Annotated in this window: 56 protein-coding genes, 2 tRNA genes and 1 rRNA gene (1 of these 59 cut by a window edge); 13 read left to right on the top strand and 46 right to left on the bottom strand. The window is 71.4% G+C overall.

Going from position 1 to position 56236, the window contains the following annotated elements; all coding sequences use genetic code 11:
- The 7 genes from mmsA to AB0J71_RS21825 all read right to left on the bottom strand — a co-directional run.
- Positions 1-479, bottom strand: the 5' portion of a protein-coding gene (gene mmsA, locus AB0J71_RS21855; RefSeq protein ID WP_352326443.1) for a multiple monosaccharide ABC transporter ATP-binding protein. The gene continues 1051 nt to the left of window position 1, outside the view; only the first 479 of its 1530 coding nucleotides appear in the window; the start codon lies at positions 477-479; its stop codon lies off the left edge, out of view.
- Positions 480-540: 61 nt separating this feature from the next.
- Positions 541-1659, bottom strand: coding sequence for a multiple monosaccharide ABC transporter substrate-binding protein (chvE, locus tag AB0J71_RS21850; RefSeq protein WP_352326442.1), 1119 nt, complete (start codon positions 1657-1659; stop codon positions 541-543).
- A 209-nt stretch (positions 1660-1868) separates the two neighbouring features.
- Positions 1869-2843, bottom strand: a complete 975-nt coding sequence (gene yjfF, locus AB0J71_RS21845) for a galactofuranose ABC transporter, permease protein YjfF (RefSeq protein ID WP_352326447.1) — start codon at positions 2841-2843, stop codon at positions 1869-1871.
- A 5-nt stretch (positions 2844-2848) separates the two neighbouring features.
- Positions 2849-3862, bottom strand: coding sequence for an ABC transporter permease (locus AB0J71_RS21840; RefSeq protein ID WP_352326440.1), 1014 nt, complete (start codon positions 3860-3862; stop codon positions 2849-2851).
- Positions 3862-5370 carry a sugar ABC transporter ATP-binding protein gene (locus AB0J71_RS21835; protein ID WP_364415706.1) on the bottom strand — a complete coding sequence of 503 codons (1509 nt, stop codon included), beginning with the start codon at positions 5368-5370 and terminating at the stop codon, positions 3862-3864. Before AB0J71_RS21835 ends, AB0J71_RS21840 begins: the two co-directional genes overlap by 1 nt.
- Before the next feature lie 52 nt (positions 5371-5422).
- Entirely contained in the window at positions 5423-6406 is a 984-nt protein-coding gene (locus AB0J71_RS21830) for an ABC transporter substrate-binding protein (RefSeq protein ID WP_364415704.1), read from the bottom strand.
- A 453-nt stretch (positions 6407-6859) separates the two neighbouring features.
- A complete protein-coding gene (locus AB0J71_RS21825) occupies positions 6860-7609 on the bottom strand; it encodes a metallophosphoesterase (protein WP_364415702.1) in 750 nt (249 codons plus the stop codon).
- 71 nt (positions 7610-7680) lie between these two features.
- On the opposite strand from AB0J71_RS21825, the gene AB0J71_RS21820 reads away from it, so the two are divergent.
- The 3 genes from AB0J71_RS21820 to AB0J71_RS21810 all read left to right on the top strand — a co-directional run bounded on the left by AB0J71_RS21820 (position 7681) and on the right by AB0J71_RS21810 (position 10919).
- Entirely contained in the window at positions 7681-9129 is a 1449-nt protein-coding gene (locus AB0J71_RS21820; RefSeq protein ID WP_364415700.1) for a PLP-dependent aminotransferase family protein, read from the top strand.
- Positions 9130-9161: 32 nt separating this feature from the next.
- Positions 9162-9347, top strand: a complete 186-nt coding sequence (locus AB0J71_RS21815) for a DUF4236 domain-containing protein (protein ID WP_352326433.1) — start codon at positions 9162-9164, stop codon at positions 9345-9347.
- 87 nt (positions 9348-9434) lie between these two features.
- On the top strand, positions 9435-10919 hold the full coding sequence (locus AB0J71_RS21810; RefSeq protein ID WP_364415697.1) for a pyridoxal-dependent decarboxylase: 1485 nt from the start codon (positions 9435-9437) through the stop codon (positions 10917-10919).
- On the opposite strand, the gene AB0J71_RS21805 is transcribed toward AB0J71_RS21810, so the two are convergent.
- The 11 genes from AB0J71_RS21805 to AB0J71_RS21755 form a co-directional block, all read right to left on the bottom strand.
- Positions 10916-11362, bottom strand: coding sequence for a MarR family transcriptional regulator (locus tag AB0J71_RS21805; RefSeq protein ID WP_364415695.1), 447 nt, complete (start codon positions 11360-11362; stop codon positions 10916-10918). The genes AB0J71_RS21810 and AB0J71_RS21805 overlap by 4 nt on opposite strands.
- 79 nt (positions 11363-11441) lie before the next feature.
- The gene (locus AB0J71_RS21800; protein WP_352326429.1) at positions 11442-12083 is read right to left on the bottom strand and encodes a response regulator transcription factor; all 642 of its coding nucleotides are present in this window, start codon (positions 12081-12083) and stop codon (positions 11442-11444) included.
- Complete coding sequence (locus AB0J71_RS21795) at positions 12080-13198, bottom strand: histidine kinase (RefSeq protein WP_364415693.1); 1119 nt, start codon at positions 13196-13198, stop codon at positions 12080-12082. Before AB0J71_RS21795 ends, AB0J71_RS21800 begins: the two co-directional genes overlap by 4 nt.
- A complete protein-coding gene (locus tag AB0J71_RS21790; protein ID WP_364415691.1) occupies positions 13195-13992 on the bottom strand; it encodes a hypothetical protein in 798 nt (265 codons plus the stop codon). The genes AB0J71_RS21795 and AB0J71_RS21790 overlap by 4 nt, the downstream gene beginning before the upstream one ends.
- 139 nt (positions 13993-14131) lie before the next feature.
- Positions 14132-14204: transfer RNA gene (locus tag AB0J71_RS21785), tRNA-Ala, on the bottom strand.
- Positions 14205-14309: 105 nt separating this feature from the next.
- The gene (locus AB0J71_RS21780; RefSeq protein WP_364415689.1) at positions 14310-14492 is read right to left on the bottom strand and encodes a Clp protease N-terminal domain-containing protein; all 183 of its coding nucleotides are present in this window, start codon (positions 14490-14492) and stop codon (positions 14310-14312) included.
- Positions 14493-14529: 37 nt separating this feature from the next.
- Positions 14530-15351 (bottom strand): metal-dependent hydrolase, encoded by an 822-nt coding sequence (locus tag AB0J71_RS21775; RefSeq protein ID WP_364415687.1) that lies wholly within the window; start codon positions 15349-15351, stop codon positions 14530-14532.
- The gene (locus AB0J71_RS21770) at positions 15348-16529 is read right to left on the bottom strand and encodes an MFS transporter (RefSeq protein ID WP_352328545.1); all 1182 of its coding nucleotides are present in this window, start codon (positions 16527-16529) and stop codon (positions 15348-15350) included. Before AB0J71_RS21770 ends, AB0J71_RS21775 begins: the two co-directional genes overlap by 4 nt.
- 180 nt (positions 16530-16709) lie before the next feature.
- A complete protein-coding gene (locus tag AB0J71_RS21765) occupies positions 16710-17327 on the bottom strand; it encodes an SRPBCC family protein (protein ID WP_352328543.1) in 618 nt (205 codons plus the stop codon).
- A 31-nt stretch (positions 17328-17358) separates the two neighbouring features.
- Positions 17359-17736 (bottom strand): hypothetical protein, encoded by a 378-nt coding sequence (locus AB0J71_RS21760; protein ID WP_352328541.1) that lies wholly within the window; start codon positions 17734-17736, stop codon positions 17359-17361.
- Positions 17733-18095, bottom strand: coding sequence for a hypothetical protein (locus tag AB0J71_RS21755; protein WP_352328539.1), 363 nt, complete (start codon positions 18093-18095; stop codon positions 17733-17735). Before AB0J71_RS21755 ends, AB0J71_RS21760 begins: the two co-directional genes overlap by 4 nt.
- A 79-nt stretch (positions 18096-18174) precedes the next feature.
- Between AB0J71_RS21755 and AB0J71_RS21750 the strand changes: the two genes are divergently transcribed.
- The gene (locus AB0J71_RS21750; protein ID WP_352328537.1) at positions 18175-18669 is read left to right on the top strand and encodes a DUF523 domain-containing protein; all 495 of its coding nucleotides are present in this window, start codon (positions 18175-18177) and stop codon (positions 18667-18669) included.
- Here the strand turns inward: AB0J71_RS21750 and AB0J71_RS21745 are convergent.
- Complete coding sequence (locus AB0J71_RS21745) at positions 18645-19025, bottom strand: hypothetical protein (RefSeq protein WP_352328535.1); 381 nt, start codon at positions 19023-19025, stop codon at positions 18645-18647. The two genes, AB0J71_RS21750 and AB0J71_RS21745, sit on opposite strands and share 25 nt — an antisense overlap.
- Before the next feature lie 41 nt (positions 19026-19066).
- Positions 19067-19666 (bottom strand): TetR/AcrR family transcriptional regulator, encoded by a 600-nt coding sequence (locus tag AB0J71_RS21740; protein WP_364415685.1) that lies wholly within the window; start codon positions 19664-19666, stop codon positions 19067-19069.
- 139 nt (positions 19667-19805) lie between these two features.
- Between AB0J71_RS21740 and AB0J71_RS21735 the strand changes: the two genes are divergently transcribed.
- The 4 genes from AB0J71_RS21735 (at position 19806) to AB0J71_RS21720 (ending at position 23966) form a co-directional block, all read left to right on the top strand.
- On the top strand, positions 19806-21176 hold the full coding sequence (locus AB0J71_RS21735) for a Dyp-type peroxidase (RefSeq protein WP_364415683.1): 1371 nt from the start codon (positions 19806-19808) through the stop codon (positions 21174-21176).
- An 88-nt stretch (positions 21177-21264) separates the two neighbouring features.
- Positions 21265-23061, top strand: a complete 1797-nt coding sequence (nhaA, locus tag AB0J71_RS21730; protein ID WP_364415681.1) for a Na+/H+ antiporter NhaA — start codon at positions 21265-21267, stop codon at positions 23059-23061.
- Positions 23062-23099: 38 nt separating this feature from the next.
- On the top strand, positions 23100-23612 hold the full coding sequence (locus AB0J71_RS21725; RefSeq protein ID WP_364415679.1) for a hypothetical protein: 513 nt from the start codon (positions 23100-23102) through the stop codon (positions 23610-23612).
- Positions 23613-23822: 210 nt separating this feature from the next.
- Positions 23823-23966, top strand: coding sequence for a hypothetical protein (locus AB0J71_RS21720; RefSeq protein WP_352325632.1), 144 nt, complete (start codon positions 23823-23825; stop codon positions 23964-23966).
- 14 nt (positions 23967-23980) lie between these two features.
- Here AB0J71_RS21720 and AB0J71_RS21715 read toward each other — a convergent pair whose 3' ends face one another.
- Positions 23981-24436 carry a hypothetical protein gene (locus AB0J71_RS21715; protein WP_352325633.1) on the bottom strand — a complete coding sequence of 152 codons (456 nt, stop codon included), beginning with the start codon at positions 24434-24436 and terminating at the stop codon, positions 23981-23983.
- A gap of 45 nt (positions 24437-24481) precedes the next feature.
- Here AB0J71_RS21715 and AB0J71_RS21710 point away from each other — a divergent pair, with 45 nt between their 5' ends.
- Complete coding sequence (locus AB0J71_RS21710; RefSeq protein ID WP_352325634.1) at positions 24482-25453, top strand: YafY family protein; 972 nt, start codon at positions 24482-24484, stop codon at positions 25451-25453.
- 179 nt (positions 25454-25632) lie between these two features.
- On the top strand, positions 25633-26115 hold the full coding sequence (locus tag AB0J71_RS21705) for a hemerythrin domain-containing protein (RefSeq protein WP_352325636.1): 483 nt from the start codon (positions 25633-25635) through the stop codon (positions 26113-26115).
- 43 nt (positions 26116-26158) lie between these two features.
- Here AB0J71_RS21705 and AB0J71_RS21700 read toward each other — a convergent pair.
- Together AB0J71_RS21700 and AB0J71_RS21695 are read right to left on the bottom strand one after the other, a co-directional pair.
- Positions 26159-26231: transfer RNA gene (locus AB0J71_RS21700), tRNA-Ala, on the bottom strand.
- A gap of 66 nt (positions 26232-26297) precedes the next feature.
- Positions 26298-27209, bottom strand: a complete 912-nt coding sequence (locus AB0J71_RS21695; RefSeq protein ID WP_364415676.1) for a TetR/AcrR family transcriptional regulator C-terminal domain-containing protein — start codon at positions 27207-27209, stop codon at positions 26298-26300.
- Between the two features lie 155 nt (positions 27210-27364).
- Between AB0J71_RS21695 and AB0J71_RS21690 the strand changes: the two genes are divergently transcribed.
- Positions 27365-28552 carry an FAD-dependent monooxygenase gene (locus AB0J71_RS21690; RefSeq protein ID WP_364415674.1) on the top strand — a complete coding sequence of 396 codons (1188 nt, stop codon included), beginning with the start codon at positions 27365-27367 and terminating at the stop codon, positions 28550-28552.
- A gap of 47 nt (positions 28553-28599) precedes the next feature.
- Here AB0J71_RS21690 and AB0J71_RS21685 read toward each other — a convergent pair whose 3' ends face one another.
- The 3 genes from AB0J71_RS21685 to nadD all read right to left on the bottom strand — a co-directional run bounded on the left by AB0J71_RS21685 (position 28600) and on the right by nadD (position 30330).
- Positions 28600-29229 carry a histidine phosphatase family protein gene (locus AB0J71_RS21685; protein WP_352325640.1) on the bottom strand — a complete coding sequence of 210 codons (630 nt, stop codon included), beginning with the start codon at positions 29227-29229 and terminating at the stop codon, positions 28600-28602.
- The gene (rsfS, locus tag AB0J71_RS21680; RefSeq protein ID WP_125639389.1) at positions 29226-29621 is read right to left on the bottom strand and encodes a ribosome silencing factor; all 396 of its coding nucleotides are present in this window, start codon (positions 29619-29621) and stop codon (positions 29226-29228) included. The genes AB0J71_RS21685 and rsfS overlap by 4 nt, the downstream gene beginning before the upstream one ends.
- 91 nt (positions 29622-29712) lie before the next feature.
- The gene (gene nadD / locus AB0J71_RS21675; RefSeq protein ID WP_352325641.1) at positions 29713-30330 is read right to left on the bottom strand and encodes a nicotinate-nucleotide adenylyltransferase; all 618 of its coding nucleotides are present in this window, start codon (positions 30328-30330) and stop codon (positions 29713-29715) included.
- 87 nt (positions 30331-30417) lie between these two features.
- On the opposite strand from nadD, the gene AB0J71_RS21670 reads away from it, so the two are divergent.
- Entirely contained in the window at positions 30418-31449 is a 1032-nt protein-coding gene (locus AB0J71_RS21670; protein WP_352325643.1) for a M48 family metallopeptidase, read from the top strand.
- Positions 31450-31470: 21 nt separating this feature from the next.
- On the opposite strand, the gene AB0J71_RS21665 is transcribed toward AB0J71_RS21670, so the two are convergent.
- From AB0J71_RS21665 to AB0J71_RS21575, 19 genes are all read right to left on the bottom strand, one after another.
- Positions 31471-33486, bottom strand: a complete 2016-nt coding sequence (locus AB0J71_RS21665; RefSeq protein WP_352325644.1) for a protein kinase — start codon at positions 33484-33486, stop codon at positions 31471-31473.
- Between the two features lie 91 nt (positions 33487-33577).
- The gene (locus tag AB0J71_RS21660) at positions 33578-33754 is read right to left on the bottom strand and encodes a hypothetical protein (RefSeq protein ID WP_352325645.1); all 177 of its coding nucleotides are present in this window, start codon (positions 33752-33754) and stop codon (positions 33578-33580) included.
- A 50-nt stretch (positions 33755-33804) separates the two neighbouring features.
- Positions 33805-35088 carry a glutamate-5-semialdehyde dehydrogenase gene (locus AB0J71_RS21655; protein WP_352325646.1) on the bottom strand — a complete coding sequence of 428 codons (1284 nt, stop codon included), beginning with the start codon at positions 35086-35088 and terminating at the stop codon, positions 33805-33807.
- 10 nt (positions 35089-35098) lie between these two features.
- A complete protein-coding gene (proB, locus tag AB0J71_RS21650; RefSeq protein WP_352325650.1) occupies positions 35099-36229 on the bottom strand; it encodes a glutamate 5-kinase in 1131 nt (376 codons plus the stop codon).
- 516 nt (positions 36230-36745) lie between these two features.
- On the bottom strand, positions 36746-38098 hold the full coding sequence (gene obgE / locus AB0J71_RS21645; RefSeq protein ID WP_352325647.1) for a GTPase ObgE: 1353 nt from the start codon (positions 38096-38098) through the stop codon (positions 36746-36748).
- A 137-nt stretch (positions 38099-38235) separates the two neighbouring features.
- Positions 38236-38493: a 50S ribosomal protein L27 gene (gene rpmA, locus AB0J71_RS21640; protein WP_012893687.1), complete on the bottom strand. Its 258-nt coding sequence runs from the start codon at positions 38491-38493 to the stop codon at positions 38236-38238.
- A 15-nt stretch (positions 38494-38508) separates the two neighbouring features.
- Positions 38509-38811 (bottom strand): 50S ribosomal protein L21, encoded by a 303-nt coding sequence (gene rplU / locus AB0J71_RS21635; protein WP_055506260.1) that lies wholly within the window; start codon positions 38809-38811, stop codon positions 38509-38511.
- Positions 38812-39019: 208 nt separating this feature from the next.
- Positions 39020-41683 (bottom strand): Rne/Rng family ribonuclease, encoded by a 2664-nt coding sequence (locus tag AB0J71_RS21630; RefSeq protein WP_364415672.1) that lies wholly within the window; start codon positions 41681-41683, stop codon positions 39020-39022.
- 699 nt (positions 41684-42382) lie between these two features.
- Entirely contained in the window at positions 42383-43135 is a 753-nt protein-coding gene (locus tag AB0J71_RS21625) for a TIGR03936 family radical SAM-associated protein (RefSeq protein WP_352329263.1), read from the bottom strand.
- Positions 43136-43287: 152 nt separating this feature from the next.
- Positions 43288-45198: a TIGR03960 family B12-binding radical SAM protein gene (locus tag AB0J71_RS21620; protein ID WP_352329261.1), complete on the bottom strand. Its 1911-nt coding sequence runs from the start codon at positions 45196-45198 to the stop codon at positions 43288-43290.
- A gap of 69 nt (positions 45199-45267) precedes the next feature.
- Positions 45268-46431: a rod shape-determining protein RodA gene (rodA, locus tag AB0J71_RS21615; protein ID WP_352329260.1), complete on the bottom strand. Its 1164-nt coding sequence runs from the start codon at positions 46429-46431 to the stop codon at positions 45268-45270.
- The gene (mrdA, locus tag AB0J71_RS21610) at positions 46428-48476 is read right to left on the bottom strand and encodes a penicillin-binding protein 2 (protein WP_364393154.1); all 2049 of its coding nucleotides are present in this window, start codon (positions 48474-48476) and stop codon (positions 46428-46430) included. Before mrdA ends, rodA begins: the two co-directional genes overlap by 4 nt.
- Complete coding sequence (mreD, locus tag AB0J71_RS21605) at positions 48473-48937, bottom strand: rod shape-determining protein MreD (protein ID WP_352328456.1); 465 nt, start codon at positions 48935-48937, stop codon at positions 48473-48475. The genes mrdA and mreD overlap by 4 nt, the downstream gene beginning before the upstream one ends.
- Positions 48938-49027: 90 nt before the next feature.
- Positions 49028-49906 carry a rod shape-determining protein MreC gene (gene mreC / locus AB0J71_RS21600; RefSeq protein ID WP_352328455.1) on the bottom strand — a complete coding sequence of 293 codons (879 nt, stop codon included), beginning with the start codon at positions 49904-49906 and terminating at the stop codon, positions 49028-49030.
- On the bottom strand, positions 49906-50937 hold the full coding sequence (locus tag AB0J71_RS21595) for a rod shape-determining protein (RefSeq protein ID WP_352328454.1): 1032 nt from the start codon (positions 50935-50937) through the stop codon (positions 49906-49908). The genes mreC and AB0J71_RS21595 overlap by 1 nt, the downstream gene beginning before the upstream one ends.
- Before the next feature lie 273 nt (positions 50938-51210).
- Positions 51211-51621 carry a nucleoside-diphosphate kinase gene (gene ndk / locus AB0J71_RS21590; protein ID WP_352328453.1) on the bottom strand — a complete coding sequence of 137 codons (411 nt, stop codon included), beginning with the start codon at positions 51619-51621 and terminating at the stop codon, positions 51211-51213.
- A gap of 165 nt (positions 51622-51786) precedes the next feature.
- Positions 51787-53361 (bottom strand): hypothetical protein, encoded by a 1575-nt coding sequence (locus tag AB0J71_RS21585; RefSeq protein WP_364415670.1) that lies wholly within the window; start codon positions 53359-53361, stop codon positions 51787-51789.
- Positions 53362-53372: 11 nt separating this feature from the next.
- Positions 53373-53714 carry a DUF4233 domain-containing protein gene (locus AB0J71_RS21580; protein ID WP_364415668.1) on the bottom strand — a complete coding sequence of 114 codons (342 nt, stop codon included), beginning with the start codon at positions 53712-53714 and terminating at the stop codon, positions 53373-53375.
- Entirely contained in the window at positions 53711-55036 is a 1326-nt protein-coding gene (locus tag AB0J71_RS21575) for a folylpolyglutamate synthase/dihydrofolate synthase family protein (protein ID WP_352328450.1), read from the bottom strand. The genes AB0J71_RS21580 and AB0J71_RS21575 overlap by 4 nt, the downstream gene beginning before the upstream one ends.
- Before the next feature lie 155 nt (positions 55037-55191).
- Between AB0J71_RS21575 and AB0J71_RS21570 the strand changes: the two genes are divergently transcribed.
- Positions 55192-56025: a carbohydrate-binding protein gene (locus tag AB0J71_RS21570; RefSeq protein WP_352328449.1), complete on the top strand. Its 834-nt coding sequence runs from the start codon at positions 55192-55194 to the stop codon at positions 56023-56025.
- Positions 56026-56148: 123 nt separating this feature from the next.
- On the opposite strand, the gene rrf is transcribed toward AB0J71_RS21570, so the two are convergent.
- A 5S ribosomal RNA gene (gene rrf, locus AB0J71_RS21565) occupies positions 56149-56236 on the bottom strand; the annotation flags it as partial.

Genomic DNA, 56236 nt, shown 5'->3' with positions numbered 1-56236 from the left:
TTCGACAGCGCCTTGGCGATCTCGACGAGCTGCTGCTTGCCGACGCCGAGGTCGGAGACCGTGGTGGTGGGGTTCTCCTGGAGGCCGACGCGGCGCATCAGCTCGGCGGCCTCGTAGTTGGTGCGGTTCCAGTCGATGAAGCCGCGCCTGGCGCGCTCGTTGCCGAGGAAGATGTTCTCCGCGATCGACAGTTGCGGGCTGAGCGCCAGCTCCTGGTGGATGATGACGATCCCGGCGTGCTCGCTGTCGCGGATGCCGGCGAACTCGCAGCGCGCGCCCTCGAAGGTGATCTCGCCCTCGTAGTCGCCGTGCGGGTAGACCCCGGACAGCACCTTCATCAGCGTCGACTTGCCGGCGCCGTTCTCGCCGCAGATGGCGTGGATCTCGCCGCGCCGGACGGCCAGGTTGACGTCCTGCAGCGCCTTGACACCGGGGAACGTCTTGGTGATCCCGCTCATCCGCAAGATGTGCTCGGTCATATGCCCCTCGCTCAGGTGTGGGAAGTGCCCCCGGGGGACCGCGGTCCCCCGGGGCGGGCCCTTACTTGAGCTGGTCCTCGGTGTAGTAGTTGCCGCCGACGATGATCTCCTTGTAGTTGCTCTTGTCCACGATCACCGGGTCGAGCAGGTAGGAGGGGACGACCTTGTTGCCGTTGTCGTAGTCCTTGGTGTTGTTCACCTCGGGCTTGCCGCCCTTGAGGACCGCGTCGGCCATCTTCACCGTCTGCTCGGCGAGCTTGCGGGTGTCCTTGAAGATGGTGGAGTACTGCTCGCCGGCGATGATCGACTTGACCGAGGCGAGCTCGGCGTCCTGACCGGTCACGACGGGGTAGGGCTGGCCGCTGGTGCCGTAGCCGGAGCTCTTGAGCGCCGACAGGATGCCGATGGACAGGCCGTCGTAGGGGGACAGCACGCCGTCCACCTTGGTGCCGCCGGTGTAGGTCTTGGTGAGGATGTCCTCCATGCGCTTCTGGGCCGTGGCCGGGTCCCAGCGCAGGATGGCGGCGGTCTTGAAGTCCTTCTGGCCGCTCTTGACCAGCAGGGTGCCGTCGTCGATCTTCGGCTGGAGCACCGACATGGCGCCGTTCCAGAAGAACGTGGCGTTGTTGTCGTCGGGCGAGCCGCCGAACAGCTCGACGTTGAACGGGCCCTTCTTGCCGTCGTCCACGCCGAGGCCCTTGAGCAGCGAGGTGGCCTGCTGCACGCCGACCTTGAAGTTGTCGAAGGTGGCGTAGTAGTCGACGTTGGGGCTGTTGCGGATCAGGCGGTCGTAGGAGATGACCGGGATCTTGGCGTCGGCGGCCTGCTGGAGCTGCGAGGTGATCGCGGTGCCGTCGATCGAGGCGATGATCAGGAGCTTGGCGCCCTTGGTGATCTGGTTCTCGATCTGGTTGGCCTGCGTCGGGATGTCGTTCTCCGCGTACTGCAGGTCGACCTTGTAGCCCAGCTGTTCGAGCTGCTGCTTGACGTTGTCGCCGTCGTGGATCCACCGCTCGGACGACTTGGTGGGCATCGTGACGCCGATCAGGGCGCCCGCGCCGCCGGCGGCGGCCGACGTGGAGGCGTCGGCGTCGACCGTCTTCTGGCTGGAGCCGCAGGCCGTCATGGTCGCGGCGAGCGCGATGGCGGACACCACGCCCCCGATACGTCCCAACCTCATGTGGCACTCCTTGCAATGGGGGTTGCGGCAGCGGGAATGTGAGCGTTAACTGCCGATCTTGCAGAGGACTCAGTCACAGAACGTGCCGAATCAGAACAAAGTTCTCGCTTCGTTCCCGCCGATTGTTATCGCTAACAAAGACGATGTCAACGGTTGAGGATAACCTGACGGAAACCTTTAGGTAACTTTCGCGGCAGACTCCTCGCAGGTCAGCGCCTTGGACGCGCGCTGAAGACCCGTTGCAGCACGATGAAGACGAAGAGCAGCAGGCCGATGAAGATCTTGGTCCACCAGGAGCTGAGCGTGCCCTCGAAGCTGATGATCGTCTGGATCAGGCCGAGCACCAGCACGCCGAGCACCGTGCCGAGCAGGAAGCCGCTGCCGCCCGTGAGCAGCGTGCCGCCGATCACCACGGCGGCGATGGCGTCCAGCTCCATGCCGACGGCGTGCAGGCCGTAGCCCGAGAGCATGTAGAACGACAGCAGCACGCCGCCGAGCGCCGAGCAGAAGCCGCTCACCGTGTAGACCGTGATCTTCGTCCGGCCCACCGGCAGGCCCATGAGCAGCGCCGACTGCTCGCTGCCGCCCGTCGCGTACACCGCCCGCCCGAGCCGGGTGTAGTGCAGCACGTACGCCGCCACCAGCACGACCCCCACCGCGATGAGCACGCTCGGCGAGATCCACAGATCGGCGAACAGGTCGATCCTGGTCTGCGCGAACGCCGTGAACGTCGGGTCCTCGATCGGGATCGAGTCCGTGCCGATCGTGTAGCACAGCCCCCGGGCCAGGAACATCCCGGCCAGCGTCACGATGAACGGCTGGATGTCGAAGGCGTGCACGATGTACCCCATCACCAGCCCGAGCCCGGACCCGACGGCCAGCACCAGCGGCACCACCACGTACGGCGGCCACCCCGGCCCCGACATCAGCGACGCCGAGATCATCGTGGACAGCGCCACCACCGACCCCACCGACAGGTCGATGCCCCCGGCCAGGATCACGAACGTCATCCCCACCGCCACCACCAGCAGGAACGCGTTGTCGATGAAGACGTTGAGCACCACCTGCCCGCTGGCGAACCCCTCGTACCGGAGGCCGCCCACGACGAACATCGCCACGAACAGGCACGCCGTCACCAGCACGGGCAGGTGGCGGGCCGGCAACGCGACCCGGCCCACGGTCATGGTCGTCACAGGGTCACCCGCACTTTCTCCTCGGGGGCCGGGCTGGGCGGCGCGCTGCCGCCGCGCCGGCGCAGCGCCTTCGCGCGGAACGACGGCGACTGCACGAGACAGACCGCCGTCACGACCAGCGCCTTGAACAGCAGGGTCGTCTCGGGCGGCACGCCGATGGAGTAGATCGTCGTGGTGAGCGTCTGGATGACGAGCGCGCCGGCCACGGTCCCGCCCAGCGAGAACCGGCCGCCCGACAACGAGGTGCCGCCGATCACCACGGCCAGGATCGCGTCCAGCTCGATCCACAGGCCGGCGTTGTTGCCGTCGGCGCTGGAGACGTTCGAGCTGATCAGGATCCCGGCGATGCCCGCGCACAGGGCGGCGAAGGCGTAGACCATGATGACGATCCCGCGCGACCTGATGCCCGCGAGCCGGCTGGCCTCGGCGTTCCCGCCGACCGACTCGATCAGCAGGCCCAGCGCCAGCCGCCGGGTCAGGAACGCGGTGACCGCCAGCACGACCGGCACCAGCAGCACCCCGAACGGCACCGCCAGCAGATACCCCCCGCCGATCAGCTTGTACGACGGGCTGTTGACCGTGATGATCTGCCCGTCGGTGATGAGCTGGGCCAGGCCGCGCCCGGCCACCATGAGGATCAGCGTGGCGATGATCGGCTGGATGCCCGCCTGCGCGACCAGGAACCCGTTCCAGGCGCCGAGCAGCAGGCACAGTCCGAGCGCGAGCGCCACGGCGGCCAGCACGCCGGCGTCCTCGCTGATCCGCAGGCAGGCCAGCGCGCCCGAGATCGCCACCACCGAGCCCACCGACAGGTCGATGCCGCCGGTCGCGATGACCAGCGTCATGCCCAGCGAGACCAGGATCAGCGGCGCGCCGAAGCGCAGGATGTCGATCAGGCTCCCGTACAGGTGGCCGTCCCTGACCTGGACGGACAGGAAGCTGGGGGTGAAGAACACGTTCAGGGCCAGCAGCAGCGCGAGCACCGCCACGGGCCACAACAGCCGCCGCATCAGGGCCGCCCTCCGCTCGCGATCGTCTCCATGAGCACGTCCATGGTGAGCGCTTCGTCGTTGGGCAGCTCGGCCACCAGCCGCCGGTCGCGCAGCACCTCGACCTTGTGGCTGAGCCGCAGCACCTCCTCCAGCTCGGCGGAGATGAACAACACCGCCATGCCGCCGTCGGACAGCTCGGCGACCAGGCGCTGGATCTCGGTCTTGGCGCCGACGTCGATGCCGCGGGTCGGCTCGTCGAGGATGAGCAGCCGGGGCTCCAGGATGAGCCAGCGCGCCAGCAGCACCTTCTGCTGGTTGCCGCCGCTCAGGTTCCGCACCAGGTGCTCGGGGTTGGGCGGGCTGATCCGCAGGGCCTTGACGTACCGGGTGACCAGCTCGTCCTGCTGCTCGCGCGGCACCGGCCTGGTCCAGCCCCGGGTGGCCTGGAGCGCCAGGATGATGTTCTCGCGCACGGTGAGGTCGGGGATCAGGCCGTCCTCCTTGCGGTTCTCCGAGCAGAAGGCGATCTTGTGGTTCATCGCCGCGCGCGGGGTGCGCAGCGCGGCGGGCGCGCCGCCGACGGACAACTCGCCGCCGCTCGCGTGGTCGGCGCCGAACAGCAGCCGCGCGACCTCGGTACGCCCCGACCCCAGCAGCCCGGCCAGCCCCACGACCTCGCCCTCGTGGATGGTGAGCGAGAACGGCTCGACGGCCCCGGCCCGGCCCAGCCCGCGCGCCTCGACCAGCGGGCGGTCGAAGACCCTGGCCTCGCCGTGCAGGCGGTCGAGCGCGGCCAGCTCCTGGCCGATCATCTTGGCGACCAGGTCGAGCTGGGGCAGCTCGCGGGTCAGGTACTCGCCGACGAGCCGTCCGTTGCGGAGGATCGTCATACGGTCCGAAATTTCGTAGATCTGGTCGAGAAAGTGGGAGACGAAGAGGATGGCGATGCCCTCCTCCTTGAGCCGCCGCATCACCCGGAAGAGCTGCCGCACCTCGTCGGCGTCCAGGCTGGAGGTGGGCTCGTCCAGGATCAGCACCCGGGCCTCGATGTCGACCGCCCGCGCGATGGCCACCATCTGCTGCACCGCCGGCGAGTACGCCGACAGCGGCGCCGAGACGTCGATGCTCAGGTCCAGCCCGCTCAGCAGCTCGCCGGCCCTGGCCCGCACGCGTTTCCAGTCGATGCGCCCGAACCTGCGCGGCTCGCGGCCGATGAAGATGTTCTCGGCCACCGACAGGTTCGCGCAGAGGTTGACCTCCTGGTAGACGGTGCTGATGCCGCCCCGCTGCGCCTCGGCCGGGCCAGCGAAGGCGACGGGCCGCCCGCCCAGCTCGATCGTGCCCGTGTCGGCGGCATGCACGCCGGTGAGCACCTTGATCAGGGTGGACTTGCCGGCGCCGTTCTCGCCCATGAGCGCGTGCACCTCGCCGGGCAGCAGCCGCAGGTCCACGCCGTCCAGGGCCTTGACCCCGGGAAACTGTTTGCCGATCCCGTTCATCGTCAGGACCGGCACGGGTGCGGCCATGCGCCTCCCCTTCCGCCTGAAGGGGCCGGGCCACCGGGCCCGGCCCGCGCGATCAGTACTGACGGCTGGACAGGACCTGCTTGGCCTGCTCCTGCGTGAACGTGGTCTCCTCGGTCACCACGCGGGCCGGCACCTGCTCGCCCTTGACGACCTTCTTGGCCAGGTCCATGAGCTGCGGGCCGAGCAGCGGCGAGCACTCGACGATGTAGTTGATCTTTCCGTCGGCCAGGGCCTGCATGCCGTCCTTGACGGCGTCGACCGTGATGATCTTGATGTCCTTGCCGGGCACCTTGCCCGCGCCCTCGATGGCCTCGATCGCGCCCAGGCCCATGTCGTCGTTGTGGGCGTACAGCACGTCGATGTCCGGGTTGGACTTCAGGAAGGCCTCCATGACCTCCTTGCCCTTGGCCCTGGTGAAGTCGCCGGTCTGCGAGGCGATCACCCTGAACTTCGGGTCGGCGCCGATGACCTGGGCGAACCCGGCCTTGCGGTCGTTGGCGGGGGCCGAGCCGGTGGTGCCCTGGAGCTCGACGATGTTCACCGGGTCCTTGGCGTCCTTGTACTCCTGCACCAGCCACTGGCCGGCCTTCTTGCCCTCCTCGACGAAATCGGAGCCGAGGAAGGTCTTGTACAGGGAGGTGTCCTTGGAGTCGACGGCGCGGTCGGTCAGGATGACCGGGATCTTCGCGTCCTTGGCCTCCTTGAGCACCGTGTCCCAGCCGGACTCCACCACCGGCGAGAAGGCGATGACGTCCACCTTCTGCTGGATGTAGGAGCGGATGGCCTTGATCTGGTTCTCCTGCTTCTGCTGGGCGTCGGAGAACTTGAGCGTCACACCCGCGTTCTTGGCCGAGTCCTGCACGGACTTGGTGTTCGCGGTGCGCCAGCCGCTCTCCGCGCCGACCTGGGCGAAGCCCATGGTGATCGAGCCGTCGCCGCCGCCGCTGCCGCCGCTGCCGCCACTGCCTCCGCCGCAGCTCGCCACCGACATCGCGGTGAGCCCGGCGAGCACCAACGCCGAGATCCTTCTGAACACGTGGGGGGTTCCCTTCTCATGTGAGCGCTAACAACCGAAACCGGCTGCCGGCGCCTTCCTGCCTCGGGGGCCTGCGCGGTCCCGTCGGGCCGTGCCCGTCTCGCGTACCGGCGACCGCGGGGTGCCAGGAGACGGGCCGCCACCTCGCCTCCTCGGCCGCGACCGAGGGGAGACGACCCCGGACCGATCCCGCGACCGCTCCTTTCCTGGCTTGGCCACGACTGTGAACGTTAACAAGCACATCCGTCAAGAGCCCGCCACATCACGGTCACGTCACGCCGGACACCCCTTGACTCCAGGGGTGTTCCCTCCCTAACGTGACGCCGATCACCTTTGTTAGCGGCCACTTCGACTGGTAGCGCTAACAGTCCCCTCGTCCGAGGAGCACCCCCGTGAAGCGAACCGTCCCCGCGCCGGGAGGCCCGCGGCCTCCCGGCCCGCCGCCGTCCGCCCTCAGACCGGTACGACGCGGTGGTGGGTGGTGATCCGGCCGTCGTCGTCCAGCACGTGGAAGACGAGCCCCGGCGGGAGCTCGTAGTCGGCGCAGCCGGCCAGCGTGGTCGCGCCCTCCCAGGGCAGCCGCAGCGTGGACACCACGCCGGGCGCGGCGAGCAGCGGGCGGCCGGCGAAGGTGGTGGCCGCCGCGGTGTGCGCGTGGCCGACCAGCACGGCCGTCACGTGCGGATGCCCGGCCAGCAGGGCGGCGAGGCGTTCCGGGGCCTGGAGCATGATCGTGTCGACCGGCGAGTGCAGCGTCGCGGGCGGGTGGTGGAAGGCCACGAACAGCGGCAGGCCGCGTTCCGCGCCGAGCACGCCGTCGAGCCAGGACAGCGTCTCGTCGTCCAGGTGACCGTCGGCCCGGCCCGGGACGGAGGAGTCGCACAACACGTAGACGGCTCCGCCGGTGCGGTGGACCCGGTTGACCGGCCCGGACGCGGCCGGCTCCCCGAGCAGCACCCGCCGGAACCCCTCCCGGACGTCGTGGTTGCCGGGGCACACGAGGACCGGGTGGCGCGAGGTCAGCAGCTTGCGCGCCTGCTCGTACTCCTCGGGCAGACCGTGGTCGGCGATGTCGCCGGTGACGAGCACCGCGTCGAGGTCGTACGGGAGGGCGTCCAGATAGCGCATGACGGCGTCGGCGCGCTCGACGGACCGGTCCGAGCCGCCGAGGTGGATGTCGCTGAGATGGGCGATCACGAGCATGGGCAGGACTTCCTTTCGAGGTACGCCCTCGACGGTAACCGCCCACCGGACCATCCGTAAGATCCGGTTTCGTGGTGAAAAATTGGACCAGTTCCGGAGTGGACCTGCATCTGGAGCTCGATCCCGCACTCGGGCGGCGGCGGGCCGTCGAGGACGCGCTGCGCGCCGCCGTACGCGACGGGCGGTTGCCGCCCGGCACCCGCCTGCCCTCGACCAGGGCGCTCGCGGCCGGGCTGGGCCTGGCCCGCGGCACGGTGGGCGCCGCCTACGACCAGCTCGCCGAGGAGGGCTACCTCACCACCCGCCCGGGTTCGGGCACCGAGGTCGCCGACGCCCTCCCACCCGCCCCCGCGCCGATCGGCTCCCCTTCCGCCGCCCGGCCGTCGCAGCCGGTGCACGACCTTCGTCCCGGGCAGCCGGACGTGTCGGCCTACCCCGCGCGCGCCTGGCTGCGGGCCACCCGCCACGTGCTCGCCGCGGCCCCCGCCGACGTCTTCGGCCCCTGCGACCCCCGCGGCCGGATCGAGCTGCGCACCGCGCTGGCCGGCTACCTCGGCAGGACCCGCGGCGTGCGCACCGCCCCCGACCGGATCGTCGTCACCACGGGCTTCGTCCAGTCGCTCAACCTGCTGGCGCAGGTGCTCGGCGCGGGCCCGATCGCCATGGAGGACCCGGGCCACGACTTCTACCGCGAGGTCCTGCGGCGCGCCGGCCGCACGATCGTCCCCCTCGCGGTGGACGGGCAGGGCGCCCGTACCGGCGACCTCACGTCCGGGGTGGCCGCCGCCGTGCTGACCCCGGCGCACCAGTACCCGACCGGCGTCCCCCTGGCCCCGGCGCGCCGCCGCCTGCTGCGCGAGTGGGGCGGCCCGGTCATCGAGGACGACTACGACGGCGAGTTCCGCTACGACCGCCGTCCCGTGGGCGCCCTCCAGGGCATGGCCCCCGACCAGGTCGTCTACTGCGGCACCACCTCCGAGTCGCTCTCCCCGGCGCTGCGCCTGGGCTGGATGGCGCTTCCGCCCGCCCTGGTGGGCCCGGTCGCCGAGGCCAAGCTGCACGCCGACGCCCACACCGGGGTGCTGGGCCAGCTCGTCCTGGCCCGGCTGATCGACGACCACGACTACGACCGGCACGTGCGCGCCGCGCGGCTACGCTACCGCCGCCGCCGCGAGCTGCTGCTGTCGCGGCTCGGCCCGGGACCGGCCGCCCCGCTGCCCGGCGCGCGCCTGCCCGGCGTGGCCGCCGGCCTGCGCGCGCTGCTGCTGCTCCCGCCGTCCGGGCCGGCCGAGTCCGTCGTGCTCGCGGCCTGCGAGCGGCGCGGCATCGCCCTGCGCGGCCTGAGCCCGCTGCGCCAGACGCCCGGCCCCGGCGGCCTGCTGATCGGGTACGCCGCCCCCTCCGAACGCGCCTTCCCCGCCGCCCTGGACGCCCTCGCCGACGCCCTGACCTGGGCATCCGCCGCAGGAAGCGCCGCCGGCAGCGAAACCCCGATATTTCCGGCCTTCTCGGGTAGTTGATCGGCTCTCACCGACCTCGACGGAGGAGTCCGATGAGCTGGAGCTACCGCAAGACGATCAAGCTCGGCCCGGTCCGGCTGAACCTGTCCCGCGGCGGCGTTGGACACAGCTGGGGCAACCGGCTGTTCAGGGTGACGCGTACCGCCGACGGCCGCCGTACGCTGTCGGTCAATCTGCCCGGCGGCTTCCACTGGCGCAAGACACTCAGCGGGCGCTGACCCCCGCCGGAACGACGGGCCGGAGGCGCGCGGCCTCCGGCCCGTTCCCGTCTTCCCGGGACGCCGCCCAAATGATGATCTGTAAGCATGAACGCCCATATGAGCCCGGAGGAGTTCCGCCGCCACGGCCGGCAGGTCGTCGACTGGATCGCGGACTACATGGCCGGCATCGAGTCCCGTCCGGTGATGTCACGGGCCGAGCCCGGGGACGTCCGCCGCGCGTTGCCCGCCGAGCCGCCCGAGCACGGCGAGCCGTTCGAGGCCGTCCTGGACGACCTGAACACCATCCTGCTGCCCGGCATCACCCACTGGCAGCACCCCGCCTTCTTCGCCTACTACCCCTCCAACGCCAGCGGCCCCGCCATCCTCGGCGACCTGCTCTCCAGCGGCCTCGGCGTGCAGGGCATGTTGTGGGTCACCAGCCCCGCCTGCACCGAGCTGGAGACCGTGGTGGTGGACTGGCTGGCGAGCCTGCTCGGCCTGCCCGCGCACTTCAGGACCGACGCGCGCGGCGGCGGCGTGATCCAGGACTCGGCGTCCAGCGCCTGCCTGGTCGCGCTGCTCGCCGCCCTGCACCGGGCGAGCGACGGCCGGGTCACGCGTACGGGCGTCGCCGAGCGGTACACGATCTACGTCTCCTCGCAGACGCACTCCTCGCTGGAGAAGGCCGCCCGCGTCGCCGGCCTCGGCTCCGACGGCGTACGGGTGGTGGACGTGCACCCCCGTACGCTGGCCATGGACCCGGGACGGCTGCGCGAGCTGATCGCGGCCGACAAGGCCGCCGGCGCGGTCCCCGCGATGGTCTGCGCCACCGTCGGCACCACCTCGTCGGCCGCCGTCGACCCGGTGCCGGAGATCGGCGAGGTGTGCCGCGAGCACGACGTGTGGCTGCACGTGGACGCCGCCTACGCCGGGGTCGCCGCCGTCTGCCCCGAGTTCCGCGGGCTCAACGACGGCGTGGCGGAGTACGCCGACACCTACTCCACCAACCCACACAAATGGCTGCTGACCAACTTCGACTGCACCGTCCTGTGGACGGCCGACCGCGCCCCCTTGCTCGGCGCGTTGTCGATCCTGCCGGAGTACCTGCGCAACGCGGCGACGACGGCCGGCTCGGTGGTCGACTACCGCGACTGGCAGATCCCGCTGGGCCGCCGGTTCAGGGCGCTGAAACTGTGGTCGGTGATCCGCTGGTACGGCGCCGAGGGTCTGCGCGCCCACATCCGTAAGGGCGTCTCCCTGGCCCAGCACCTGGCCGCCCTGATCGCCGCCGACCCGGCCTTCGAGCTGCACGAGCCGCACCCGCTCGGCCTGGTCTGCTTCCGTCCCCGCTGGCCCGGCCTGCCGCCCGCCGACGCCGACGCCGCCACGCTGCGCCTGATGGAGACCCTGAACGCCGGTGGCTCCCTCTACCTGACCCACACCGCGATAGGCGGCCGGATCGTGCTCCGCATGGCCGTCGGCGGCCCCGCCACCGAACTCCGCCACGTGGACCGGGCCTGGGCCGACATCCGCCAGGGACACGCCGCCCTGGCTCAGCAGACAGCCCGGGAGACCGCTCGCGACGACTAGACCGGCAGCCCCGCCTGGGCGGCCAGCGTGCCGAGGACCCTGGCGAGCACGGCACAGTCCCGCGGGCCGAGCCCGCCGGTCAGCTCGGCGTCGAGCTCCAGCGTCACCTCCAGGCACCGGCCCAGCAGCGCGCGCCCCTCGCCGGTGAGGTCGAGCAGCTGACGCCGCCGGTCGCCGGGGTCGCGCACCCGGGAGATCGCGCCGAGCCGTTCGAGGTGGTCGGCCAGCGTCACCACCAGGCTCGGCGCCACGCCCATGGTCTTGGCGACGTCGAGCTGCGAGGCCGCGCCGCGCGCCTCCAGCAGGGTCATCAGCCCGACGTGCTTGGGCTTGAGGTCGAGCGGGACGAGCGCGGCCGTGAACCGCTCGGTCAGGATCGCCCCGAGCGTCCCGATCCTGAAGGCCATCGTCCCCGCCACCGACACCGGCTTGACTTCGTCCACCCGCACAATGGTAGTGCCGATACATCATTCAGAGCATGAACGATTCAAGCCTGTCGCGCCGAGGACGGCGCGCGCCCGCTCAGGGGCGGCGGTTCAGGCCGTGCTCGTAGGCCCAGATGACCGCCTGGACCCGGTCGCGCAGCCCCAGCTTGGCCAGGACGCGGCCGACGTGGGTCTTGACGGTGCCCTCGGACAGGAACAGCGCGCCTGCGATCTCGGCGTTCGTCTCGCCCCAGGCGATGTGCCGCAACACCTCCCGCTCCCGTTCGGTCAGCGGGTCGGGCCCGGCGTCCGGCAGGTGCGGCGCGACGTGGTCGAGCAGGCGGCGGGTGGTCGAGGGGGCGATCACCGCGTCCCCCCGGTGGACGGTCCGCACCGCGGCCAGCAACTCCTCGGCGGGGGCGTCCTTGAGCAGGAAGCCCGACGCGCCGGCCCGCAGCGCGGCGAAGGCGTACTCGTCCAGGTCGAAGGTGGTCAGGACGATCACCTTGGGCGCGCCGGGGGTCGCCAGCAGGCGCCGGGTCGCCTCGACGCCGTCCATGCGCGGCATGCGGACGTCCATGAGCACCACGTCCGCCGTCACCGCGCGCAGCCCGGCCAGCGCCTCCACCCCGTCGCCGGCCTCCCCCACCACGCGCATGTCGTCCTGGGCGTCGATCACCATCACCGTGCCGGTACGCACCAGCCGCTGGTCGTCCACGACGTACACGCCGATGGTCATGCCGGGTACGGAAGGCGGGCCTCGACGACGAACCCGCCTTCCTCCTCCGTCCGGACGTCCAGGGTCCCGCCCAGCGCGGTCACCCGCTCGCGCATGCCCGCCAGCCCGTTCCCCGGCCCGTCACCGCACGTCGCGGCGGAGGCGGTGCCGCCCGCGTCGCCGGCGGTGATGCGCAGGGCGTCGTCCGTCCAGTCCAGCCGGAGGGTGCTGCGCGCGCCCGCGCCCGCGTGCTTGAGCGTGTTCGTCAGCGCCTCCTGCACCACGCGGTAGGCGACGAGATCGGCCCCCGGCCCGAGGGGACGCGGCCTGCCGCGCACGATCTCCTCGACGGGCAGCCCGGCGTCCCGGGTCCGCGCCACCAGGTCCGGCAGGCCGGTCAGTCCGGGCGGCGGCCCGTCACCGGGCGTGGCGCGCAGCACGCCGACGGCGGCCCGCATGTCGGTGAGGGCCGCGCGTCCCGTCTCCTCGATGGCGGCCAGGATCTCGGCCGCCCGCGCGGGCGCGAACCGGCCGCCCCTGGCCTGGGCGACGATGACGGCCAGCGCGTGGGCGACCACGTCGTGCATCTCCCTGGCGATCCTGGCCCGTTCCTCGGCGGTGGCCCGCGCCGCGGCCTCGCGGGCCCGCTCCCGCAGCAGGTCGAGGTGGGCGAGCTGGGTCCGCCGGTACAGGCCGAGCCCCCACGCCGCGACCACCACCGCGGCCAGCAGCGCCAGCAGCAGCCACGGGTCCGGCCCGAGCCCGGCCGCCGCGACGCTGGAGTCGGTCGCGAACCTGGCCGCCGCCGCCCCCGCCCCCGCCAGGCCGACCACCAGCGGCGGGCGCCGCCGGGCGTGGGCGGCGCAGGAGTAGACCGCGAGCGGGAACAGCGCCGACGACGGCAGCACGAGGAACAGCCCGGTCACCGCGACCTGGACGGCGAAGGCCGCGGCGACCACGAGGAACGCCCACGTCCGCCGCCGGTACGCCACGGCCGCGTGCGCCGCCAGGCAGGCCCCCGCCAGCAGGACCGCCCGCACGCCGGGCGCCGACAACACCGCCACCGTCAGGGAGAGCGGGAACAGTGTCACCCCGGCGACCAGGGCCAGGACCACGTCGGCGCGGCGGGGCGTCATCGTGCCGTCGTGCGCTGGTAGGAGAGAGTGGCCCCGGCGACCGCGAGTCCGAACAGCAGCCAGCTCCCGTACACGACCGCGACCGCCGCCACCGTGGCCGGCTCGGACAGCGGCACGGGCCCCTGGGTGAGGCCGAGGAGCTGGGAGAACGTGCCGAGAACAGACATGGCTCCCATAGTGGTCAACATGCCGGCGCCCGTCCAACCGCCGGCCAGCACCAGCCGCCGCGGCAGCGACCGCCCCCACCTCTGCACGAGGGCCAGCGAGCCGGTCGCGCCGATGACCAGCATGATGGTCTCGCCGTACGGGAAGCCCTCGCCGTAGTCAGCGGGGCGCAACAGGGTGCCGCCCGCCGACCAGTAGAGCTTGGCCAGAGGGTAGACGAACCCGAGGGCGAACGCGGCGTACCCGAGCCAGGGCCCGCCGGGCACCCTGACGCGCGGCAGCAGCAGCGCGCCCAGCAGCGCGCAGGCCGCCAGGCTGAGCCCGCGCAGCGCCATCCCCGGCCAGTCGACCTGCGCGAACTCCCCGGCGGGGATGCCGGTGAGCGCGAAGAAGGCGCGGAAGACGTCGAGCACGAGCCCGCCCGCCGACCACAGCAGCAGCAGGACGGGCACCAGCCCCGCCGGATGCGGCCGCACCACGAAGACCGCCCCCAGCCCGGCGGCCAGGACGGTCACCCAGTGCGGCGCGAACCCCATGGTGTACGGCAGCCCCGGCAGCGGCGCGAGCGCGAGCGCCACGACGAGCGCGAGGACGGAAAGCGCCGAGATCTGCAGTCGTTGAAGTCGCATGCCCTCGACGATCGCGGCTCCACCCGGCCGCCCGCGTCTCCCCCAGGTCCGGACAGGAGGTGACCTGAGAGGTATTGACATGGCCTGGCGTAGGCACGAAAAAAGGTGACGCCCTCACGGACGCCACCTTTTTCTGCTGTGGAGCTATGGGGATTCGAACCCCAGACCTCCTCCATGCCATGGAGGCGCGCTACCAACTGCGCCATAGCCCCTTGCGATCACCAAGTGTATCGGACTTCCGGACCCCTCGCGTCACGCCGGATGCCGCGCCCCGGCGGACCGGAGGAGCCCTCCGGCCCGCCCTGGACGAGGTGGCGTCAGGCGGCGCGGCGGAACGGGATGCCCGCCTCCCTGACCAGCGCGGCCACGTCGACCCCGGCCTCGCGGAGCAGGCGGCCGGCGCCGTTCGCGCCGTCGGCGAGCAGGCCCCACAGCAGCCGTTCGCCGGTGACCGGTCGTGGCGCCGGGTCCTCGCCTTTCTGGCCGCCAGGGCCTGACACGGGCCCCGCGGTAAGGGGCCCCAGGAGTCAGGACTCGCTAGCCGCAGGTGGTGCGCATGGTGAGGGCGGCTTCCTCCAGGGTGAAGGCGACCTCGACCGTGCCCAGCTCCGCCGTGTCGCGCACGTGCGTGCCGCCGCACGGGATCGACGCCTCGCCCTCGGGCAACGAGCAGTGCCAGGTGCGCAACGCGGTCAGCCCCGGCCCCGGCACGTCGAGCCGGACCGGCGCACGGGCCGCCACCCACGTGCCGAGCCGCTCGTTCACCCGCCCGGCCAGCTCGGTCAGGTCCAGGTCGTCGGCGGAGAAGCCCTTCTTGCGCAGCGACTTGCCGAGGCGGTATTCGTCCACGCTGCCGTGCGGGACGATGCGCGAGGAGGTGATCGCCGTCTGGTCGAAGTCGGGATGGCCGAGCCGGTCCTGCCGCACCTCCTTGCGCCACCGGTCCGCCAGCGCCGCGTTGAGCGCCAGCGCGGCCAGGTGGCAGGCGGTGTGGCCGGCCGAGAGCGCCGCCCGGTATCCGGCGTCCACCTCCAGGTCCACCTCCGCGCCGACGGGCAGCGGGGTGTCGGTGACGTGGACGACCAGCCACTCCCAGCCCTCGGCGCCGCGCCGGACCGGGATGGACTCGCCGACGAAGATCTCACCGTCGTTCGACTGGGCCCCTGTCACGCAGTCGAGGACCGGCAGCTCGCCGATCGTCCCCCGGTCTGCGGGCTGGTCGGGCCAGGTGTGGTCGAGGGGGTGGAACGGCGTCTCGGCGGTGACGAGGCCGTGCCGGTCCCCCACCGGCACGGCCCCGACAATCGGGGAACGGCCGCTGACCCGGCCGTTGGGGAAGGTGACGACAGTGGATCTCACCTGGTCATTGTGGCAGGGCGGCGCTCGTCCTCCAGATAGCGGTCGCGGCCGGCGTACAGGCCGGTGAGGAGCTGGACGGCGATCACGCCGAAGATCAGCACGTACGTCAGCGACCAGCCGCCGGTCATCTGGTAGATCACCCCGACCAGGAGCGGGCCGGCGCCGGCGATGAGATATCCGGCGCTCTGCCCGAAGGCCGACAGCGCGGCCGTGCTCTCCGGCGTACGGGTGCGCAGCCCCAGCATGACCAGCGCCAGCGGGAACGACCCCATGCCGACCGCCACGAACACCACCCAGACCATGGCGGTCGAGGAAGGCGCGAACCACAGCCCGAGGAAGCCGATCGTGTAGAACACGACCAGCCCCACGACGACCGGCCGCTGGTCGCGGAAGCGCGCGGCGATCGTCGGCACGAGGATCGAGACCGGGATGTTCAGGGCGGTGAAGACGCCGAGCATGATCCCGGCCTGCGAGGAGGTGTATCCCCCGTCGGTGAGGATCGTGGCCAGCCACCCGAACATGATGTAGGCGATCATCGACTGGGTGCCGAAGTAGATCGCCACCATCCAGGCGAGCCTGCTGCGCAGCAGGGTCGAGATGCCCGCGTCCCGGCTGCCCGTGTCCCGCTCCGGCTCACTGCGCAGCAGCGCAAGCCACGGAATGGCGGCCACGGCGGCCAGGGCCGCCCACACGCCGAGCGCGATGTGCCAGTCCCCCGACGCGCGCTCGATCGGCACGGTCGCGGCGGCGGCCAGCATGGTGCCCGCCGCCAGGGCCGTGGTGTAGACGGTGGTCATGATCCCGGTACGCCCGGGGAAGTGACGCTTGATCAGCGTCGGGATGAGCACGTTGCCGACGGCGCCGCCGGACAGCGCGACCGCGCTGCTCAGCAGGAACACCGGGGCCGACCCGACCAGCGACCTGACCAGCATGCCCGAGCCGAGGGTGACCAGCGCGAGCAGCAGCAACCGGTGCTCGCCGATCCGGCGGGCCAGGGTCGGGGTGACCGCGCCGACGCCGGCGAAGGCCAGCACGGGCAGCGTGGTGAGCAGGCCGGTGCCGACGCTGCTCATGCCGAGCGCCCCGGCGAGCTGGTCGAGCAGCGGCCCGACGCTGGTGACGGCCGTGCGCAGGTTCAGCGCCGCCAGAACGATGCCCAGCACGAGAAGCCAGGCCAAGGGGGCGGTTCTGCCTGTTCTGCCACGGGCTTCTTGGGCTAGCACGCTCATGCTGGTCAGGTCCTCCACTCATCAAATCATGGGACGAATCACCACCTTAACAGGACCGAAATGTCCCTTTATTCCTGGACATGAGAAAGCCCCCGGGGCGGGGGCTGAGATTCTCGGGGGAGATCCGTCCTACAGGACCGGGCTCGGGCCCTCCGGGGGCTGGTTGCGCGGGATACCCGGGCCGGGGGGAGGCAGGGTGCCGCTCGGCGGGTAGTCGCCGCCGCCGACGGTACCGGGCGGGACCGGCGCGCCGCTGTCGCCGTAGGTGGAGCCGTGCTCGTGCTGGTGCTGGTGGGCGCCGGGGACGTCGCCGCGCCAGCCGCCCGTCTCGCCGCCGCGCGACTCGATGAACGACTTGAACCGTTCCATGTCGTTCCTGATGCGCAGCCGGACGATCTGCAGCGCGTCACCGACGGTCTCGATGACGCCCTCGGGGTCGTACTCCATCTGGAGGGTGACCTTGGTGGTGTCGGCGTCGATGCGGTGGAAGGTGACGACGCCCGCATGGTGCGGCGAGTCCGTGCCGCGCCAGGCGACGCGCTCGTCGGGGTGCTGCTCGGTGATCTCGGCCTGGAACTCGCGGCGGACCCCGGCGATCTCGACCACCCACTCGGTGAGCGTGTCGGAGATCTGCTTGACGGACTCCACGCCCTCCATGAACTCGGGGAAGCTCTCGAACTGGGTCCACTGGTTGTAGGCCACGCGGATCGGGACGTTGACGTCTACTGAGTGCTCGATCGTGCTCATGGGGTCTGTCCCTGCCCGCGCACGCCCGGCGTTAACGCCTGCGCAGCAGCCAGTAGAGACCCACGAAGGGCAGCACCAGCGGGACGAACAGGTAACCCTTGCCGTACGACGACCACACCGTGGCGTCGGGGAAAGCCGCCGGGTCGGCCACGCTCGCGGTGCCGATCAGCAGCACGCCGGCCAGCTCGATGACGAGCGCGCCGAGCGCGAGGCGGCGGGCGCCGCGCACGAGGGCGACGGTGAGCACGACGTAGACCAGCGCGGCGAAGGCCGACAGCGCGTAGGCCAGCGGCGCCTCGTCGAACCGGGTGGCGATCTGCACCGCCGCCCGCGCCCCGGCCGCCAGCGAGAACAGCCCGTAGACGGCGACCAGCGCGCGCCCGGGGCCGGTGCCGATCGGGGCGCTCACGCCACGCCCTGCCAGATCTGCAGCAGCCGCGCGTTCATCACCGCGATCGCGAACCCGGCCACGACCAGGATCGCCGTGCCCCACCGGCTGCGCTCGGCCAGCGCGAGGAACACCCCGGCGGGCGGGATGAGCACCTGACCGCCGATGTACCCGAACAGCGTGGCCTTCTCCGGCGGCCCCTCGCCGCCGCTCACCGCCGCGATCACGAATCCGGCCTGCACCAGAATGGCCACCTCCAGCACGGCGAAGCCGATCAGCAGGACCATGCCCATGGGGCGGTCGCGGACGGCGACGACCAGGCTCGCCAGCATGAGCAGCAGTGAGCCGACGATGACGATCGTGGCGACGGTGGTGTTCATCGGGACACAGGTTAGCGCCCGTGCAGGTCGCCCCCGCCGCCGTCCCGCTGGTGCCGATCGCGCTCATAGGATCGGGGACGTGCAGAGAATCCTCGTCAGCGCCTGCCTGATGGGCCGCCGGGTCCGCTACGACGGCGGCGCGAAGACCAGCGCCGACGCCCTGCTCGCGAGCTGGCGGGCGGAGGGCCGGCTGGTGGTCTTCTGCCCCGAGGTCGCGGGCGGGCTGCCCGTGCCGCGCCCGGCGGCCGAGATCGAGGGCGGCGCGGGCGGGGCGGCGGTGCTCTCCGGCGACGCCCGCGTGCTGGCGAGCGACGGCTCCGACGTGACGGCCGAGTTCGTGGCGGGGGCGCGGGCCGCGCTCGAGGCCGCCCGCTCGGCCGGGGCCCGGCTGGCCGTGCTCAAGGAGGGCAGTCCCTCGTGCGGGGCGCTGGCGATCCACGACGGCACGTTCGGCGGCCGTCGGGTGCCCGGCCAGGGGGTGACCACCGCCCTGCTCGAAGCGCACGGCGTCCGCGTGTTCACCGAGGACCAGCTGCCCGCGGCGGCCGATCACCTGCGCGATCTGGAGGCGTAGAAGGCCGCGGCCAGACCGGCGGCCAGCAGCACCGCCATCGTGTCGTGGAACCAGGTGCTCAGTGCCGTGGCCGCCGACGGGTGCAGGGCCAGCGCCAGGATGCCGATCAGCACGCCGCCCAGGGCGCCCGCATGGGTGTGGACCAGGCCGTCCCAGGCCCACCGGCGGCGGGTCAGCGCGCCGTGGCCGCCGGCGAGCAGGCCCAGGGCGCACAACGTCTCCACCACCACCGCGGGCGGCACGACCGGCTGGGACAGCGGGCCGACCGTGACGCCCGCGTGCAGCAGCGCGGCCCCGGCGAAGATCAGCGCGTAGGCCAGGGAGAGCACGCCGAGGGCTCTGCGCAGTGCGTCCATGGGCTACACGCTCGCATCGCGGGGGGCCGGCGGAATCGTCCTCAGGGAGAAGGCCGCGGTACGCCGCCCGTCGTAGCCAGCATGCGGCGGACGATCCGGATCACCTCGTCGATGGTCACCTGGGCGTCCTCGTCGGACTCGCAAGCCGCCACCTCGCGCCCGGCCTCGCCCATCACCGTGGTCAGCAGCACCACCAGCACGTTGCCCTCCGGCGTGTCCGCCAGGCCGAGCAGCCGCTTGTTGCCGCCGATCCACTCCCAGCCGCGCTGCCTGCGCAGCGTCGTGAATTCGGCGGGGCCGTCGTTCTCCAGGAACAGCCTGGCCACGTCGCGCTGCTCCCACGAGCCCTCCAGATAGGCGCGGGCGCCGGCCAGGAACCGTTCCTCGCCGGCGCCGGCGGTCGCCTTGGCCGCGCGGGAGGTGCGTTCCTCCTGTTCGCGCATGAACTGCTCCCACAGGGCGAGGAACAGGCCCGGCTTCCCGCCGAAATGGTGGTACAGGCTGCCGACGCTGATGCCCGACGTCTCGACGATGTCGGCGACGGTGGCCTCGGCGTACCCCTTGGCCAGGAAGACCTCGCGGGCCGCGCGCAGCAGCGTGTCGCGGGTGCCGCTGGAACGTCCCCAGCCCCGGTTCTTCATCCGGTCATTATGTACGGTCCGCCGGGTTTGATCAGGAAATCGAACTGACCTGATCAACGGAAACTTTCTCGCATTCCGGGGAGTCGTACAGATGCAGGGGGCCCGATTCATTTCGAAACGGGGAAAGGAATCGGCGACAATGACTGTCGACCTGAACAACGCACAACCCCTGGCCTGGGATTCGGCCAAGCTCGACGCGGACACCAAGGAGATGCTGGACAATCTCCAGCCCAACATTCTCCGCGCGCACGTGCGCGAGCACCTGTCCGTGCTGTTCGTCAGGTTCAACGACGTCGCCGCGGGAAAGGCGTTCCTGCGGCACATCGCCGTCACGAAGATGAAGTCCGCGCGCCGGCACCTTGAGGAGGTGCGCGAGTTCGGCGCGAACGGCCGGCGCGGCACGCCGTACGTCGGCATCGGCATCAGCAAGGCCGGCTACCGCGACCTCGGCCACTCCGTCGAGGACGTGCGCAGGTTCGGCGACAAGGCGTTCCGCGACGGCATGAAGCGGCGCGGCGCCGACCTGAACGACCCGCCGGTGACGGAGTGGGAGCCCGCCTACCAGCGGGAGATCCACGCCGTCATCCTCATCGGCGACGCCCGCCGGGACCGGGTCGAGGAACTGCGCGAGGAGATCCTGGGCGAGCTGCCGGAAAGCGCGCGGCTGCTCGGCGAGGAGACCGGCCAGGGCATGCGCAACCCGGCCGGCGACGGCATCGAGCACTTCGGGTACGTGGACGGCCGCAGCCAGCCGCTGTTCGTGCGGGACGAGGTGGACAAGGAGCCGAAGGAGCACTGGGACCCCGCCTTCCCGCTCTCCAACATCCTGGTCGCCGACCCCTTCGCGCCGCACCCGGAGCGGCATTTCGGCAGCTACCTGGTCTTCAGGAAGCTGGAGCAGAACGTACGGGCGTTCAAGGAGATCGAGCAGGACCTGGCCGACGCCCTCGGCCTGCTCGGCGCCGACCGCGACCGCGCGGGCGCCATGCTCGTCGGCCGCTTCAAGGACGGCACCCCCGTCACGCTCAAGCAGAAGCCGGGCGGGGGCCCGGTGGCCAACGACTTCACCTTCGACGACGACCCGGGCTCGAAGTGCCCCTTCAGCGGGCACATCAGGAAGACCAACCCGCGGTCGTTCGGCCGTGAGGTGCTCATGGCCCGCCGGGGCCAGACCTACGGCGACCGCACCGACGACCCCTGGGACGACTCCCCGCCCGGCAGCCGCCCGAGCGGCGAGGTCGGCCTGCTGTTCATGGCGTTCAACAGCAGCCTGCTCGCCCAGTTCGAGTTCACGCAGCAGAGCTGGGCGAACAACGAGGACTTCCTGAACCCGGCGACCGGCCACGACCCGCTCATCGGGCAGGGAGCCCGCGAGGCCAAGGTGAGCTGGCCGAAGGCGTGGGGCCGGGCCGAGCAGTCGGCCCCGCAGGCCCAGGTGGCCCAGACGATCACGATGAAGGGCGGCGAGTACTTCTTCGCGCCGTCCCTGGCCTATCTCCGCAATCTGTGACACCCCCGGGCCCGGCGGGAACCCCGCGCCGGGCCCGGCCGCCGCCGGGACGGGTTCTAAGATCGGATCTCCGGGGGGAGATCTGACGATGTTGCGGGCGTTCTTCAAGACCGAGGCGGGCAGCACGAGCGTGCTGCTCGTGGCCACCGCCCTGGCCATGGTCTGGGCCAACTCGCCGTGGGCCGGCACCTACGAGTCGTTCTGGCACCTGCCCATGGGCATCTCGTTCGGCGACGCGGTGTTCTCCCTCGACCTGCGCCACTGGGTCAACGACGGCCTGATGAGCGTGTTCTTCTTCCTGATCGGCCTGGAGGTCTCCTACGAGGTGCGGCTCGGGCAGCTAAGGGACCGGCGGCTGATCGCCGTCCCGGCCGTGGCGGCGCTCGGCGGCATGCTCGTGCCCGCCGGCGTCTACCTCGCGCTCAACCTCGGCGGCCCCGGCGCGGGCGGGTGGGGTGTGCCGATCGCCACCGACACCGCGTTCGTGCTGGGCGTGCTGGCCGTCGTCGGGGCGCGCTGTCCCGACCCGCTGCGGGCGTTCCTGCTGACGCTGGCCATCGTGGACGACGTGCTGGCCATCATGATCATCGCGATCTTCTACACGGCCAGCCTCCAGCTCACCGCGCTCGTCGTGGCCGTCGTGCTGCTGGCGGCGATCGTGCTGCTGCGCTGGCTGAAGATCTGGCGGGCGCCGGCCTACATCGCGCTCGGGTTCGGGTTGTGGGTCGCGACGCTGGAGAGCGGCATCCATCCGACGCTCGTGGGCATCGCGCTCGGCGTCCTCGTGTTCGTCTACGCCCCCAGCGACCAGAAGCTGCTGCTGGCGGGCGAGGCCGTCCAGGAGTTCACCACCGAGCCGAGCGCGCGGGCCGCCAGGGAGGCCTCGCGGCGCGTGCAGCGTGCCGTCTCGGTCAACGAACGCCTCCAGCTCCGCCTGCATCCCTGGAGCAGCTACGTGATCGTGCCGGTATTCGCCCTGGCCAACGCCGGGGTGCGGCTCGACGGCGAGACCCTGCGGGCGGCGCTGACCTCGCCGATCTCGCTCGGCATCGCGCTGGGGCTGCTGCTCGGGAAGTTCGCCGGGATCTCGCTCGGCACGTGGCTGCCGCTGCGGTTCGGCTGGGGCATCCTGCCGGGGAACCTGGTGTGGGGGCAGCTGCTGGGCGGCGCGGCGGTGTCCGGCATCGGGTTCACGGTGGCGCTGTTCATCGTCGACCTGGCCTTCGACGACCCGGCGATCCAGAGCCAGGCCAAGATCGGCATCCTGGCCGGGTCGTTGTTGTCCGCCGCGCTGGGCTGGGTGGTCTTCCGGCTGGCCTGGGACCGGGGCGGCGTCTGCGCGCCGCCCGAGGCCGAGCCCGACGAGGAGCTGCCCGACGTGCTGTCGGTGCCGGTCGGCCCCGACGACCACGTACGGGGTCCGGCGACCGCGAAGGTGACCATCGTCGAGTACGGCGACTTCGAGTGCCCCTACTGCGGCCGCCTCCACCCCGTCCTGGACGAGATCCTGCGCCGGAACCCCGACGTCCGGCTGGTCTTCCGGCACTTCCCGATCCGGACGCTGCACCCGCGGGCCGCCTCCGCCGCCATCGTCTCCGAGGCCGCCGCCGACCGGGGCCGGTTCTGGGAGATGCACGACATCCTCTACGACAACCAGCGTTTCCTCACCGACGCCGACCTCGAACACTACGCCGCCGAACTCGACGTCGACCCCTGGGCGGACGTGGCCGGGCACGCCTCCCGCATCGCGCTCGACGAGGCGTCGGGCAAGGAGAGCGGCGTGCGCGGCACCCCGACCCTGTTCCTGAACGGCCGCCGGCACAAGGGCGGCCTCGACCTGCAGTCGATCAGCCGTGCGGTGGAAGAACTGCGCGGATCCCCGTAACGTCCCCCGAGTCCTCCCTTCTGGCTGGAGTCGCCCCCATGAGTTTCCTCAACATGCTCACGAACCTGCTGCCCGCCCTCGTCACCGCGCTGCTGCTGGTGGTGGGCATCGTCCTGATCGGGATGAACCGCCGGCACGTGGGCCGCGCGGCCACCCTCGGCATGTCGGGCTGCGGCCTGCTGCTGATCGGCACGCTGATCAACCTGGTGCTGAGCATCCTGACCCAGACGCTGATCGAGTCGTACGGCTCCAGCATGCTCGCCGCCCTGCCGTTCGCCTACCTCGTCTCCTCGCTCTTCCACCTGGCCGGCATCGGGCTGCTGATCTGGGCCGTCGTCGCGCGCCGCGCCGCCCCCCGGCAGGAGCGGCCGCAGGGCCCCGGCTGGCAGCAGCCCCCGCAGCCGTACCACCAGCCCTACCAGCAGCCCGGCCCCCAGGGCGGCCCCCAGCCCGGCCCGCAGGGCGGCCCCCAGGGCGGTCCGCAGGGCGGCCCCCAGGGCGGCTGGCAGCCGCCGCAGCCGCCCTACGGGGGAGATCAGAACGGTTACTGAGCCTTCCGACGTCTGGACCGCGTTTCACCGGCAAGTATGACAATGTCGATGAAACCCACCTCCAGAGCCGCGTCTGAGGGGATCATGAAGCGAGAGCCGCAGGATCCGGACCCGAACCGGACCGTCCGACATCGCGTCCCGCACCCGGAGCACCCCCCGCAGGGTCCCCCGGAAGCGCCGTACACGCAGAGCCTGCCCTACACCCCCGACATGCTCCCCGACGTCCCCCTGTACGAGGCCACGCCGCCCCCGAAGTCGGCCTGGCGGTGGGTGGTCCTGGTGGGCGGGCTCCTGCTGCTGGTCGCGGTGCTGGCCGTGGCCACGGTCCTGTGGGTGCGCGGCCAGGCGTCCTGAGGCCGGGACGAAGCTCAGGACGCCCGGGTGAAGTCCATCGTCCAGTTGGTCTCCCACGTCTGGCCGTCGTCCGCCGAGAAGGCCTGTTCCCACCTGGCCCGGCGCTCGTCGGCGACGGTCCAGACGAACCGGCAGCGCACCGGCCGGCCCTCGTGGGTCTCCTCGCCGTGGAACTCGCCCCGGTTCCCGGTGAAGGCGCCCACCATGGGCCGGGTGTCCAGCGTGCCGGTCGCGCTGCTGGCCCAGTAGATCGACCACTGCCTTGTGGCGGGGTGGTAGAGGCGCACGGTCATCCCGTACCGGCCCTTGGTGGGGAAGGCGATCTCGTCGAAGCTGGCCGCGCCGTCGAAGTGCCGGGTGGCGACCGAGCGGCCGGGGAACTCGTCCCATTCGTCGCTGCCGGTGAGCGGCTTGAGCAGCCTGCGGTTCACCACGTCCCACGTGCCGGCGAGGAAGTCGAAGTCGTTCATGCGGCGAACGTACGGCCGGGTCACTGACATGTAGTGTCAGTGACCGTGCGCGCCTCCCGCCTGGTCTCGATCCTGCTGCTGTTGCAGACGCGCGGCCGCATGACGGCCCACGACCTCGCCGAGCGCCTGGAGGTCTCCGTCCGGACCATCTACCGCGACATGGAGTCCCTGCACGCCGCCGGCATCCCGCTCTACGGCGACGCCGGGCCCAACGGCGGCTACCAGCTCCTCGACGGCTACCGCACCCGGCTCACCGGGCTGACCACCGACGAGGCCGAGTCGTTGTTCCTGGCCGGGCTGCCGGGCCCGGCGGCCGAGCTGGGCCTCGGCGCGGTGGTGACGGCCGCCCAGCTCAAGCTGATGGCCGCGCTGCCCGTCGAGCTGCGCGACCGCGCGGGCCGCATCCAGGAACGGTTCCATCTCGACGCGCCCTCCTGGTACCGGGACGCCGAGCCGGTCACGTACCTGCCGGCCGTGGCCGACGCCGTGTGGAACGAGCGGCCCGTCCAGGTCACCTACCGGCGGTGGAAGGCGCCGCAGGAGGTGGAACGGCGGCTGGAGCCGTACGGGCTGGTGGTCAAGGCGGGCCGCTGGTACCTGGTCGCGCGCTGCGGCGAGCACGTACGCACCTACCGCGTCTCCCAGATCCTCGACCTGCACGCGCTCCCTGAGACGTTCGCCAGGCCGGACGACTTCTCCCTGGCGGCGTACTGGCAGGGTTACCTGGCCGAGTTCGAGGCCAGGCTGCGGCGCGGCGAGGCGGTGGTGCGGCTGTCGCCGCGCGGCCTGGAACGCCTGCCCGACCTCATGACGCCCGGCGTCGCTGCGGCCGCCCGGGAGACCGCCGAGCCGCCGGACGCCGACGGCTGGACGCGGGTCACCCTGCCGATCGAGTCGCACGACCACGCGCTCGGCGAGTTCCTGCGCCTCGGCACCGACGTCGAGGTGCTGTCCCCGCCCGCGCTGCGCGAGGCCCTGGGCGCGACGGCGGCGGAGCTGGCCCGGCGCTACGCCTGACCCGAAAGCTTCACGCCTCCTCTCCCGCCCTCCGAGCGCCTGCCGGGGGGCACCGCTCCAGGGCCGGGCCTCCTCGGGGCTCGGCCCGCCGAGTTGATTCGCCGCGAAAAGCATGATCTGATCCCTGATCAGCGTCGCAGTGCACCCGGCCAGGAGACCGCCGCGGGCATGGAGGCGCCGTGACATCGGACACGACCATGAACGACTTCCCCGAGCCGGCCCGCCGTCTGGCGGCCTTCGGCAACCAGCTGATCGACGTGCACCTCCGGCTCCGCGAAGAGCTGGCCAGGCTGCGCGATACCGCCGGCCGCGGCGGTTCGCTGCGCGACCTGCGCACCCACTGCCTGACCTTCTGCTCGGCGATCACCACCCACCACACCGGCGAGGACGCCACGGCCTTCCCGGTGCTCGCCGCCGAGTTCCCCGAACTGCGGCCCGTCCTTGAGGAACTGCGCCGGGACCACGAGCAGGTGGCCGCCATCCTGCGCGACCTGGAAACCCTGCTGAGCGCCGACGCACCGGGCCCCCGTGACGTGCGCACCGAGCTGGACGGCCTGTCGGCCCTGCTGGAATCGCACTTCGTCTACGAGGAGAAGCGGATCGTCGCCGCCCTCAACGCCCTGCCCGCCACGACGTGGAGCGCTCCGGCGTTCCTGGACTGACGGGCGGCCGAGCCTGACGCTCGAACCAGGGAAACAATCTGTGTGGAGCTATGGGGATTCGAACCCCAGACCTCCTCCATGCCATGGAGGCGCGCTACCAACTGCGCCATAGCCCCTGGTCACCGCTGCGGGATCACCCGTTGCGGCGCTCCGAGAGCATATAGCCATCCGCGCCCTTTCGCCTAATCGCCCGGCCGCCGTCCGCCCTGCGCCCGTGCCACCAGGACGGCGAGCCCGTCGAGCTGCCTGCGGAGCCCGAACTCGAAGACGGAGTCCAGGTCCAGATCCACCCCGGGATCCGTGACCACCCTCGCCAGAGTCGGGAAGGCGCCGGAGGCGAACAACTGCGCCATCTCCCCTTCGTGCTCGCTCAGCCAGTCGTCCTCGGTCACCCCGGTCTCGGTACGCGCCTGCAGCTCCGCCTCCAGGGTCACGGCGGTGCCCCGGACGAAGTTCACCAGGGACACGACGGCGTGCAGCATGACGCCGGCGTCGAGGCCGAGCCCGTCCAGGGCCCGCAGCAGCCGTTCGGTGGACGCCATGCCGTTGCGCACGAGCTGCGGCCGGGTCAGCGAGACCGCCTGCGCCAGCCACGGATGCCGCAGGTGCACCCGCCACAGCTGCCGCAGCTCCAGCTCCAGCCGGGCCCGCCAGCCACGCGGGGGCTGCCCGGCGGGCGGCTCCTCGCCGTAGACCGCGTCGATCATGAGCCGGACGAGCTCGTCCTTGCCCGCCACATGCCGGTACAGGGACATGGCCGAGGCGTCGAGCTCGGCGGCCAGGCGGCGCATCGACACCGCGGCCAGCCCCTCCCGGTCGGCGACCCTGATCGCCTCGCGCACGACGCGCCGCGCGGTGAGGTCCTGCGCCGCCCGCCGCACGGGCCCGGCGACGACGGTCCCGACCCCGGGCACGGCCCGCGTGAGCCCTTCCTCGCGCAACCTGCCGAGGGCCCTGGTCGCGGTGGCCATCGCCACGCCCCACTCCCGGATGATCTGCCGGGTCGAGGGCACTTTGTCCCCCGGCGCCAGCTCGCCGGCGTCGATGCGGTCGCGCAGCTCCTCCGCGATCCGCAGATATACGGGCCGATCCACGGCCACCCCTTCCGCAGCACTAGTGCACCGGGCTCGCCGCACCCGCCGGACCCTCCGCGCCGCACTAGTGCGCCGGGCGACCCTCTTGCCTGCCGGCAAACCCGAACCTACGGTACGCGTACGACGTACATGGCGCACTACCAAGGGAGGCAACCGTGCAGACCGTCCTCATCTCCGGCGGCGGCGTCGCCGGGCCCACGCTCGCCCACTGGCTGGCCCGCCACGGGTTCCGGCCGACCGTCGTCGAACGCGCCCCCGCCCTGCGAACCGGCGGCCAGGCCGTCGACTTCCGCGGCGCCCCGCAGCTGGAGGTCCTGAAGCGCATGGACGTGCTGGACCCGATCAGGGCGGCCCAGACCGGCATGGGCGACATCGCCATCGTCGACGGCGGCGGCAGACGGCTGGCCAGGCTGCCGTCGGAGGTGTTCAGCGGCGACGTGGAGATCCTGCGCGGCGACCTGACCCGCATCCTGAACGAGGCCGCCCCCGCCGAACGCCTCCTCGGCGACTCGATCACCTCCCTGACCGAACACCCCGACGGCGTGCACGTGACCTTCGAAAAGGCCGCACCCCGCACGTTCGACCTGGTCGTCGGCGCGGACGGCATCCGCAGCAAGGTGCGCGAGCTGGCCTTCCCGGCCGCTCCCCTGCGCCATCTCGGCTTCTACGGCGCCGTCTTCTCCGTCCCCGGCACGTACGGGCTGGACCACGACGGCCTGATGCACAACGTGCCGGGCCGCTGCGCCACCATCGTCCGGACGAACGGCCGGACCAGGGCCTCGCTCGACTTCGCCACGCCCCCGCTCGACGTCGGCCACCGCGACCAGGCGGCGCAGCGGGCCCTGGTGGCGCGGGCGTTCCGGGGAGTGGGCTGGCAGGTCCCGTCCCTGCTGGCGGCCATGGACAGTGCCGAGGACTTCTACTTCTGGCAGGCCGCCCAGGTCGTGCTGCCCCGGTGGTCGTCCGGCCGGGTGGCGCTGGTCGGCGACGCCGGGTACGCCCCCGGCCCCGGCGGCATGGGCACGGGGCTCGGGATGATCGGCGCGTACGTGCTGGCCGCCGAGCTGGCCATGGCCCCCGGCGACCACAACGCCGCCTTCGACGCCTACGAGCGGCGGATGAGACCGTACGTCGAGGTGTGCCAGAAGCAGGCCGAGGGGGCCGACAAATACCTCGTGCCGGGCACGCGGATGCGGATCCGGCTGCGGAACCAGATGATGCGCATGCTGCCGTACCTGCCGGGCAAGGGCATGGTCAAGCGGATGACGGACAAGGCCGCGAGCGCCGTCACGCTGCCGGACCTTCCCGGGCAGGGCGCTCGCCGCCCCGCGCAGCCGGCCTGAGCCGACCGCCCTGAGCCGGCCTGAGCCGACCGCCCTGAGCCGGTCGGCTACGCCTGCGCGTCAGGACGGTCGTCGCTGCTGATGGGCTCGGGCAGGGTGCCCGCGTTGTGTTCGAGCAGCCGCCAGCCCTGGCGGCCCTCCTGCAGCACCGACCAGGAGCAGTTGCCCAGCCCGCCCAGCGCCGGCCACAGCTCCTCGGGCAGGCCGAGCAGCTCGCAGATGCCGAGCCGCAGCGCGGCGCCGTGCGAGGCGACGACCAGGAGCCCGTCGTCGTCGAGCTTGGCCGCCCACTTGCGCATGGAGGCGGCCACCCGGGTCGCGACCTCCGAGACGGGCTCGCCGTCGGGGGCCTCCCAGGCGACGTACTCCTCGGGCCAGCGCGCGGCGATCTCGTCGCGCGTCAGCCCCTCCCACTGACCGCCGCCGCGTTCGCGGAAGTCCTTGTCGACGGTGACGTCGAGCCCCACGAGCCTGCCGAGCGCCAGGGCCGTGTCATGGGCGCGCTGGAGGTCGGAGGAGACGATGAGGGTGGGCCGCAGCGAGGCCAGCAGCGAGGCGGCCCTGGCCGCCTGCGCGACGCCGGTCTCGTCGAGCGGGATGTCGGAGTGGCCCTGGAAGCGGTGCTCCACGTTCCACAGGGTCTGTCCGTGGCGGAGGCAGACGATCCGCCTGCTCAACTGCGGGCCCGCTGCATGTTGGCGAGCATGACGCTCTCCGGCAGGCCGATCGCCGGGCAGTCCTTCCACAGGCGCTCGAGCGCGTAGAACGTGCGGTCTTCCTCATGCTGGACGTGCACGACGATGTCGATGTAGTCGAGCAGCACCCAGCGGCCCTCGCGCTCGCCCTCGCGGCGCACGGGCTTGGCGTCGGCCTCGGTGCGCAGCCGGTCTTCGATCTCGTCGACGATGGCGCGGACCTGGCGGTCGTTGGTGGCGGAGCAGAGCAGGAAGGCGTCGGTGATGACGAGCTGCTCGCTCACGTCGTAGGCGAGGATGTCATCGGCCAGCTTGTCGGCCGCGGCCTCGGCGGCGATCTGGACGAGCTGAACGGATCTGTCGGATGCGGTCACGATGCGGGTCTGTCCTCCTGTGTCGGCAGCATGCCCATGTATCGAGGGTACCCTTCCAGGCCGAAACCCCTCACCCACGGCGCGGAGAGCTTCAGCCTTCCCCGTGATACAACCCTCGTTTGTTGATGTACTGCACGATCCCGTCCGGCACCAGATACCAGATCGGCTCCCCCTTGGCCACCCGCTGACGGCACTCCGACGACGAGATGGCCAGCGCGGGGATCTCCAGCAGGGTCACCCTGCCCTCGGGCAGCCCGGGATCGTGCAACGTGTGCCCGGGGCGGGTGCAGCCCACGAAGTGCGCCAGCTCGAACAGCTCCTCGGCGTCCTGCCAGCCCAGGATCGCGCCGAGCGCGTCGGCGCCGGTGATGAAGAACAGGTCCACCTGCGGGCCGTAGACGTTCGAGATGTCCCGCAGCGTGTCGATGGTGAAGGTGGGGCCGGGGCGGTCGACGTCCACCCTGCTCACGGAGAAGCGGGGGTTGGAGGCCGTGGCGATGACCGTCATCAGATAGCGGTCCTCGGGCGCCGACACCTCGCGTCCGGACTTCTGGTACGGCCGCCCGGTCGGCACGAACACGACCTCGTCGAGGTCGAAGTGATGGGCGACCTCGCTTGCTGCGACCAGGTGGCCGTGGTGGATGGGATCGAAGGTCCCGCCCATCACACCCACCCGCCGCTTCCCCTGGACACCAGGCGCGTTCATCATGTGTCGGACCCTACGCGGACGCGGTACCCGAACATGACGGCACCCCCCTTGGTGATGTCCGCGCATCGCATCCATTGCGGACGTAGCATGCCGGGCATGACGACCACCCCGGACCGCAACCGCGTCCAACTGCCCGGCATCTCGTCCCGAGCCTACGAACACCCCGCAGACCGGTCCGCCCTGGTCGCTCTGCGTAAGTTGAGTGGGTTCGACACGGTTCTCAAGCAGATGTCCGGTCTTGTGAGTGAGCGCCGCCTTCGCCTGATGTACCTGGCGTCGTCCGTGCGCGTCAGCGAGACCCAGTTCCGCTCCCTGTACGACATGGGGCGCGACGCGGCCTACATCCTCGACCTGCACCGCATCCCGGAGATCTACGTCCAGCAGGACCCGCACGTCCAGGCCAAGGCCATCGGCTTCGACGACCCGTTCATCGTCGTCACCACCGGCCTGCTCAACCTCATGGACGAGGAGGAGCAGCGCTTCGTCATCGGCCACGAGACCTCGCACATCCTGTCGGGTCACGCGGTCTACCGGACGATGCTCGACATCCTCACCCGCCTGGCCACCCGCGTCGCGTGGATCCCGCTCGGCTACATCGGGTTGCGCGCGATCGTCGCGGGCCTGGAGGAGTGGTACCGCAAGTCGGAGCTCTCCTCCGACCGCGGCGGCCTGCTGACCGCCCAGAACCCCGATTCGGCCAAGCGCGCCCTGATGAAGCTCGCCGGCGGCGCCTACACCCACGAAATGAACATCGAGGCGTTCCTGGCGCAGTACCAGGAGTACGACACCGCGGGCGACCTGCGCGACGGCTTCCTCAAGGTGCTCAACCTGCTCGGCACCACCCACCCGTTCGCCGTGGTGCGCGTCGCCGAGCTCGACAAGTGGCAGCGCAGCGGCGAGTACGACCGCATCATCGGCGGCGACTACCCGCGCCGGGAGGACGACGCCAACGCCCGCGTCACCGACGAGATCAAGGCCGCGGCCGAGTCCTACCGCGCCTCCTGGTCCCAGTCGCAGGACCCGTTCATCGGCGTGCTGCGCGACGTGGCCGAAGGAGCGGTCAACGCGGGCGAGCGCATCTTCAACCGCTTCTCACGCCGCGACGGCGGCCAGGGCTGACCGGCCGGCCGTCCTCGCCGCCTACAGCAGGAGGGCGATCGCGCGCACGGCGGCCGCGCACAGGGCGACGAACCCGCCCAGCACGGCCAGTGCGCGCAGCCCTTCCCTGCGCAACTCCGGCAGCTTGCCGCCGATCCGCTCGATCTCGCGCCCGGTGATACCGCCGCACAACATGCCGAACACCACCGCCGCGACCGTCACGGGCGCCGGCTGCTGCCACCAGTCGGAGTCGATCTGACCGCCGCCGGTCACCCAGAGCGCACCGCCCGACGCCACCGCGACGGGCACTCCCGGCCACACCACGGCGGTCGCCGCCGCCCCGGTCAGCGCGAACGGGAACAGCAACACGCGCAGCGCGATCCGCATGCGACGCGCGCTGCGCTTCCTGACCAGCCAATGACTCATCCAGAGCGTCCTGGTCAGCACCACGAACGCCGTCGTGATGGCGATCGAGGCGATCGGCCAGATCACCGACGTCACCACGCACGGCACCGCCAGCACCGCGAGCAGCAGCAGAGCCGTGTTGCCTGCGGGCAGCGTGGTCGGCGCCTCGCCCCTGAGCCTGGCCCGCCGTCCGTCCTGTGACCTGCTCCGCACGGCCGCCGTCGCCCGCGCGCGCGGGCCCGTCTTGGGGTCGGCGCCGGTCCTGGTCCGGGGCGTGGCGGCCTTGCCGTCGGTGTTCGTCCTGCTCCGCGGCGGCGGAACCGCGCCGTCGGCCCTGACCCGCGTCCCGTCGGCGCCGGTCCTGGCCCGCGTTCCCTCCGTGCCGGTGCGGGTCCGCGTTCCTTCTGTGCCGGTGCGGGGGCGGGTGCCCTCCGTGCCGGTCCTGGCGCGGGTGGCCTCCGTTCCCGGCCTCGGGCGGGGGCCGGAGGCCGGTCCGTCGGCGCCCGTCCTGGTGCGCGCTCCGGGGGTCGCGCCGTCCGTGCCCGGCCTGGGGCGCGCGGCCGAGGCGGCGCCGTCGGCCCGGCTCCGCGCGGCGGGCGGTTCCGTACGGTTGCGCGCCGTGGGCGGTTCCGTCCGGTTCCTGGGGACGGGCGTCTTCCCGTCCACGCCGGTACGCGTACGCGGCACGGGCGTCTTCCCGTCCGCGCCCGTACGGCCGCGCGGCACGGGCGTCTTGCCCTCCGTGCCGGCCCGGCCGCGGGGCGCGGGGACCTCGGCAGTCGCGCCGTTCGCCCGGCTTCGTGCGCTCTCGCCCCTGGACGCCTCCTCGGCGGCCGCGGGCGCGTCGCCGTCGGGCCCGTTGGTGGCCTTGGCCAGCCGGGACAGCCGGTCGGCCAGCAACGCCGCGGTGGGCCGCTTGCCGGGCTCCCGGTTGAGCGCCGCCCGCACCAGCGGCAGCAGCGCCACCGGCACGCCCTTGAGGTCGGCCTGCCCGTTCAGCACCGCGTACATCTGCGCCTCGGCCGTGCCGCGCCCGAACGTGGGCCGCCCGGTCGCCGCGAACGCCACCGTCGCGGCCCAGGCGTGCACGTCGGCGGGCGAGTCGACCTGCTCGTCGGCGAAGATCTCCGGCGCGGTGTAGCCCGGCGTGCCGAGGAACGTGCCCGTCATGGTGAGCCGGGTCGCGTCGAGCACCTGCGCGATGCCGAAGTCGATGAGGACCGGCCCCTCGGCGCCCATGATGATGTTGCCCGGCTTCAGGTCGCGGTGCACGACCCCGGCCGCGTGGATGATGGCCAGCGCCGCGGCGATGCCCTGCGCCATGTGCACGAGCTGGCCCAGGTCGAGCGGCCCGCTCTGGCGTACGCGCTCCAGCAGCGTGACGCCCTCGATGTGCTCCATGACCAGGTAGGGCCGGGCACAGCTCAGGTCGGCGTCGAGCACCTTGGCCACGTAGGGGCTCTCGACCCTGCGCAGCGCGCGCACCTCGCGCTCCAGTCTGACCCGGGACATCTCGTCCTCGGCCAGGTCGTGGAGGACCTTGAGTGCGACCTGCTCGCCACGGCGGGTGGTGGCGAGGTAGACCTCGCCCATGCCGCCTCGGCCGAGCCGCTCGACCAGGCTGTACGGCCCGACCTTGCCGAGCTTGCTCACCGTCCCTCCCCGCCCGGCGCGCCCATAAGGGACACAACCCTAGCGCTGGGACGACAGTTGACGCCCGCGGCGCGCCGGAGCCGTTGAACCTTTATCGGGGTGAACGGTCGGAGAGCATGCTGTCGAGCTCGGCCGTGGGTTCCTCGGCCAGGGGCTTGCGACCCTTCCTGCGCCAGTTGACGTGACCGCGGCTCTCCAGCCAGAGCAGCAGACGGTCGGCGCCGAACAGCACCGCGGCCGAGAAGACAAGGGCGACGACAATTTCCATGACCCCCAGTCAACCCAGGCCGCGGGCCGCCGGTCAGCCCGACACGCCGACTAACCGCAAGCCGGTCCGGGCACCACGGTGCCTTCTGACGTGCGCAGATGCCCTTCTCCCGTATAGATCCACTTGGTGGAGGTCAGCTCCGGCAGGCCCATCGGGCCACGCGCGTGCAGCTTCTGCGTGGAAATGCCGATCTCCGCGCCGAACCCGAACTCGCCGCCGTCGGTGAACCTGGTCGAGGCGTTCACCGCCACGGCCGCGGAGTCCACGAGCGAGACGAAGCGGCGGGCGGCCGGCTGCGACCGGGTGACGATCGCGTCGGTGTGCCCGGAGCCGTAGCGCCGGATGTGGGCCACGGCCTCCTCCAGCGAGCCGACGACGGCGGCGGCGATGTCGAGCGACAGGTATTCGGCGGCGAAGTCGTCGTCGGTGGCCGGCACGACCTCGCCGTAACCGGCGATGCGCTCGTCGCCGTGGACCGTCACCCCGGCCTCGGCCAGCGCCCGCAGCGCCCTCGGCACGAACGCGTCGGCGACCCCCTCGTGGACGAGGAACGTCTCGGCCGCGTTGCACACCGACGGCCGCTGCGCCTTGGAGTTGACCAGGATCTGCACGGCCAGGTCGAGATCGGCCTCCGCGTCGACGTAGACGTGGCAGTTGCCGACGCCGGTCTCGATCACCGGGACCGTGGACTCCTCGACCACCGAGTTGATCAGCGCCGCGCCGCCGCGCGGGATCAGCACGTCTACCAGCCCGCGGGCGCGCATCAGCTCCTTGACCGACTCCCGCGTCGTACCGGGCACCAGCTGCACCGCCCCGGCCGGCACCTGCGTGCCCGCGAGCGCGTCCTGCATGATCCGCACCAGCGCCGTGTTGGACGAGTAGGCGCTCGACGAGCCTCTGAGCAGCACCGCGTTGCCGCTCTTGAGGCAGAGCGCGGCGGCGTCGACCGTGACGTTGGGACGCCCCTCGTAGATGATGCCGATCACGCCCAGCGGCACCCTGAGCTGCCGCAGCTCCAGCCCGTTGGGCAGCGTGCTGCCCCGGACGACCTCACCGACCGGGTCGGGCAGGTCGGCCACCTGCCGCACGGCCTCGGCGATGGCCTCGATCCTGGCCTCGTCGAGCCGCAGCCGGTCGATCATCGCCTCGGACGTGCCCTGGGCGCGCGCCCGCTCGACGTCTTCGGCGTTGGCCTCGACGATCTCGGCCGCGTGCGCGACCAGGGCGTCGGCGATCACCCGCAACGCCCGGTCCTTGGGCGCCCGCGGCAGCGGGGCCAGCTCGGCGGCGGCCTCTCGTGCCGCGCGGGCGACCTTCAGGAACTCCTCGGACATCGCGTGCTCCTCACTGGTGACGGGTTTCCAGTATGACGATGTCGTCGCGGTGGATCAGCTCGCGTTCATATTCCGGACCGAGCGCGCTGGCCAGCTCCTTCGTGGAGCGGCCGAGCAGCCCCGGGATCTCCACGGCGTCGAAGTTGACCAGGCCGCGCGCCACCACGCCGCCCTGCGGCCCGCACAGGTCGACCGGGTCGCCCGCGGCGAACTCGCCCTCCACGGACGTCACGCCGGCGGGCAGCAGCGACTTGCGCCGGCCCACGATCGCCTCGACCGCCCCCTGGTCGAGGTGCAGCCGGCCGCGCCCGGTGGTGGCGTGGGCGAGCCACAGCAGCCGTGTGCCGGGGTGACGGCCGCCGGGGTGGAAGTAGGTGCCGATGTCGGCCCCGGTGAGCGCCTGGGCGGCGTGGGCGGCGGCGGTGAGCACGACCGGCACGCCCGCGCCCGTCGCGATCCTGGCCGCCTGGACCTTGGTCACCATGCCGCCGGTGCCGACCGCCGCGCCGTTCCTGCCCAGCTCGACGCCGACCAGGTCCTCGGGGCCGCGCACCTCGGCCAGCCGGCGCGAGCCGGGCCGGCTCGGCGGGCCGTCGTAGAGGGCGTCGACGTCGGACAGCAGCACCAGCGCGTCGGCGTGGATCAGGTGGGAGACCAGCGCGGCGAGCCGGTCGTTGTCGCCGAACCTGATCTCGTCGGTCGCGACCGTGTCGTTCTCGTTGACGATCGGCACGATGCCCAGCTCCAGCAGCCGGGCCAGGGTGCGCTGGGCGTTGGCGTGGTGGGCGCGGCGCATCATGTCGTCGGCGGTCAGCAGCACCTGGCCGACGCGCAGGCCGTACCGGGCGAAGGACGAGGTGTAGCGCGCGACCAGCACCCCCTGGCCGACGGAGGCCGCCGCCTGCTGGGTGGCCAGGTCGCGTGGCCGCGCCGACAACCCCAGCGGGCCGAGACCCGCCGCGATCGCTCCCGACGACACCAGCACGATCTGCGCCCCGGCACGCCGCCGCGCCGCCAGGACGTCGACCAAGGCGTCGACCCGGTCGACGTCGATCATGCCCTGGGGGGTGGTGAGCGAGGAGGAGCCGACCTTGACGACGACCTTCGACGCTGAGCTGATCTGTTCCCGCACGCCTGACAGCCTATCCGCGCCCCACCCCCACCCCCGTCCCCCGTTCACCCCCCGCAGAACCGCAACAGAACGGCGACAGCCCCCGCGCGACGCCCGCCTCCAGAACCTGCACCCCGAGAAGCCCCAACAGCCCCCTGCGGCCCCCTGTGGAACCACAGCGCCCCCGACGCGCGACCGCCGCCGCAAGCCCTGCCCTCATGGAACGGCGGCGATCCCAGCCCACACGACCACCACCACCGGCCGCTTCACCCCCGTGGAACCACAACGGACCCGCCGCAAGAACCACCGGCGGGCCCGTTCACGACGCCCCCACCGACTGGGTTCACCCCATGGGACGTCACCAGCCGACCGTCACCTCGAATGAGGGTCACCCCCGTAGGACGGTCACCAGCCGGCGGTCACCTCGAATGAGGGTCACCTCAAACGACGGTCACCAGCCAGCGGCCACGCCACACGGCAGACATGCCATACGGCAGACACGCCACACGGCAGACACGCCAAGACGACCGTCACCCTCGGCAGCCGTCAGCCCAGGCGGTTGTCCGAGCCGCGCGGCCCCTGACGCACCGACTCGGCGCTGAGCGTCGGCTGCCAGTCGAAGACGTACCCGCCCTCCATCGGCCCGATGACCACCTCGGCCCCCGCCTTGGCGCCCGCCTTGACCAGCTCCTCCTCCACGCCGAGCCGTTCGAGCCGGTCGGCCAGGTACCCGACGGCCTCGTCGTTGCTGAAGTCGGTCTGCCGGATCCACCGCTCCGGCTTCTCCCCGGTGACCTGGAACAGGTTCTCGTTCACCCGCCGCACCTTGAACCCGGCCTCACCGAGCTGCTTGGGCCTGATCACCAGTCGGGTCGGCTCCTCGACCGGCTTGTTGGCCCTGGCCGCCGCCACCCACTCGCCCATCGCGTACGTGAGCTCCCGCAACCCGTCGTGCGTGGCCGCCGAGATGACGAAGACCTGCAGCCCCCGCTCCTCGAACTCGGCCCTGACCAGGTCGGCCAGCTCCCGCGCGTCGGGCACGTCGGCCTTGTTCAGCACGATCATCCGCGGCCGGTCCTCGAGCTTCCCGTACGCCCGCAGCTCGGCCTCGATCACCTCGTAGTCGGTGACGGGGTCGCGCCCCGGCTCCATGGTCGCGCAGTCGATGACGTGCACGAGCATGTCGCAGCGCTCGACATGGCGCAGGAACTCGTGCCCGAGCCCCTTGCCCTGCGAGGCCCCCGGGATCAGCCCGGGCACGTCGGCGACCGTGAACACGTTCTCGCCGGCCGTCACGACCCCCAGGTTCGGGATGAGGGTGGTGAACGGATAGTCCGCGATCTTCGGCTTGGCCGCGCTCAGCGCCGCGATCAGCGACGACTTGCCGGCGCTGGGGAACCCGACCAGCGCCACGTCGGCGACGCTCTTGAGCTCCAGCATGACGTCGAGCCCGTCACCGGGCTCCCCCAGCAGCGCGAACCCGGGCGCCTTCCGCCGGGACGTGGCCAGCGCGGCGTTCCCGAGCCCGCCGTGACCGCCCTGCGCGATCACGTACCGGGTGCCGGCCCCCACGAGGTCCACCAGCACCTCACCCGTGTTGGCGTCCTTCACCACGGTCCCGTTCGGGACGGCGAGGATCACGTCGTCGCCGTTGGCGCCGTCGCGGTTGGAGCCCTGCCCCTGCTTGCCGTTGTCGGCCTTGCGGTGGGGACGGCGGTGGTAGTCCAGCAGGGTCGCGGTGTTGGGATCGACCTCAAGGATCACGTCGCCGCCACGGCCGCCGTTCCCCCCGTCGGGGCCGCCGAGCGGCTTGAACTTCTCCCGGTGGATGGAGGCGCACCCGTTCCCTCCGTCACCGGCCTTGACGTGCAGGACCACCTGGTCCACGAAGTCCGGCATCCAGCTCTCCTCCATCAAGCCCACCAGGGCATACAAGATCAATCACAACATGGCGCCCCCGCAGGGCCCCCAGAAAACGCCTAAGGGGTGGATCGACAGGCGATCCACCCCTTGAAGCAACACCGAAGCGAAGCTGATTACTCCGCGACGGGAACGATGCTGACGGCGCGACGACCGCGCTTGACGCCGAACTGCACGTGGCCGGCGGCCAGCGCGAACAGCGTGTCATCGCCACCGCGGCCGACGTTGTCGCCGGGGTGGAAGTGGGTGCCGCGCTGACGAACGATGATCTCGCCCGCGTTCACCAGCTGGCCGCCGAAGCGCTTGACGCCCAGGCGCTGAGCGTTGGAGTCACGGCCGTTCCGGGTGGACGACGCGCCCTTCTTGTGTGCCATCTCTCAAACTCCCGATCAGGCCTGGTCGATACCGGTGATCTTCACCTGGGTGTACCGCTGACGGTGACCCTGGCGCTTCTTGTAACCGGTCTTGTTCTTGTACTTGAGAATGCGGATCTTCGGGCCCTTGGTCTCGCCGAGGATCTCGGCGCTGACCGTGAACTTGCCGGCCTCGGTGGTCACATCGCCGTCGTTGACGACGAGCACCGTCGGCAGCGTAACCGAAGAGCCGACCTCGCCGGCGACCTTGTCCACCTCGAGGACGTCACCGACGGAGACCTTCTGCTGCCTGCCGCCGCAACGAACGATCGCGTACACCGCGGAACCCTTCTACTGACTCGCTGTTGCCCTCAGCCGCCCCGCATCGAGGCGGCCGCCGAATGCTGCGCCTATCATTCGGCCTGTCTCAAACCGACGAACCGAGTAAGCGCGCCAACAGGGCACGTCACCTGACGCACCGATTCACCAGGGTACCGCTTAACGGTGCCCTAGGCGAACCGGACGGATCGTCGGAAGCCTGCCGAGGCTACTCGGCGGACTTGGCTCGGCGGGAGCGTCGCCGCCCTCTGCCGGAAGTCTGGCTGGCCTGGTCGTCCTCAGCCGGGACGTCATCAAGCGCACCGGTCACGGTATCACGGCTGGCGGAGTCCTTGGCCGCGGAAACCTTGTCCGAGACCGCCTTCTCGATCGCCATCTTGCCCTGCGTGCCGCGCGGCTCCGGCTTCGTCTCCACCGGCTCGGTCGAGACGATCAGCCCGCGCCCGTTGCAGCACTCGCAGGCCGTCGAGAACGCCTCCAGCAGCCCCTGACCGACCCGCTTACGCGTCATCTGCACCAGGCCCAGGGAGGTCACCTCGGCGACCTGGTGCTTGGTCCTGTCGCGCGCCAGGCACTCCAGCAGCCGCCGCAGCACGAGGTCGCGGTTGGACTCCAGCACCATGTCGATGAAGTCGATGACGATGATGCCGCCGATGTCCCGCAGCCGCAGCTGGCGCACGATCTCCTCGGCCGCCTCCAGGTTGTTCCTGGTGACGGTCTCCTCGAGGTTGCCGCCCTGCCCGGTGAACTTGCCGGTGTTGACGTCGACGACGGTCATCGCCTCGGTACGGTCGATCACCAGCGAGCCGCCGCTCGGCAGCCACACCTTGCGCTCCAGCGCCTTGCCCAGCTGCTCGTCGATCCGGTACGACTCGAACACGTCGCCCTGCCCGGTGTCCCAGCGCGACAGGCGCTCGGCCAGGTGCGGCGCGACGTACTTGACGTAGTCGTCGACGGTGTCCCAGGCGTCGTCGCCCTGCACGACCAGCGAGGTGAAGTCCTCGTTGAACACGTCGCGGACGACCCGGATGGTCAGGTCGGGCTCGGCCGACAGCAGCTCGGGCGGGCTGGCCGACTTGGCCTTCTTCTGGATGTTCTCCCACTGGGCCGACAGCCGGGCCACGTCGCGGGCCAGCTCGTCCTCGGAGGCGCCCTCGGCCGCGGTGCGGACGATCACACCGGCGTTCTCCGGCATGACCTTCTTCAGGATGCTCTTGAGCCGGGTGCGCTCCTTGTCGGGCAGCTTGCGGCTGATGCCGGTCATCGACCCGTCCGGGACGTACACCAGGTAACGGCCGGGCAGGCTGATCTGCGAGGTGAGCCGGGCGCCCTTGTGGCCGATCGGGTCCTTGGTGACCTGCACCAGCACCGACTGGCCGGACTTCAGCGCCGACTCGATGCGCTTGGGCTGGCCCTCCAGCCCGGCGGTGTCGAAGTTCACCTCACCGGCGTACAGGACGGCGTTGCGGCCCTTGCCGATGTCCACGAACGCGGCCTCCATCGACGGCAGCACGTTCTGGACCTTGCCCAGGTAGACGTTGCCGACGTAGGACTGGCTGGCCTCGCGGTTGACGTAGTGCTCGACGAGCACGCCGTCCTCCAGGACCGCGATCTGCGTACGGTCGCCCTGGCGGCGCACCACCATCATGCGGTCGACGGACTCACGGCGGGCCAGGAACTCCGACTCCGTGATGATCGGCGGACGCCTGCGGCCGAGCTCGCGCCCCTCGCGGCGACGCTGCTTCTTAGCCTCCAGACGGGTCGAGCCGCGCACGCTCTGCACGCCGTCGGTGGCCGTCTCCAGGGAGGCGGCGCGGCCGGAGCGCGGCGCGCGGATGCGCACCACGGTGTTCGGCGGGTCGTCGGTGGAGGGCTCCAGGGTCTCCTCGGTGCCGCGGCGGCGACGACGGCGACGGCGACGCGAGCCGACGGCCTCTTCCTCCTGGGCCTCCTCGCCGGCGTCCTCGCCTTCCTCCTCGTCGCCTTCCTCGCCTTCCTCCTCGTCACGCTCGCGGGCCTTGCCGCGGCCCCGGCCGCCACGACGGCGCCGGCGGCGGCGGCCGCCGCCCTCCTCCTCCTGCTCATCGGAGGTGTCGATGTCGCCCTCGTCCTCGACGAGGGTCTCGTCGACCAGCTCCTCGATCTCCTCGGGCTCCGGCTCGGGCTCGGGCCGCCGGATCACGGCGGGCTTGCCCTGGGTGGGGTCGGGGGCCTGGAACAGCGGCGCAAAGATGGCCGCCGGACGCTGGAACGCCGTGCCAGGCTCGTCGTGCCTGCGCGCGCTCAGCCCGAAGGGGTCGGCGAGCAGGCTCGGCCGGTCGACGTCCTCGTCGAGGTCCTCGCCGGCGGGCTCGTCGTCGAGCGGCTCGTCCTCGGGCAGGATCTCCAGGATGTCCTCGTCGGCCGCCTCGGCGGCCTCGGGCACGGTGACGGCCACCTCGACGTCGGAGGGCGTCGCGACGACCTCGACGTCGGCGCCCGCCGGCGCCTCGACGACGACCTCTTCGGCCTTCTTCCGCGTACGCCGCCGCTTGGGCGCCTCGGCCTCCTCCTCCGGGAGCGCTCCCGCGACCTCCGGCTCGGCCTTCTTCGTCGTACGGCGGCGCGTCGTGGTCGCGGTGGACCGCGTGCGCGTGGCCCTCTTGGGCTTCTCCTCGGGAACGTCGGCGGCTTCCACCACGGCGTCGGCCACGGCGGCCTCGACCACACCGGCCACCTCGCCGGCACCGGCCGGGCCACCCGCGTACGCGGGGCTCTCGGCCTCCGGCGCGCCCGGACTCTGCACCACCGGCGCCACGACCGGCTCGGCCGCACCGGCCACCTGCCCGGCGGCCTCCCGCCGCTCGACGACCGGCGCCACGACGGGCTCCACAGCGGGCTCCACGACAGGCTCTGCCGACGTGCCGGCCTGCGAGGCGGCAGGGCTCTCAGCCTGCTGCGGCGCCGGCCCCTCAGGCGCGCCGGCCCCGGCACCACCAGGCGCGCCGGCCCCGGTCACGGCACCTTCGGGCGCGCCGGCCGGGGCGGAGGCGCCCTGCGGCGCACCGGCTCCAGCCACGGCGCTCTCGGGCGCGCCGGGCTGTGCCTGAACGCCCGCCGGGCCACCCTCGGCGGCTCCGGCCGGGCTTGCCGGCGCTTCGGGCGCCGCCGCGCGGGCCCTGGTTCTCCGGCCACGCCCGGCGTCGGGCGCGGGCTCTCCGGCAGCACGCTGCACGGCGTTGGTCTGCACCGGTTGCACGTCGGCAACCGACGGCGCGGCCTGGGCGGCCGCGACGGTGATCGGGGCGGTGGCGGCCGGCTCCTCCGGCAGCTCCGGCGGAGGACCCGCCGGGCGGCTCGCGGAGCGGCGACGCCTGGTCACCTTGGGCTGTTCAGTTGTCTCCCCGTCAGGGCCAGTGGCCCCGGCGTTGGGCTCGTTGTCGAGCATGCGGGCGCTCTCCCGTCAGCTCCCGGGCGCGTCGCCGCGCCGCGCAGGAGCCCTCGTGTCTCGTTGTCCGCCCCCGCCCCCGGAAGGGAGGCGCGGGCGCCAAGTCCTGTCAGCGGTGGCGCCCCGCTCGCGCAGGGCACCTCCTTAGCCGACGACGTGCTCACCCGCCGGTCCCGCCTCGCCGCCGCGCGTCGTATCGCGGTCAAGGCCGAGCGGGTCGGCAAGCGCACCGGTACCGGCGTCGAGCGGCCCCTGCGCCAGCCTGGTCACCTCGGGGGGAACCGGCGGCGCGAAGTCGGCCACAAGGCGCAGCCCTGTGAGCACATCATCGGGTCGAACGGCAGGCGTCATGTGCCGAACAACCATGCGCAGTATGACACACGTCTGTCCTGGCACCTGAGCTGCGGTTCTGTCTGTTCCCTCGGACACCACGAGCCCCAGGACGGCCTCCCGCGCGTCGAAACGCCGGGGGCCCTTCTTGGTGAGGCGCTCGACCTCCACGGTGCCCGCCGCGAGGAACTTCTCCACCGCCGTCTCGGCGAGCTCGCGATCGGCCCCGGGCAGGCGTACCTCCCAGTCGGAGACCTCCAGGCGGTCGGCCAGCCCCCCTGGGCCGGCCTGCACGACGTCGAGCACGTCGAGACCGGGCGGCAGTGACGCGTCCAGGCTGGACTTGACCTGCTCGGGGTCGCACAGCCTGGTGACACCGATCTCGAGGTATTCGGCCTCGCTGGCGACGCCGGTCGGCGCTGCGCCCGCGTAGGAGATCTTCGGATGGGGCGAGAAGCCCGCGCTGAAGGCCACCGGAATGCCGGCACGGCGGACCGCCCTCTCGACGGCCCGCGAGATGTCGCGGTGACTGGTGAAGCGCAGACGTCCGCGCTTGGCGTAACGCACACGAAGGCGCTGCACCGTAGGCGCGGGCGGAGGCCCGTCGGGAACAGGTTTCAGAGCTTTGCGTCCTTCCCTTGTAAGAGTTCCTTCTCCCAGGATAAGCCGCCGCGACACGTGTACGTGTACGCCGTGACACGGCTCGCCCACTGAGCGCGCTAGACCACTGTGAGAGGAAGGAGCTTGCGTCCTGTCGGGCCTATCTGGATCTCGGTGCCCATGGTCGGGCAGACCCCGCAGTCGTAGCACGGAGTCCAGCGGCAGTCTTCGACCTCGCCGCCGGACACGGCCTCCTGCCAGTCCTGCCAGAGCCATTCACGGTCGAGACCGGCGTCGAGGTGGTCCCACGGAAGGACCTCGTTCTCGGCCCGCTCACGCGTGGTGTACCAGTCGACGTCGACGCCGGCCTTCTCCGCGGCCTGCATCCATCTGTCGTAGGAGAAGTGCTCGCTCCACCCGTCGAACCTGCCGCCGGCCTCCCAGACGGCCCTGATCACCGCGCCGACCCTGCGGTCGCCGCGCGAGAGCAGGCCCTCCACGATGGACGGTTTGCCGTCGTGGTAGCGGAAGCCGATGGCCCGGCCGTACTGCTTGTCGCCGCGCAGCGAGTCGCGCAGCGCCTTGAGCCGCCGGTCGACGGTCTCGTGGTCGGCCTGCCCGGCCCACTGGAACGGGGTGTGCGGCTTGGGCACGAACCCGCCGATGGAGACGGTGCAGCGGATGTCGCGGCTGCCGGTCGCCTCACGGCCCGCCTGGATGACCTTCTTGGCCAGGTCGGCGATGCCGAGCACGTCTTCGTCCTGCTCGGTGGGCAGGCCGCACATGAAGTAGAGCTTCACCTGCCGCCAGCCCTGCGAGTACGCGGTGGTGACCGTGCGGATGAGGTCTTCCTCGGAGACCATCTTGTTGATCACCTTGCGCATGCGCTCGGAGCCGCCCTCGGGGGCGAACGTGAGACCCGAGCGCCTGCCGTTCCTGGAGAACTCGTTGGCCAGGTCGATGTTGAACGCGTCGACCCGGGTCGAGGGCAGGGACAGCGAGGTGTTGGTGCCCTCGTAGCGGTCGGCCAGGCCCTTGGCGACCTCGCCGATCTCGGAGTGGTCGGCCGAGGACAACGACAGCAGGCCGACCTCGTTGAAGCCGGACTCCTTGATGCCGTTGTCGACCATGGCGCCGATCGTGGTGATCGAACGCTCCCGCACCGGACGGGTGATCATGCCCGCCTGGCAGAAGCGGCAGCCGCGCGTGCAGCCGCGGAAGATCTCCACGCTGAACCGCTCGTGCACCGTCTCGGCCAGCGGCACCAGCGGCTTCTTCGGATAGGGCCACTCGTCGAGGTCCATCACGGTGTGCTTGTGCACCCGCCACGGCACCTCGGATCTGTTGGGCGCGACCCGCTTGATGCGCCCGTCGGGGTGGTAGTCGACGTCGTAGAACTTCGGCACGTAGACGCCGCCGGACTCGGCGAGCCGCATCAGCAGCTCGTCGCGCCCGCCGGGACGCCCCTCGGCCTTCCACTCGCGGATGACCTCGGAGATGGCGATCGAGATCTGCTCGCCGTCGCCGAGCACGGCCGCGTCGAGGAAGTCGGCGATCGGCTCGGGGTTGAAGGCCGCGTGACCGCCGGCGAGCACGATCGGGTCGTCCTCGCCCCGGTCGGCCGCGTTGAGCGGGATCCCGGCGAGATCGAGCGCGGTCAGCATGTTGGTGTAGCCCAGCTCCGTCGAGAACGACAGGCCGAGCACGTCGAAGGCGCGCACCGGCCGGTGGGCGTCGACGGTGAACTGCGGCACGCCCTCGGCCCGCATGAGGGCCTCCAGGTCCGGCCAGACCGCGTAGGTGCGCTCGGCCAGCGTGCGGGGCAGCTCGTTGAGGATCTCGTAGAGGATCGCCACGCCCTGGTTGGGCAGCCCGACCTCGTAGGCGTCCGGGTACATCAGCGCCCACCGCACGTCGGCGGAGTCCCAGTCCTTGACGGTCGAGTTGAGCTCACCCCCGACGTACTGGATGGGCTTCTGCACCTTGGGCAGCAGCGCTTCCAGGCGGTGGAATATCGACTCGACAGGCATACCGTCCAGGGTAGCGGCGCGCGGACGGTGACAAATCCGGCCCACCGGCGGACGGCCCCCGTTACGCGCTCAGTTGAACGACTGCCGCCGCACTCTGATGGCCAGAAGCAGCCCTACCGCCATGAGGTTCGCGAACGTGGCAGTACCGCCATAGGACACGAAAGGCAGCGGCAGGCCGGTGATCGGCATGATCCCGATCGTCATCCCGACGTTGATGAACGTCTGGAACGCGAACCAGCACACGATCATGCCCGCGACCAGCGTGCCGAACCGGTCGTCGCAGTGCCTTGCGACCTTCAGCCCGCGCAGCAGCACCACGCCGAGCAGCAGCACCACGGTGACCGACCCGATGAACCCGAACTCCTCCCCCGCCACCGTGAAGATGAAGTCGGTGTGCTGCTCGGGCACGAACCGGCCGGTCGTCTGCCCGCCGCCGAAGAGCCCCTTGCCCAGCAGTTGCCCGGAACCGATCGCGATCAGCGACTGCGTGCTGTTGTAGCCCACCCCGCGCGGATCGACCTTCGGATCGACGAACGCGGTGAACCGCGCCACCTGGTACGGCTCCAGCAGGTTGAACCAGAACACGCAGAACACCCCGGCCGCCGCCACGAGCACCAGCCCGACGATCCACCGTTTGCGCACGCCCCCGATCACCAGCCCCGCGGCCGTGATCACGGCGAGCACGAGCGCCGTGCCGAGGTCGGGCTGCAACATCACCAGCCCCATCGTGATGCCCGCCGCGACCAGGGCCAGCGTGATGTCCAGGCCCCGCGGCCGGTCGCTGCCCTCGGCGGGCTGGGCCAGCAGCATCGCGATGATCAGCAGCAGCCCGACCTTGGCGAACTCCGACGGCTGCACCGCGAACCCGCCGCCGAGCAGGATCCACGAGTGCGACCCGTTGATCGTCGCGCCCAGCGGGGTGATCACCAGCGCCAGGCCCACCAGCGACACCAGGAACACCAGCGGCGCGTACGCCCGCATCGCCCGATGGTCGACCATCGCCACCACGGCGCACAGGGTCACGCCGATGACCTCGTTGAGCAGGTGTTTCTTGACCAGCCCGGTGGCGCCGGGCGCCCACGTGCGGGTCGAGGACCACACCAGCAGGGTGCCGATCAGGCACAGCCCGGCCACCGCGACCAGCATCAGCCCGTCCATGCGGCGCACCACCGAGTGCTCGCCGATCGCCCGCTGGATGAGCGAGGGCCGCCGCGCGGCCACGGCGCGGTTCATTGGTGGATCACCGTCCCGTCGGGCGCGAACTTCGGCAGCTTGGTCGGGAGTCTTCCGCCGGGCACGGCGGCCGGCTCCCCCTTGAAGCCGTAGATGCCCTCGTAGATCTCGCGTGCGGCCGGCGCCGCGGTCGAGGCGCCCATGCCACCCTGCGACACCATGACGACCACCACGAACTGCGGATTGTTGGTGGGCGCGAACGACGCGAACCACGAGGTGTCCTTCTTGCCCCACACCTCCGCGGTACCGGTCTTGCCGCCGATGCGCACCTTGTCCATCGGGAAGCCGGTGAACGCCCCCGCCGCGGTGCCGTCGGAGGGCACCTGGCTCAGCGCGTTCTTGATGTAGTTACGCTCCTTGTCGCTGATCGGCAGCTTGCCGACCACCGGCACGTCGATGGTCTTGACCACCTTGCCGTCGGGCCTCACCTGCGCCCACCCGATGCGCGGGCTGCGGACCTTGCCGTCGCTCACCAGCGCCATGTACGCCCGCGCGAGCTGCATCGGCGTCACCAGGACGTCGCCCTGCCCGATGGCGAAGTTGGCCGAGTCACCGGGCCGCAGCAGGAAGCCCTCGGTGCAGTTCTCCAGCGCCAGGCGTTTGAGGAACTCGGCCCGCGCCCGGTCCTTCTCCTCCGGATATCCCTTGCGCGACCGCTCGCAGCTCGTGGCGCTGGTGCGGTTCCACAGGTCCTTCTTCCAGGCCCGGTCGGGGATGCGCCCGGAGGACTCGCCCGGCAGGTCGACCCCGGTCGGCCGGCCGAAGCCGAAGGCCCTGGCCGTGTTGGCGAACACCTCCTTCGTGCGCTTCTTCGGGTTGCGCCCGCCGTCCTTGAGGTACTGCTCGTACGCCGCCCGGTAGAAGATCGTGTCGCACGACTTAACGAGCGCCGTGTGCAGGTTCATCTGCCCGAGGCCGATCCCCCGGAAGTTGCTGAAGGACCGGTCGCCCACCATGTAGGCCCCCGGGCAGTCGTACGTGCCGTTGAGTGGATACCCGGCCCGCAACATCGCCGACACCGACGACACCTTGAACGTCGAACCGGGCGCGAACTGCCCGTTGATCGCCCGCGACACCAGCGGCTTACCCGACTTGTCCGACAACAGCCACTGGTATCCCTTGGCCGAGATGCCACCGGCCCAGATCTCCGGGTCGTACCCCGGCGCGCTGGCCACCGACACCACCCGCCCGGAACGCGCGTCGAGCACCACCGCGGCGCCGCCGTCGGCCCCGGGCGCGTTCTTCATCGCGTGGGCGAGCGCCTTCTCCGTCACCGCCTGCACCCGCGCGTCGATGCTGGTCACCAGGTGGTCGCCGGCGACCGGCGGCACCTGCTCCTCGACCCCGAGGGCCTTGCCCATCCGGTCGACCTGCACCCTGCGCAGCCCCGACTTGCCACGCAGCGCGTCGTCGTAGACGTACTCGATGCCGTCGCGCCCCGCCAGGTCGACACCGGAGAAGCTGGCCTTGAGTCCCTCGCGCTTCTCCAGCTCCGCCTCGGTCACCGGCTGCAGGTAACCCAGCATCTGCGCCCCGGCCCGGCCGCCCGGGTACTGCCGGACGGAGTGGATCTCCGCGGTCACCCCCGGGAACTCCTCCTGCCGCTCCAGGATCTGCAGCGCCTCGCGCGTGTCCACCTTCTCGTCCAGCGGAACCGGCTGGTACGGCGACCCCGTCCAGCACGGCTTGCCCACCCCCGGCCCGCAGGGCGTGATGCGCTGCCGCAGGTCCTTGACCGGCCGGTCGAGCACCGAGGAGAGCCTGCGCAGCACGCTCATCCCCCCGCCCGGCATCCTGTTCAGCTTCGTCCGGTCGACGGACACGACCAGGGCCGTGCGGTTGCGCACCAGCGGACGCCCCGACGAGTCGAGGATCTGCCCCCGCACCGCGGGCACGATGACCGTGCGCGTCCTGGTCTCCATCGCCCTGGTCACGAACTCCTGGCCACGCACGACCTGCACCTGCCACAGCCGTACGGCCAGCACGACGAGCAGCAGCACCACCAGGACGTGCAGCACCAGCAACCTGGTACGCATGCGGATCATGTCGAGTACCTCGGCTGTCTCCCCCGGGTGGCCAGCCAGATCACCACCGGCGCCACGATGAGCGTGTAGAGGACGGTGACGGGCACCTGCTGGGTGAGCGTCGCCAGCGACACCCGCGGATCGGACAGCAGCCCGGCCACCCCCACGGCCACCAACGGCGCGATCAGCACGCACAACACGACGGTCGTAGCCGGCCCGCCCGCGCCGCGCCCCGCCACATAACCGACCACGGCCAGCACGAACGCGTACTGGCCCATCAGATGGGCCGTCGGCGGCACCAGGTCCACCAGCAGCCCCGAGAAGAATCCGACCATCGCCCCCGCCACCGGCCCGCGCTCGAGCGCCATGCCCACCACCGCCAGCAGCACCAGGTCAGGCGCGCCGCCCGCCGGCAACGGCAGCCGGTTGACCAGCATGACCTGTGCCAGCAACGCCAGCACCACGACCATCGCCCCGATCACCGCGCCTCCGTCCCCGCCGAAAGCAGCACGCTTCTCATCCCCCGATCACCACACCAGCAGCGACCTCGCCGGAGGCCGTGCCGTCGCCGATCACCGCGCCCCCTCCTTGACCGGCAGCACCGCGTCACGCGGATCCCGCTTGGGCCCTTCGACCACCACCCCGACCACGTCGAGCGCCGTCAGGTCGGCGAACGGCCTGGCGTAGGCGATCCGGGTCAGCTCCCCCGGCGTCGACTCCACGCGTTCGATCACCCCGATCGGCACCCCCGGCACGTACGGCCGCCCGTTCTTGGAGCCGAAGCTGACGATGCGCCCGCCCCGCTCCATCGGCGCCGTCGAGTCGAGCAGCCGGAACTGCACGAGCCGCCCGTTCTCGCCCACCCCGTGCACCACGCCGATCTCCTGGCCGCCCTCCAGCCGCCCCCCGGCGGCCGAGGCGGGGTCGCTGAGCAGCACCACCGTGGAGGTGGCCGACGAGGCGTGGATGACCCGGCCGACCAGCCCGTCACCGTTGAGCACCGTCATGTCGGGACGCACCCCGTCACCGGTGCCCACGTCGATCTGCACGCTGTCCTCGAACCCCGGCTGCCCGCGCCTGGCCACCACGTTGGCCGTGACCACCTTGTAGCCGCCGGTGCCGGAGAGGCCGAGCAGCTTCTTCAGCTCCGCCGAGCGGGTGGCGTCGAGCGTGCTGGAGGACAGCCCGGCCCGCAGCCTGGCGTTCTCCTCCTGCAGTTGCTCGATGTGCCGCTGCGCGCTGGGCGCGCTGGCCAGGGCGTGCAGGAAGCCGCCGACGGGACGCACCACGCCCCCGCCGAACCGCTCGGCCGCGCCGAACACCCAGGACCCCGCCGAGCGCAGCGGACGCAGCGGTGAGCTGTCGCCCGCACGATGGTCGATGGTCAGGACGACCAGCGCCGCCATCAGCAGCACTCCCAGGATCAGCCGGGCCCGGCGCGAATCTCTCATCAGTGCCGCGACTCCGGAACGAGCACCTGCTGCAGGGCCTCGAACTCCTCGGCGCACTTGCCCGAGCCGATGGCGACCGAGTCGAGGGCGTTCTCCACCAGGTGGACGGGCATGCCGGTCTCGGCCTTGACCCGCTCGTCGAGGCCCTTGAGCAGGGCACCGCCGCCGGTCAGGGCGATGCCGCGGTCCATGATGTCGCCCGACAGCTCCGGCGGGCACTTGTCGAGGGTGGTCTTCACCGCGTCGACGATCGCGTTGACCGGCTCCTCGGTCGCCTTGCGGATCTCCTCGCTCGACACGATGATCGTCTTGGGCAGCCCGCTGATCAGGTCGCGCCCCCGCACCTCGGCGTGCGTCTCCTCGCCGTTGGGGCAGGCCGACCCGATCGCCATCTTGATCTCCTCGGCGGTGCGCTCGCCGAGCATCAGCGAGAACTCCTTCTTGGCGAACGTGATCACCGCCTGGTCGAGCTCGTCGCCGCCGATCCTGATCGACTGGCTGGTGACCACGCCGCCCATCGAGATGATGGCCACCTCGGTGGTGCCGCCGCCGATGTCGACCACCATGTTCCCGGTGGGCTCGTGCACCGGCAGCCCGGCCCCGATGGCGGCGGCCATCGGCTCCTCGACGATGTAGACCTTCCTTGCGCCGGCCTGGTACCCGGCTTCTTTCACCGCGCGCTGCTCGACGCTGGTGATGCCGCTCGGCACGGCGATGATGATGCGCGGCTTGGCGAAATGGCGTCGTCTGTGCACTCGTTGGATGAAGTAGCGCAACATCCGTTCGGTGACGTCGAAGTCGGCGATCACGCCGTCCTTCAGCGGGCGGACCGCGACGATGTTGCCGGGCGTACGACCGATCATTCGCTTTGCCTCGATGCCCACCGCCACGATCTTGCCTGTGGTGGTGTTGATCGCTACGACTGACGGCTCATTGAGCACGATGCCCCGGCCACGCACGTATACCAACGTGTTGGCGGTGCCCAGATCGACCGCCATGTCACGGCCGAGAAACGCGAGCTTGCTGCCCATGGGGAACGGAGCCCTCCGTATCGTCGTTCGCGAATGACTACGGATCGAATTCGAATCGTAACGTGACGTACCCACCAGTGAGCGCAATGAGCCCTCGCGCTCCACAAAAATCTCCAGCCCCTACCTCAACCTGGATTTTGCCCGAATTGCACCCACACGACCGGATCAACTGCGCCCACGCCTGCCAGACTCGGTGAACGCTACAACGTGCCGCCGACAAAAAGACGCGCCCGCACGGCGTGAAGCCGGCGGGCGCGCGGGTGGAGCTGACTGCTAGAAGCGGTCGGGGAAGAAGATCTTGATCTCCCTGGCTGCGGACTCGGGCGAGTCGGAGCCGTGGACGACGTTCTCGCCGATCTCCAGGGCGTGGTCGCCGCGGATGGTGCCAGGGGCGGACTTGACCGGGTCGGTGGCGCCGGCCAGCGCGCGGAAGGCCTCGATGGCGCGCGGGCCCTCAAGGACCATGGCCACGAGCGGCGCCGACGTGATGAAGTCGACCAGTTCGCCGAAGAACGGCTTCTCGGCGTGCTCGGCGTAGTGCGCCTTGGCGGTGTCGGCGTCGAGGGTGCGCAGGTCCATCGCCACGACCTTGAGGCCCTTGCGCTCCACGCGGGCGATCACGTCACCGATGAGGCCACGCTTCACCCCGTCGGGCTTGATCAGGACAAGAGTGCGCTCGGACACGTGTGGTTCTCCTTTGAACAGATTCGGGTCGCGGCTACGGGCGCCTGGCCTGACCACGAGGGCGCTCCGCGGGACACGGCCCTCGCGTCGCCATAGCCGTCGCTCAGCTTACCGTCCGCGCCCACACCCTCGGCGCCACAGGCATGACCCGCGCGGGCGAGGACTTCAGGACCGCTCGCCGTCCTCCGGCGAGGGCGCCTGCGGCGGCACGGCGGGCACGGGCTCGTCCGGATCGTCCTCCTCCGGCGCGGGCGAACCCTCGGGAGCGATCGAGCCCCACGTCGTGACCGGCTCCCGCGCCGCCCCGCGCTCGCGGCCGGCCCCGACCGAGACCGCGACCTCCGCCGGCTCCCCGCCGGACGGCGGCTCCTCCTCCCGGGACGGCCGCCGCCCCATCACCGCCGCCAGCACGATCACGCCCACCAGCAGGAACCCGCCGACCAACGCCCACCAGTGCAACGCGCCCACGAAGCTGTCGACCAGCTCCTGGCGTGACCCGACCCCCTCCAGCATCCACATCTGCACGCCGGTGCCCAGCAGATAGCCCGCCAGCACCCCGGCGACGCCCAGCGACAACCCGAACGCCGCCGCCCCGATCCCGATCTCGCCGAGCGTGGCCGTGACCGCCACGGTCGCCCCCACCGCGAGCAGCGTGAACGGCACCGCCAGCACCAGCCCGTCGGCCGACGGGACGACCAGCCGCACCGAGCACAGGCCGACCACCATCGCCAGCAGCCCGAGCGGCACCGCGAGCCGCCCCGCGCCCTTGGCGAACATGCGCACGCCCACCCCGGCGACGACCGCGAGCACCGCCGCCACCCCGAACGGCGTCCACAGCCCGCGCAGCCCCGGCCCGCCCAGACCGCCCATCTCCACCAGCGTGACCTGCGCCGTGCTCGGCAGCAGCACCACCCCGACGGCCACCATCGTGTACGCGTGCGTGCGGCCCTCCGCCCGGCCGATCGAGCCGAGCGCCAGCAGCCCGGCGATCGCCACCCCCGCCAGCAGGAGCACCGGGACGACGCCCCACCCCGCGCTCGCCGTGCTGACCGCCACGACCGCGATGCCCGCCGCGGGCACGGCCGCGAGCAGCAGCCAGCTGCGCTCCCTGGCGTCCGGCGCGGGCGCGGGCCGCCGCCCGGCGAGCCTCCAGACCAGCAGGTACGCCGCCGCCAGCGCCAGCGCGACCCCGGTGACCATCGGGTACGGCTGCAGCGTGACCTTCCAGCTCGTCACGTCGACCAGCGGCCAGAGCGCGAACGCCTGAGCCTCCAGCAGGCTGACGCACAACACCCCGGCCCACAGGCCGCGCAGCGCGGGCGTACGGTCCCAGACCGCCACCAGCGTGGCCGGCACTATCAGGCCGCCGCCGACGCCGCGCAGCACGCGTACGACGCCGACGACCAGCTCGGAGGCCGCGTAGCCGCCCGCCGCGTCGGCCACCGCCACCAGGGCGAGCCCCGCGACCAGCACGTGGGCCACCTTCATCCGCCGCAACGCGACGGCCGCGAGCGGCACCGTCAGCATCAGGGCGGGCAGCGCCAGCCCGTGCGTACGGCTCAGCCCGATCTGGTCGAAGTCACCCGGCAGCAGGTCGGCGACCACGGACAGCGTGTTGGGTATCGCGACGATCGCCAGCGGCAACGCCACGAGGACGAGCAGCCCGAGAACCACGTCGAGCAGCCAGGAATGTCTGAGGCCAGCCGGATGCGGCGACCGTTGAATCGGGGGGACGGCCATGTAGGCCGACTTTAGCGGGAAGTCACGCCCTCGACACGGCGAGCTACGATAATCGCGGTGATCCACAGCGCCGCGAAGATCGCGCCGAGGAAGAACATGGTCGGCACGAGGAAGCCCGTGGCGATGGCCAGCACCTGGATGACACTGCCCATGACGTACCCGAAGGGCCGTTTGAGCAGGCCCGCGGCGACCACGCACAACACCAGCAGCCCGATGCCCACCGTGACGGCGAGCGCGGGGGCCACGCCGCCCACGGTGATCGCCACCGGCGTGATGAGCCCGGCCACGATGGCCTCCATGCCGAGCACGCTCGCACCGAGCCTGCGCATGCCCGGTGTCACCTCGAAGTTCATCTCACACCATCCGCTTTGAGCAGATGCCGGGCATCTCCGGCCGTCACCACCGAACCGGTGATGAACACCCCGGTCCCGCTGAACTCGCCCTCGGCGTCCGCGATGCCGATGCCCCTGTCGAGGGCCTCGTCGAGCCGCTCGACGACGTGCACGCGGTCCTCGCCGAACAGCGGCACGGCCAGCGCGGCGAGCTCCTGCGCCGACAACGACCTGGGTGAGGAGTTACGCGTCACCACGATCTCGTCGAGCATCGGCTCCAGCAGCTCCAGCAGGGTCTCGACGTCCTTGTCGCGCATGACGGCGACCACGCCGATCACCTTGGCGAAGTCGAAGGCCTCGTGCAGCGCCTCCAGGCTCGCCTCCAGCCCGCCGGGGTTGTGCGCCGCGTCGATCACCACCGTGGGCGTGCGCCGTACGACCTCCATCCGGCCGGGCGAGGCCGCCTGGGCGAACGCCTGGCGCACCAGGTCGGCGTCGAGCGGATCGTCGCCACCGGTCAGCGCCTCGACGGCGGCCAGCGCGCACACCGCGTTGCTGGCCTGGTAGCTGCCGTAGAGCGGCAGGTAGATCTCGTCGTAGACGCCCTTGAGCCCGCGCAGGGTGAGCAATTGCCCGCCCATCGCGATCTCCCGGCCGAGCACGCCGAACTCCAGCCCCTCCCGCGCCACCACCGCGCCGACCTCGGCCGCGCGACGCATCAGCACCTCGGCCGCGGCCAGCTCCTGCTGAGCGAGCACGGTCGTGGCGCCCGGCTTGATGATCCCGGCCTTCTCCCCGGCGATGCTCGGGATGTCAGGACCCAGACGATCCATGTGATCGAGGGAGATGGGCGTGATGACCGACACCAGGCCGTCGGCGACGTTCGTCGCGTCCCACGACCCGCCCATGCCGGCCTCGATGACCGCGACGTCGACCGGCGTGTCGGCGAACGCCGCGAACGCCATGGCCGTCAGCAGCTCGAAGAACTGGATGCGCCGGTGCCCCTGCGCGTCGGCCAGCTCGACGTAGGGCGCGATCTCCTCGTAGACCTCGGCGAAGCGCTCCTCGCTCAGCGGCTCACCGTCGACCGTGATGCGCTCGCGCACGGTGACCAGGTGCGGGCTGGTGAACCGGCCCACCCTGAGATTGCGCTCCCGAAGCAGCGCCTCGGTCAGCCGCGCCGTGGTCGTCTTGCCGTTGGTGCCGGCGATGTGTATGACCGGGTACGCCCGCTGAGGCGAGCCGAGCAAATCCATAAGCGCAGCGATCCTGTCGAGCGTCGGCTCGAAGTCCCACTCGACGCCCCGCTCCAGGATGGCACGTTCAACCGCACGATAATCCACCCCTCAACCCTACTGACCACGCGTAGCGGTCTGGACGCGGGACAAACATATCGTGAATCGTATAGAAAATTAGAGGGTACTCACCTCCGCCGCAGGGTGCCACCTTGGAGAACAGCCTGCTCTACCCCCCAGCAGGCGCTTTCAAGGAGGCCATCGTGGAAGGCGAGAACACTCGCGAGGAAAGGCAGCGCGGAATCACCAGAAAGGCGCTGTTCAAGGCGGCTCTCATAGCGACACCGGTCCCGTTCCTGATCGGCGAGGTGCCGGCCCTGGCCCGCACCATGGCCGGAACCGGCCAGCAGCTTGAGCCCACCCCGTTCTGCGACGACGGTGACGATCTCACGATCTCGCAGACCGAGGGCCCCTACTTCAAGCCCAACTCCCCCCAGCGCTCGACCCTCCCCGGTTCGGGAACCCCGCTGACGGTGAGCGGATACGTGTTCGGACTGTCGTGTCAGCCACTGGCGAACGTCCTGCTCGACTTCTGGCAGGCCGACGCCAACGGCAACTACGACAACGTCACGTACAACTTCCGTGGGCACCAGTACACGAACGCCCAGGGGGCCTTCAAGCTCACCACCATCGTGCCCGGCCTGTACCCCGGTCGTACGCGGCACATCCACGTCAAGGCGCAGGCTCCGGGCCGCGGGATCCTCACCACGCAGCTCTACTTCCCGGGCGAGCCGCGCAACAACACCGACACCATCTACGACCCGAGACTGCTCATGAACGTCCGCCCCGTCGGCTCGGGGAAGGAAGCGACGTTCGACTTCGTGCTCAACGTCCAGGGAGTGCCACCCACACAGACTCCCACTCCCACGCCCACGACTAGCCCGTCTCCGGGCGGCGGAACCTGGAAGGTTGGGGTGACCTACCAGGCGGGTGACCAGGTGACCTACGGCGGGTCGACGTACCGGTGCCTGCAGGGGCACACGTCAATGGCCGGCTGGGAACCACCCAACGTGCCGGCCTTGTGGCAGCGCGTCTGACCCACTGGTCCCCGAACGCAAAAAAGGGCCACCCCGGCTGCTGGGGGTGGCCCTGTTCGTGTTGCCATGCCCGTGAACGCGAAGAAGCCCCACATGAACCGTGTGGGGCTTCTTCGAAAGATTGTCCGGCGGTGACCTACTCTCCCACACCCTCCCGAGTGCAGTACCATCGGCGCAGAGAAGCTTAACTTCCGGGTTCGGAATGTAACCG

The sequence above is a fragment of the Nonomuraea sp. NPDC049637 genome, assembly GCF_040675235.1.
In the GTDB taxonomy this organism is placed as follows: Bacteria; Actinomycetota; Actinomycetes; order Streptosporangiales; family Streptosporangiaceae; genus Nonomuraea.
Note: the sequence above shows the minus strand (reverse complement) of the source record. Positions and strands in the feature narration are given on the sequence as shown.

Excerpts from the sequence above, each read along its gene's own strand:
- AB0J71_RS21790 (WP_364415691.1), bottom strand. The coding sequence starts at position 13,992 with ATGCGACTTCAACGACTGCAGATCTCGGCGCTTTCCGTCCTCGCGCTC.
- AB0J71_RS21765 (WP_352328543.1), bottom strand. The coding sequence starts at position 17,327 with ATGAGCACGATCGAGCACTCAGTAGACGTCAACGTCCCGATCCGCGTG.
- nadD (WP_352325641.1), bottom strand. The coding sequence starts at position 30,330 with ATGATGAACGCGCCTGGTGTCCAGGGGAAGCGGCGGGTGGGTGTGATG.
- AB0J71_RS21660 (WP_352325645.1), bottom strand. The coding sequence starts at position 33,754 with ATGGAAATTGTCGTCGCCCTTGTCTTCTCGGCCGCGGTGCTGTTCGGC.
- AB0J71_RS21595 (WP_352328454.1), bottom strand. The coding sequence starts at position 50,937 with ATGGGCAGCAAGCTCGCGTTTCTCGGCCGTGACATGGCGGTCGATCTG.
- rpmA (WP_012893687.1), bottom strand. The coding sequence starts at position 38,493 with ATGGCACACAAGAAGGGCGCGTCGTCCACCCGGAACGGCCGTGACTCC.
- obgE (WP_352325647.1), bottom strand. The coding sequence starts at position 38,098 with ATGCCGGACTTCGTGGACCAGGTGGTCCTGCACGTCAAGGCCGGTGAC.
- AB0J71_RS21580 (WP_364415668.1), bottom strand. The coding sequence starts at position 53,714 with ATGAACTTCGAGGTGACACCGGGCATGCGCAGGCTCGGTGCGAGCGTG.
- AB0J71_RS21720 (WP_352325632.1), top strand. The coding sequence starts at position 23,823 with ATGCTCCCCGACGTCCCCCTGTACGAGGCCACGCCGCCCCCGAAGTCG.
- AB0J71_RS21755 (WP_352328539.1), bottom strand. The coding sequence starts at position 18,095 with ATGAACACCACCGTCGCCACGATCGTCATCGTCGGCTCACTGCTGCTC.
- nhaA (WP_364415681.1), top strand. The coding sequence starts at position 21,265 with ATGTTGCGGGCGTTCTTCAAGACCGAGGCGGGCAGCACGAGCGTGCTG.
- chvE (WP_352326442.1), bottom strand. The coding sequence starts at position 1,659 with ATGAGGTTGGGACGTATCGGGGGCGTGGTGTCCGCCATCGCGCTCGCC.
- AB0J71_RS21725 (WP_364415679.1), top strand. The coding sequence starts at position 23,100 with ATGAGTTTCCTCAACATGCTCACGAACCTGCTGCCCGCCCTCGTCACC.
- AB0J71_RS21735 (WP_364415683.1), top strand. The coding sequence starts at position 19,806 with ATGACTGTCGACCTGAACAACGCACAACCCCTGGCCTGGGATTCGGCC.
- rodA (WP_352329260.1), bottom strand. The coding sequence starts at position 46,431 with ATGAACCGCGCCGTGGCCGCGCGGCGGCCCTCGCTCATCCAGCGGGCG.
- yjfF (WP_352326447.1), bottom strand. The coding sequence starts at position 2,843 with ATGACCGTGGGCCGGGTCGCGTTGCCGGCCCGCCACCTGCCCGTGCTG.
- AB0J71_RS21715 (WP_352325633.1), bottom strand. The coding sequence starts at position 24,436 with ATGAACGACTTCGACTTCCTCGCCGGCACGTGGGACGTGGTGAACCGC.
- AB0J71_RS21670 (WP_352325643.1), top strand. The coding sequence starts at position 30,418 with ATGCCGGGCATGACGACCACCCCGGACCGCAACCGCGTCCAACTGCCC.
- AB0J71_RS21800 (WP_352326429.1), bottom strand. The coding sequence starts at position 12,083 with ATGACCATCGGCGTGTACGTCGTGGACGACCAGCGGCTGGTGCGTACC.
- AB0J71_RS21840 (WP_352326440.1), bottom strand. The coding sequence starts at position 3,862 with ATGCGGCGGCTGTTGTGGCCCGTGGCGGTGCTCGCGCTGCTGCTGGCC.
- AB0J71_RS21745 (WP_352328535.1), bottom strand. The coding sequence starts at position 19,025 with ATGGACGCACTGCGCAGAGCCCTCGGCGTGCTCTCCCTGGCCTACGCG.
- AB0J71_RS21835 (WP_364415706.1), bottom strand. The coding sequence starts at position 5,370 with ATGGCCGCACCCGTGCCGGTCCTGACGATGAACGGGATCGGCAAACAG.
- AB0J71_RS21815 (WP_352326433.1), top strand. The coding sequence starts at position 9,162 with ATGAGCTGGAGCTACCGCAAGACGATCAAGCTCGGCCCGGTCCGGCTG.
- mrdA (WP_364393154.1), bottom strand. The coding sequence starts at position 48,476 with ATGATCCGCATGCGTACCAGGTTGCTGGTGCTGCACGTCCTGGTGGTG.
- AB0J71_RS21585 (WP_364415670.1), bottom strand. The coding sequence starts at position 53,361 with ATGGCCGTCCCCCCGATTCAACGGTCGCCGCATCCGGCTGGCCTCAGA.
- AB0J71_RS21655 (WP_352325646.1), bottom strand. The coding sequence starts at position 35,088 with ATGTCCGAGGAGTTCCTGAAGGTCGCCCGCGCGGCACGAGAGGCCGCC.
- mreC (WP_352328455.1), bottom strand. The coding sequence starts at position 49,906 with ATGAGAGATTCGCGCCGGGCCCGGCTGATCCTGGGAGTGCTGCTGATG.
- AB0J71_RS21810 (WP_364415697.1), top strand. The coding sequence starts at position 9,435 with ATGAACGCCCATATGAGCCCGGAGGAGTTCCGCCGCCACGGCCGGCAG.
- AB0J71_RS21620 (WP_352329261.1), bottom strand. The coding sequence starts at position 45,198 with ATGCCTGTCGAGTCGATATTCCACCGCCTGGAAGCGCTGCTGCCCAAG.
- AB0J71_RS21740 (WP_364415685.1), bottom strand. The coding sequence starts at position 19,666 with ATGAAGAACCGGGGCTGGGGACGTTCCAGCGGCACCCGCGACACGCTG.
- AB0J71_RS21825 (WP_364415702.1), bottom strand. The coding sequence starts at position 7,609 with ATGCTCGTGATCGCCCATCTCAGCGACATCCACCTCGGCGGCTCGGAC.
- AB0J71_RS21795 (WP_364415693.1), bottom strand. The coding sequence starts at position 13,198 with ATGACGCCCCGCCGCGCCGACGTGGTCCTGGCCCTGGTCGCCGGGGTG.